This is a genomic window from Ruegeria arenilitoris (genome assembly GCF_013035315.1).
Taxonomy (GTDB): Bacteria; Pseudomonadota; Alphaproteobacteria; order Rhodobacterales; family Rhodobacteraceae; genus Ruegeria; species Ruegeria arenilitoris_D.
Genome location: NZ_WQHP01000003.1, coordinates 1 through 55,041, shown reverse-complemented (window position 1 = coordinate 55,041; position 55,041 = coordinate 1). Strand labels below are relative to the sequence as shown.

59 protein-coding genes (1 of these 59 only partly in view) are annotated in these 55,041 nt (G+C 59.0%); 31 read left to right on the top strand and 28 right to left on the bottom strand.

Features of this window, described 5'->3' with window-relative positions:
• Positions 1-1,952, bottom strand: the 5' portion of a protein-coding gene (gene parE / locus GOV53_RS07620) for a DNA topoisomerase IV subunit B (RefSeq protein WP_170465174.1). Its footprint begins 7 nt before the window's first position; the window shows 1,952 of its 1,959 coding nt (coding positions 1-1,952); it begins with the start codon at positions 1,950-1,952; the stop codon falls past the left edge of the window.
• A gap of 111 nt (positions 1,953-2,063) precedes the next feature.
• On the bottom strand, positions 2,064-2,903 hold the full coding sequence (locus tag GOV53_RS07615; protein WP_170465172.1) for a 5'-methylthioadenosine/S-adenosylhomocysteine nucleosidase: 840 nt from the start codon (positions 2,901-2,903) through the stop codon (positions 2,064-2,066).
• 146 nt (positions 2,904-3,049) lie between these two features.
• Between GOV53_RS07615 and GOV53_RS07610 the strand changes: the two genes are divergently transcribed.
• Positions 3,050-3,658, top strand: a complete 609-nt coding sequence (locus GOV53_RS07610) for a carboxymuconolactone decarboxylase family protein (protein ID WP_170465171.1) — start codon at positions 3,050-3,052, stop codon at positions 3,656-3,658.
• A 2-nt stretch (positions 3,659-3,660) separates the two neighbouring features.
• On the opposite strand, the gene GOV53_RS07605 is transcribed toward GOV53_RS07610, so the two are convergent.
• The gene (locus GOV53_RS07605; protein ID WP_170465169.1) at positions 3,661-4,536 is read right to left on the bottom strand and encodes an alpha/beta fold hydrolase; all 876 of its coding nucleotides are present in this window, start codon (positions 4,534-4,536) and stop codon (positions 3,661-3,663) included.
• 180 nt (positions 4,537-4,716) lie between these two features.
• Between GOV53_RS07605 and ppk2 the strand changes: the two genes are divergently transcribed.
• Both ppk2 and GOV53_RS07595 read left to right on the top strand, forming a co-directional pair.
• Positions 4,717-5,586 (top strand): polyphosphate kinase 2, encoded by an 870-nt coding sequence (gene ppk2 / locus GOV53_RS07600; RefSeq protein WP_254439247.1) that lies wholly within the window; start codon positions 4,717-4,719, stop codon positions 5,584-5,586.
• A 115-nt stretch (positions 5,587-5,701) separates the two neighbouring features.
• Positions 5,702-7,066 carry an MATE family efflux transporter gene (locus GOV53_RS07595; RefSeq protein WP_170465880.1) on the top strand — a complete coding sequence of 455 codons (1,365 nt, stop codon included), beginning with the start codon at positions 5,702-5,704 and terminating at the stop codon, positions 7,064-7,066.
• Here the strand turns inward: GOV53_RS07595 and GOV53_RS07590 are convergent, their stop codons facing one another.
• Both GOV53_RS07590 and GOV53_RS07585 read right to left on the bottom strand, forming a co-directional pair.
• The gene (locus GOV53_RS07590) at positions 7,067-7,468 is read right to left on the bottom strand and encodes a hypothetical protein (RefSeq protein WP_170426501.1); all 402 of its coding nucleotides are present in this window, start codon (positions 7,466-7,468) and stop codon (positions 7,067-7,069) included.
• Positions 7,469-7,480: 12 nt separating this feature from the next.
• Entirely contained in the window at positions 7,481-8,683 is a 1,203-nt protein-coding gene (locus tag GOV53_RS07585) for a pyridoxal phosphate-dependent aminotransferase (protein WP_170465165.1), read from the bottom strand.
• A 91-nt stretch (positions 8,684-8,774) separates the two neighbouring features.
• Here GOV53_RS07585 and GOV53_RS07580 point away from each other — a divergent pair, with 91 nt between their 5' ends.
• The 3 genes from GOV53_RS07580 to GOV53_RS07570 all read left to right on the top strand — a co-directional run bounded on the left by GOV53_RS07580 (position 8,775) and on the right by GOV53_RS07570 (position 9,997).
• Complete coding sequence (locus GOV53_RS07580; protein ID WP_170465163.1) at positions 8,775-9,167, top strand: helix-turn-helix domain-containing protein; 393 nt, start codon at positions 8,775-8,777, stop codon at positions 9,165-9,167.
• Positions 9,164-9,421 (top strand): succinate dehydrogenase assembly factor 2, encoded by a 258-nt coding sequence (locus GOV53_RS07575; RefSeq protein WP_170465161.1) that lies wholly within the window; start codon positions 9,164-9,166, stop codon positions 9,419-9,421. The genes GOV53_RS07580 and GOV53_RS07575 overlap by 4 nt, the downstream gene beginning before the upstream one ends.
• Positions 9,422-9,499: 78 nt before the next feature.
• The gene (locus GOV53_RS07570; protein ID WP_170465159.1) at positions 9,500-9,997 is read left to right on the top strand and encodes a MarR family winged helix-turn-helix transcriptional regulator; all 498 of its coding nucleotides are present in this window, start codon (positions 9,500-9,502) and stop codon (positions 9,995-9,997) included.
• Here the strand turns inward: GOV53_RS07570 and GOV53_RS07565 are convergent.
• Genes GOV53_RS07565 through GOV53_RS07555 form a run of 3 tightly spaced genes read right to left on the bottom strand, consistent with a single transcriptional unit; the run spans position 9,991 to position 11,845 of the window.
• Positions 9,991-10,719 (bottom strand): DUF1194 domain-containing protein, encoded by a 729-nt coding sequence (locus GOV53_RS07565; protein ID WP_170465157.1) that lies wholly within the window; start codon positions 10,717-10,719, stop codon positions 9,991-9,993. The genes GOV53_RS07570 and GOV53_RS07565 overlap by 7 nt on opposite strands.
• Positions 10,716-11,420 (bottom strand): DUF1194 domain-containing protein, encoded by a 705-nt coding sequence (locus tag GOV53_RS07560; protein WP_170465155.1) that lies wholly within the window; start codon positions 11,418-11,420, stop codon positions 10,716-10,718. The genes GOV53_RS07565 and GOV53_RS07560 overlap by 4 nt, the downstream gene beginning before the upstream one ends.
• Positions 11,417-11,845, bottom strand: a complete 429-nt coding sequence (locus GOV53_RS07555; RefSeq protein WP_170426495.1) for a VOC family protein — start codon at positions 11,843-11,845, stop codon at positions 11,417-11,419. Before GOV53_RS07555 ends, GOV53_RS07560 begins: the two co-directional genes overlap by 4 nt.
• A gap of 176 nt (positions 11,846-12,021) precedes the next feature.
• On the opposite strand from GOV53_RS07555, the gene thyX reads away from it, so the two are divergent.
• Together thyX and GOV53_RS07545 are read left to right on the top strand one after the other, a co-directional pair.
• Positions 12,022-12,933, top strand: a complete 912-nt coding sequence (thyX, locus tag GOV53_RS07550) for an FAD-dependent thymidylate synthase (protein ID WP_170465153.1) — start codon at positions 12,022-12,024, stop codon at positions 12,931-12,933.
• A gap of 60 nt (positions 12,934-12,993) precedes the next feature.
• On the top strand, positions 12,994-13,305 hold the full coding sequence (locus tag GOV53_RS07545; protein WP_170465151.1) for a hypothetical protein: 312 nt from the start codon (positions 12,994-12,996) through the stop codon (positions 13,303-13,305).
• A gap of 82 nt (positions 13,306-13,387) precedes the next feature.
• Here the strand turns inward: GOV53_RS07545 and GOV53_RS07540 are convergent, their stop codons facing one another.
• Positions 13,388-13,594 (bottom strand): cold-shock protein, encoded by a 207-nt coding sequence (locus GOV53_RS07540; protein ID WP_138839651.1) that lies wholly within the window; start codon positions 13,592-13,594, stop codon positions 13,388-13,390.
• A 216-nt stretch (positions 13,595-13,810) separates the two neighbouring features.
• Here GOV53_RS07540 and GOV53_RS07535 point away from each other — a divergent pair, with 216 nt between their 5' ends.
• Positions 13,811-14,128: an ArsC/Spx/MgsR family protein gene (locus GOV53_RS07535; protein WP_170465877.1), complete on the top strand. Its 318-nt coding sequence runs from the start codon at positions 13,811-13,813 to the stop codon at positions 14,126-14,128.
• Positions 14,129-14,167: 39 nt separating this feature from the next.
• The gene (locus tag GOV53_RS07530) at positions 14,168-14,536 is read left to right on the top strand and encodes a hypothetical protein (RefSeq protein WP_170465149.1); all 369 of its coding nucleotides are present in this window, start codon (positions 14,168-14,170) and stop codon (positions 14,534-14,536) included.
• A gap of 1 nt (position 14,537) precedes the next feature.
• Here the strand turns inward: GOV53_RS07530 and GOV53_RS07525 are convergent, their stop codons facing one another.
• The 5 genes from GOV53_RS07525 to thrS form a co-directional block, all read right to left on the bottom strand.
• On the bottom strand, positions 14,538-15,065 hold the full coding sequence (locus GOV53_RS07525; RefSeq protein ID WP_170426491.1) for a DoxX family protein: 528 nt from the start codon (positions 15,063-15,065) through the stop codon (positions 14,538-14,540).
• The gene (locus GOV53_RS07520) at positions 15,062-15,823 is read right to left on the bottom strand and encodes an HvfC/BufC N-terminal domain-containing protein (RefSeq protein WP_170465147.1); all 762 of its coding nucleotides are present in this window, start codon (positions 15,821-15,823) and stop codon (positions 15,062-15,064) included. The genes GOV53_RS07525 and GOV53_RS07520 overlap by 4 nt, the downstream gene beginning before the upstream one ends.
• Positions 15,820-16,677: an MNIO family bufferin maturase gene (gene bufB / locus GOV53_RS07515; protein ID WP_170465145.1), complete on the bottom strand. Its 858-nt coding sequence runs from the start codon at positions 16,675-16,677 to the stop codon at positions 15,820-15,822. The genes GOV53_RS07520 and bufB overlap by 4 nt, the downstream gene beginning before the upstream one ends.
• Positions 16,678-16,747: 70 nt before the next feature.
• Positions 16,748-17,035, bottom strand: coding sequence for a BufA1 family periplasmic bufferin-type metallophore (locus GOV53_RS07510; protein WP_170426488.1), 288 nt, complete (start codon positions 17,033-17,035; stop codon positions 16,748-16,750).
• 221 nt (positions 17,036-17,256) lie between these two features.
• Positions 17,257-19,215: a threonine--tRNA ligase gene (thrS, locus tag GOV53_RS07505; RefSeq protein ID WP_170465143.1), complete on the bottom strand. Its 1,959-nt coding sequence runs from the start codon at positions 19,213-19,215 to the stop codon at positions 17,257-17,259.
• Positions 19,216-19,410: 195 nt separating this feature from the next.
• Here thrS and GOV53_RS07500 point away from each other — a divergent pair, with 195 nt between their 5' ends.
• From GOV53_RS07500 to GOV53_RS07480, 5 genes are all read left to right on the top strand, one after another.
• On the top strand, positions 19,411-20,160 hold the full coding sequence (locus GOV53_RS07500; protein ID WP_170465141.1) for an alpha/beta fold hydrolase: 750 nt from the start codon (positions 19,411-19,413) through the stop codon (positions 20,158-20,160).
• Positions 20,157-21,152: an alpha/beta hydrolase gene (locus GOV53_RS07495; protein ID WP_170465139.1), complete on the top strand. Its 996-nt coding sequence runs from the start codon at positions 20,157-20,159 to the stop codon at positions 21,150-21,152. Before GOV53_RS07500 ends, GOV53_RS07495 begins: the two co-directional genes overlap by 4 nt.
• The gene (locus tag GOV53_RS07490) at positions 21,152-21,580 is read left to right on the top strand and encodes a VOC family protein (RefSeq protein WP_170465137.1); all 429 of its coding nucleotides are present in this window, start codon (positions 21,152-21,154) and stop codon (positions 21,578-21,580) included. Before GOV53_RS07495 ends, GOV53_RS07490 begins: the two co-directional genes overlap by 1 nt.
• Positions 21,581-21,597: 17 nt before the next feature.
• Positions 21,598-22,212 carry a hypothetical protein gene (locus GOV53_RS07485; protein ID WP_170465874.1) on the top strand — a complete coding sequence of 205 codons (615 nt, stop codon included), beginning with the start codon at positions 21,598-21,600 and terminating at the stop codon, positions 22,210-22,212.
• Between the two features lie 83 nt (positions 22,213-22,295).
• Positions 22,296-23,012: an alpha/beta fold hydrolase gene (locus GOV53_RS07480; protein ID WP_170465135.1), complete on the top strand. Its 717-nt coding sequence runs from the start codon at positions 22,296-22,298 to the stop codon at positions 23,010-23,012.
• Here GOV53_RS07480 and GOV53_RS07475 read toward each other — a convergent pair.
• Positions 23,003-23,587, bottom strand: a complete 585-nt coding sequence (locus GOV53_RS07475) for a DUF6151 family protein (protein WP_170465133.1) — start codon at positions 23,585-23,587, stop codon at positions 23,003-23,005. The two genes, GOV53_RS07480 and GOV53_RS07475, sit on opposite strands and share 10 nt — an antisense overlap.
• A gap of 6 nt (positions 23,588-23,593) precedes the next feature.
• Positions 23,594-24,865, bottom strand: coding sequence for a polyhydroxyalkanoate depolymerase (gene phaZ / locus GOV53_RS07470; RefSeq protein WP_170426483.1), 1,272 nt, complete (start codon positions 24,863-24,865; stop codon positions 23,594-23,596).
• A gap of 110 nt (positions 24,866-24,975) precedes the next feature.
• Here phaZ and GOV53_RS07465 point away from each other — a divergent pair, with 110 nt between their 5' ends.
• The 4 genes from GOV53_RS07465 (at position 24,976) to GOV53_RS07450 (ending at position 28,818) form a co-directional block, all read left to right on the top strand.
• On the top strand, positions 24,976-26,778 hold the full coding sequence (locus tag GOV53_RS07465; protein ID WP_170465131.1) for a PHA/PHB synthase family protein: 1,803 nt from the start codon (positions 24,976-24,978) through the stop codon (positions 26,776-26,778).
• Positions 26,779-26,908: 130 nt separating this feature from the next.
• A complete protein-coding gene (locus GOV53_RS07460) occupies positions 26,909-27,355 on the top strand; it encodes a phasin family protein (RefSeq protein WP_170426456.1) in 447 nt (148 codons plus the stop codon).
• A gap of 135 nt (positions 27,356-27,490) precedes the next feature.
• Positions 27,491-28,045: a polyhydroxyalkanoate synthesis repressor PhaR gene (gene phaR / locus GOV53_RS07455; protein WP_170465129.1), complete on the top strand. Its 555-nt coding sequence runs from the start codon at positions 27,491-27,493 to the stop codon at positions 28,043-28,045.
• 11 nt (positions 28,046-28,056) lie between these two features.
• Complete coding sequence (locus GOV53_RS07450) at positions 28,057-28,818, top strand: trypsin-like serine peptidase (protein ID WP_170465127.1); 762 nt, start codon at positions 28,057-28,059, stop codon at positions 28,816-28,818.
• A gap of 1 nt (position 28,819) precedes the next feature.
• Here GOV53_RS07450 and GOV53_RS07445 read toward each other — a convergent pair whose 3' ends face one another.
• The 7 genes from GOV53_RS07445 to GOV53_RS07415 all read right to left on the bottom strand — a co-directional run bounded on the left by GOV53_RS07445 (position 28,820) and on the right by GOV53_RS07415 (position 37,665).
• Positions 28,820-30,034, bottom strand: coding sequence for a DegT/DnrJ/EryC1/StrS family aminotransferase (locus tag GOV53_RS07445; RefSeq protein WP_170465125.1), 1,215 nt, complete (start codon positions 30,032-30,034; stop codon positions 28,820-28,822).
• Positions 30,035-30,149: 115 nt separating this feature from the next.
• Complete coding sequence (locus tag GOV53_RS07440) at positions 30,150-31,454, bottom strand: NAD(P)/FAD-dependent oxidoreductase (protein WP_170465123.1); 1,305 nt, start codon at positions 31,452-31,454, stop codon at positions 30,150-30,152.
• An 8-nt stretch (positions 31,455-31,462) separates the two neighbouring features.
• Positions 31,463-32,821 (bottom strand): glutamine synthetase family protein, encoded by a 1,359-nt coding sequence (locus tag GOV53_RS07435; RefSeq protein ID WP_170465121.1) that lies wholly within the window; start codon positions 32,819-32,821, stop codon positions 31,463-31,465.
• On the bottom strand, positions 32,821-33,501 hold the full coding sequence (locus tag GOV53_RS07430; RefSeq protein WP_170465119.1) for a type 1 glutamine amidotransferase: 681 nt from the start codon (positions 33,499-33,501) through the stop codon (positions 32,821-32,823). Before GOV53_RS07430 ends, GOV53_RS07435 begins: the two co-directional genes overlap by 1 nt.
• Positions 33,502-33,560: 59 nt before the next feature.
• Entirely contained in the window at positions 33,561-34,880 is a 1,320-nt protein-coding gene (locus GOV53_RS07425; protein WP_170465117.1) for a glutamine synthetase family protein, read from the bottom strand.
• Between the two features lie 130 nt (positions 34,881-35,010).
• Positions 35,011-37,197 (bottom strand): xanthine dehydrogenase family protein molybdopterin-binding subunit, encoded by a 2,187-nt coding sequence (locus tag GOV53_RS07420; RefSeq protein ID WP_170465116.1) that lies wholly within the window; start codon positions 37,195-37,197, stop codon positions 35,011-35,013.
• Between the two features lie 3 nt (positions 37,198-37,200).
• On the bottom strand, positions 37,201-37,665 hold the full coding sequence (locus tag GOV53_RS07415) for a (2Fe-2S)-binding protein (protein ID WP_170465114.1): 465 nt from the start codon (positions 37,663-37,665) through the stop codon (positions 37,201-37,203).
• A 139-nt stretch (positions 37,666-37,804) separates the two neighbouring features.
• Here GOV53_RS07415 and GOV53_RS07410 point away from each other — a divergent pair, with 139 nt between their 5' ends.
• Positions 37,805-38,407, top strand: coding sequence for a TetR/AcrR family transcriptional regulator (locus tag GOV53_RS07410; protein ID WP_170426471.1), 603 nt, complete (start codon positions 37,805-37,807; stop codon positions 38,405-38,407).
• 9 nt (positions 38,408-38,416) lie between these two features.
• Here the strand turns inward: GOV53_RS07410 and GOV53_RS07405 are convergent, their stop codons facing one another.
• Genes GOV53_RS07405 through GOV53_RS07390 form a run of 4 tightly spaced genes read right to left on the bottom strand, consistent with a single transcriptional unit; the run spans position 38,417 to position 42,191 of the window.
• Complete coding sequence (locus GOV53_RS07405) at positions 38,417-39,190, bottom strand: heme ABC transporter ATP-binding protein (RefSeq protein WP_170465112.1); 774 nt, start codon at positions 39,188-39,190, stop codon at positions 38,417-38,419.
• A 3-nt stretch (positions 39,191-39,193) separates the two neighbouring features.
• Positions 39,194-40,270 (bottom strand): FecCD family ABC transporter permease, encoded by a 1,077-nt coding sequence (locus GOV53_RS07400; protein WP_254439224.1) that lies wholly within the window; start codon positions 40,268-40,270, stop codon positions 39,194-39,196.
• Positions 40,267-41,136 (bottom strand): heme/hemin ABC transporter substrate-binding protein, encoded by an 870-nt coding sequence (locus GOV53_RS07395; protein WP_170465110.1) that lies wholly within the window; start codon positions 41,134-41,136, stop codon positions 40,267-40,269. Before GOV53_RS07395 ends, GOV53_RS07400 begins: the two co-directional genes overlap by 4 nt.
• Positions 41,136-42,191, bottom strand: a complete 1,056-nt coding sequence (locus GOV53_RS07390; protein ID WP_170465108.1) for a hemin-degrading factor — start codon at positions 42,189-42,191, stop codon at positions 41,136-41,138. Before GOV53_RS07390 ends, GOV53_RS07395 begins: the two co-directional genes overlap by 1 nt.
• A 234-nt stretch (positions 42,192-42,425) precedes the next feature.
• Here GOV53_RS07390 and GOV53_RS07385 point away from each other — a divergent pair, with 234 nt between their 5' ends.
• The 6 genes from GOV53_RS07385 to GOV53_RS07360 are packed head-to-tail and all read left to right on the top strand — an operon-like array spanning position 42,426 to position 47,080.
• Positions 42,426-44,456, top strand: coding sequence for a TonB-dependent receptor domain-containing protein (locus tag GOV53_RS07385; RefSeq protein ID WP_170465106.1), 2,031 nt, complete (start codon positions 42,426-42,428; stop codon positions 44,454-44,456).
• 20 nt (positions 44,457-44,476) lie between these two features.
• Positions 44,477-44,923: a hypothetical protein gene (locus GOV53_RS07380; RefSeq protein ID WP_254439223.1), complete on the top strand. Its 447-nt coding sequence runs from the start codon at positions 44,477-44,479 to the stop codon at positions 44,921-44,923.
• Between the two features lie 4 nt (positions 44,924-44,927).
• The gene (locus GOV53_RS07375; RefSeq protein WP_170465104.1) at positions 44,928-45,590 is read left to right on the top strand and encodes a MotA/TolQ/ExbB proton channel family protein; all 663 of its coding nucleotides are present in this window, start codon (positions 44,928-44,930) and stop codon (positions 45,588-45,590) included.
• Positions 45,580-45,951, top strand: coding sequence for a biopolymer transporter ExbD (locus GOV53_RS07370; protein ID WP_170465102.1), 372 nt, complete (start codon positions 45,580-45,582; stop codon positions 45,949-45,951). The genes GOV53_RS07375 and GOV53_RS07370 overlap by 11 nt, the downstream gene beginning before the upstream one ends.
• Complete coding sequence (locus GOV53_RS07365) at positions 45,948-46,343, top strand: ExbD/TolR family protein (protein WP_170465099.1); 396 nt, start codon at positions 45,948-45,950, stop codon at positions 46,341-46,343. The genes GOV53_RS07370 and GOV53_RS07365 overlap by 4 nt, the downstream gene beginning before the upstream one ends.
• The gene (locus tag GOV53_RS07360; protein ID WP_170465097.1) at positions 46,340-47,080 is read left to right on the top strand and encodes a TonB family protein; all 741 of its coding nucleotides are present in this window, start codon (positions 46,340-46,342) and stop codon (positions 47,078-47,080) included. The genes GOV53_RS07365 and GOV53_RS07360 overlap by 4 nt, the downstream gene beginning before the upstream one ends.
• 26 nt (positions 47,081-47,106) lie before the next feature.
• Here the strand turns inward: GOV53_RS07360 and GOV53_RS07355 are convergent, their stop codons facing one another.
• Positions 47,107-47,901: a FadR/GntR family transcriptional regulator gene (locus GOV53_RS07355; RefSeq protein WP_170426461.1), complete on the bottom strand. Its 795-nt coding sequence runs from the start codon at positions 47,899-47,901 to the stop codon at positions 47,107-47,109.
• A gap of 347 nt (positions 47,902-48,248) precedes the next feature.
• Between GOV53_RS07355 and GOV53_RS07350 the strand changes: the two genes are divergently transcribed.
• The 5 genes from GOV53_RS07350 (at position 48,249) to GOV53_RS07330 (ending at position 54,961) form a co-directional block, all read left to right on the top strand.
• On the top strand, positions 48,249-49,298 hold the full coding sequence (locus tag GOV53_RS07350) for a TRAP transporter substrate-binding protein (RefSeq protein WP_170465095.1): 1,050 nt from the start codon (positions 48,249-48,251) through the stop codon (positions 49,296-49,298).
• 115 nt (positions 49,299-49,413) lie between these two features.
• Positions 49,414-51,477 (top strand): TRAP transporter large permease subunit, encoded by a 2,064-nt coding sequence (locus GOV53_RS07345; RefSeq protein ID WP_170465093.1) that lies wholly within the window; start codon positions 49,414-49,416, stop codon positions 51,475-51,477.
• 12 nt (positions 51,478-51,489) lie between these two features.
• A complete protein-coding gene (locus GOV53_RS07340; RefSeq protein ID WP_170465091.1) occupies positions 51,490-52,677 on the top strand; it encodes an alpha-hydroxy acid oxidase in 1,188 nt (395 codons plus the stop codon).
• Positions 52,674-54,359 carry a D-lactate dehydrogenase gene (gene dld, locus GOV53_RS07335; protein ID WP_170465088.1) on the top strand — a complete coding sequence of 562 codons (1,686 nt, stop codon included), beginning with the start codon at positions 52,674-52,676 and terminating at the stop codon, positions 54,357-54,359. The genes GOV53_RS07340 and dld overlap by 4 nt, the downstream gene beginning before the upstream one ends.
• Before the next feature lie 155 nt (positions 54,360-54,514).
• Positions 54,515-54,961: a phasin family protein gene (locus GOV53_RS07330; RefSeq protein ID WP_170426456.1), complete on the top strand. Its 447-nt coding sequence runs from the start codon at positions 54,515-54,517 to the stop codon at positions 54,959-54,961.
• The last annotated feature ends 80 nt before the right edge of the window (positions 54,962-55,041 follow it).

Below are 55,041 nucleotides of genomic sequence, written 5' to 3'. Positions count from 1 at the left end.
TCCAGTTCTTCTACAAACCGCGCGTTCTCCTGAATGTACTGGAACCGCAGTTCGGGTTTTTTACCCATCAGGCGCTCTACCAGATCGCCGGTCTCGCCGGGTTCGTCCTCGTCGATCGTGACGCGGATCAGTTTGCGGGATGCGGGGTCCATCGTGGTCTCTTTCAGGTCCTTGGCGTCCATTTCGCCCAGACCTTTGAAGCGCGAGACGTCGATCTTGCCCTTGCCGCCCAGGCCTTTCTCAAGCCATTCGTCGCGCTCGGCCTCGTCCAGACAATAGACGCGTTTGGCGCCCTGGGTCAGGCGATACAGAGGCGGGCAGGCGAGGTACAGGTGGCCCGCGTCGATCATCGGGCGCATCTGGGTAAAGAAGAACGTCATCAGCAATGATGCGATATGCGCCCCGTCCACATCCGCGTCGGTCATGATGATGATCTTGTCATAGCGCAGGTCGTCGACGTTGAACTTGGTGCCAAGGCCCACACCCAGCGCTTGGGTCAGGTCGTTGATCTCGGCATTGGTGCCCAGTTTCGAACTGGCCGCGCCCAGCACGTTAAGTATCTTACCGCGCAGGGGCAGTAGGGCCTGTGTTTTGCGGTCGCGGCCCATTTTGGCCGAACCGCCCGCAGAATCGCCCTCGACGATGAATAATTCCGTGCCGTCGCGTGTTGAACTAGAACAGTCCACCAGCTTGCCGGGAAGACGAAGTTTCTTAGTGGCGGACTTGCGTTGTGTTTCTTTCTCGGCCCGTCGGCGCAGACGCTCCTCAGCCCGCAGGATGAGGAAGTCCAAAATCGCTCCGGCAGATTTCGTGTCCGCGGCCAGCCAGTTGTCGAAATGGTCGCGGACCGAATTTTCCACCAGCCGCTGCGCCTCGACCGTGGCCAGACGGTCTTTGGTCTGGCCGACGAATTCGGGCTCGCGGATAAAGCACGACACCAGTGCGCAGCCGCCGGTGATCAGATCATCACGAGTGATCTGCGCGGCTTTCTTGTTGTTGATCAGCTCACCATAGGCTTTGATCCCCTTGAGGATCGCGGCCCAGAAACCCGCTACGTGAGTGCCGCCTTCGGGCGTTGGGACGGTGTTACAGTAGGACTGTATGAACCCGTCGCGTGAGGGCGTCCAGTTGATCGCCCATTCGACCTTGCCCGGCGTTCCGAATTTCTCGTTGAAGTCCACCGTACCTGCGAAAGGCTGTTCGGCATAGGTGGACGACCCGTTCATCGTCTCTTTCAGGTAGTCCGACAGGCCTCCGGGGAAGTGGAACGTCGCCTCAGTCGGGGTTTCGCCGTCGTCGATGGCGGATTTCCAGCGGATTTCGACACCCGAGAACAGGTAGGCCTTGGAGCGGATGGATTTAAACAGCCGCGCCGGTTTGAACCGGTGGTGGCCGAAGATGTCTGCGTCTGCGTGGAAGGTCACAGTGGTGCCGCGTCGATTGGGGGCCGCGCCGACCTTTTCGACCGGACCCAGCGGGATGCCGCGCGAGAAGCGTTGTTCGAACAGCTGCTTGTCGCGTGCCACCTGCACGACCATCGAATCCGACAGGGCATTGACCACCGACGCGCCCACGCCGTGCAGACCGCCCGAAGTCTGGTAGGCTTTGCCCGAGAATTTACCGCCCGCATGCAGGGTACACAGGATGACCTCAAGCGCGGATTTGTCGGGGAATTTGGGATGCGGGTCGATCGGAATACCGCGCCCGTTGTCGCGCACCGTCAGGGCATAGTCGGCGTGCAGTTCAACCTCGATCCGGTTGGCATGGCCGGCGACCGCTTCGTCCATCGAGTTGTCGAGGATTTCGGCCACCATATGGTGCAGCGCGCGTTCATCGGTGCCGCCAATGTACATGCCCGGTCGTTTGCGAACCGGTTCCAGACCTTCAAGCACCTCGATGGACGAGGCGTCATAAGTTGCGGTCGCTTCTGGCGTCAACAGATCATCGGGCATGGGTGCTGCTCTTGTTTTTCGGTTTGGTCCCATTATGGCAGGTGATGTGTCCGGGGGAAAGAGGGGCGCGAGGTGTTGTGGGTAAATGGGGGGTCAGGGAATTTTGGCCGCTCAATCAAGCTCTTTCAGGAAGGCTTCGACCATGTCCGCCAGATTGCCACCTGCCAGGGATATGAAGATTTCAAACTGGTTTGACCCAGACTCTGCGCCAGCCAGGTCAGAAAGCGCACGGAATGCCAGGAAGGGAATGTCGTGCACATCGGCAACCTGAGCGATTGCAGCCGTTTCCATGTCCATTACCCGAGCATTGAAGGTCGTATGCGCCCATTCCCGAAACTTGGCGTTGTCGACAAAGGCAGTACCCGAAACGCCGCCCCCACCGACATAGATTTGCGGCGCATGGGCCAGGTGCTGGCCATCTGGTGCTACGGTGGACAGCGTCAGCTTACTGGCCGCAGCTTTGGCCGCAGCGAGAAAAGCCGCGTCCGCCGGAAACCAGAAACGGCTGGTGCCATGTCCGGCGAGTTCTTCGAACACGCCCAGGTTAATGGTGTGCATCATGCCGAAACTTGCGAAGTCAGAGGATAGGAATGGTGGCAACTCGTAACCGCTGTCGGTTTCGCGGGCGAAGGCCATCTCCATGTACTGGCCCCACTGAACTGGAACGGCGATATCACCGATGGATAGCTCCGGATCCGCGCCGCCCGCGACTCCGGAAACGACGATACCTTTGATGTTGAAGTGGTCCACCGCAAGCTGAGTTGTCATCGCTGCATTTACCATCGACACGCCCGAGGAAAACACGACGACCGGGTGCCCGGCCAAGTTTCCAAGCACAAAGTCGGTCTTTGCCTGTCTTACTGTTTGGGCATCCTGAATTCTGCCGCGCAGGATTTCGATCTCGGGCTCGAAGGCCGAGATAAGGGCTATTCGGGCGGTCTGATCGGTCATGGGCATCCTGCACTGTATTTGGGGTGTCAGGCGAAGCTTGGCACCTGTGTGTCTGGGCCGCAAGTGTGGCAGTCACTGTCGGCTCGCGCATTACGAACGGCCGGATTAAGGTGCTTAGACTCATCACGAATAGGGCAGGAGGGAACATGAGCTGGATTAAGACGGTGCCGTTCGAACAGGCCTCGGGCAAGCTGCGAAAGCTGTACGACCGGGTCACCGGGCCGGGCAATAATGTCGACAACATCATGATGGTGCACTCGCTGCGCCCACATTCGATGGAAGGTCATATGGCGCTGTACAAGAACGTTCTGCACCATTCGGCCAACACGATCCCGAAGTGGTTTCTTGAAGTGCTGGGTGTGTGGGTCAGCGCGTTGAACAAGTGCGCGTATTGCGTCGAACATCACTACAGCGGCCTGCAGCGCCTTTTGGAAGACCCGGAACGCAGTCAGGCAATCCGCGCGGCCGTTGAGGCGGGCACGCCCGAGACCGCGCCGCTGGATGCTGCTCAAATCGCTGCCATGTACTATGCGCGCAAACTGACCGAAGCCCCGGCCGAGATGACTGAGCACGACATCGCGGCGTTGCGCGCGGTGGGTTGGGACGACGGAGAGATCCTCGAAATCAATCAGGTCTGCGCCTATTTCGCCTATGCAAACCGGACGGTACTTGGACTGGGGTGCTCGACCGACGGGGATATTCTGGGGTTGTCGCCGAACAATTCGGATGACCCCGCGGACTGGGGGCATCGCTAAATTTAACGCGCCATCCAGTCCGTGATCGCCTGCGCCACCGCTTGTGGCTGTTGGTGGTGCAGCCAGTGATCTGCATTCGGGATGTCGACGCGTGTCAGGTCTGGCGCGAACTCTTCCAACCCTTCGGTCGACTCTGGCAGCAGGGCCTTGTCTTCGCGCCCCCATAGTAGCAAGTGCGGACAACGCACCATCAGCCGATCTTTCGGAAGTTGCGGCACATCGGTCCGGGGGACGCCGGGCTTGGCGACCACCAACGGTGACGCGCGATACCAGTTCAGCATCGCCTCAAGCCGCCCGGGCCGCGCCCATTCTGCGCGGTAGTTCTGCATTTGTGCGTCCGACAGCCAATCGGTGCCCATGCCAAATCGAAAGAACTTCTCAAGCTTGGCAAAGTCATCCGCCGCCAAATGCGCGGCTGAGTCGGGTGCGCGCAGGGCGTTGATGTATTGCGACGCCTCGGATTGCGCACCCCCGGCGGCCATCGCGCGTTGGAAGGGTGCAGGGTGCACACCATTTGCGATGATCAATCGGCTGACCAGTTCCGGGCGAAACATGGCCAACCCATAGGCGACCGAAGCCCCCCAGTCATGACCCAGCACGGTGACGCGACGGCCCAGCCCGTCGATCAACGCGGCCATATCGGCAACCAGTTGAGACAGGGCATAGTTCCCGACGCCTTGCGGAGCCCAGCTTTGTCCATACCCACGTTGATCGGGGGCGATGCAATGGAAGGTCGAACTCAGATACGGTGCCAGATCGCGCCACGCACCGCCGTATTCCGGGAACCCGTGCAGCATCAAAAGGGGCGGCAGGTCGGCGTCACCCCAACAGCGCAGAAGAAACCTTTGGCCGTTGAGATCAGTGAAGTTGCTTTCCATGCTCTAAGTCCTGTTTTGATCCCACAAAAATGCGTTTGAAAGATGCAGCAGTTTGACACCAATCAAAGCGTGTTTTCCGCCATTGTGCTAGCCGTTTTCCCGGACCGTGAAACAAGGAGAACCTGAATGGAAACAGTGGTGCAGATTGACAAGACCCAGGCCCCGGCAACCCTTGCGTCGATGGCTGAGGCCAAGCCAGCCGAGCCCAGCCCGGAACGAATCCGTCAGGCCTTTGAAAGCGGCAAGTATCCTTATGGTCGCAAGATGGCGCGCAGAACCTATGAGACGGAAAAGGCGCAACTGCAGGCGGAATTGCTCAAGGTGCAGCTATGGGCGCAAGAAACCGGCCAGCGGTTTGTCCTGTTGTTCGAAGGCCGCGACGCCGCAGGTAAGGGCGGCACGATCAAACGGTTCATGGAACACCTCAACCCAAGGCAGGCGCGCGTCGTCGCGTTGAACAAGCCAACGTGGGAAGAGAAGGGCCAGTGGTATTACCAGCGCTACATTCAGGAACTGCCCACCGTCGGAGAAATGGTCTTCTACGACCGGTCTTGGTACAACCGCGCCGGTGTTGAACGCGTGATGGGCTTCTGCTCGCCCAACGAATACCTCGAGTTCATGCGTCAGACGCCCGAATTGGAGCGGATGTTGGTGCGCTCGGGTATCCAGCTTTACAAGTACTGGTTCTCGGTTACGCAACCTGAACAGCAACGCCGTTTCAAAAGCCGCGAAACCGATCCGCTGAAACAGTGGAAGCTGTCACCGATCGACAAAGCCAGCCTGGACAAGTGGGAAGACTACACCGAGGCGAAAGAGGCGATGTTCTTCTATACCGACACCGCTGACGCCCCGTGGACCATTATCAAGTCGAACGACAAGAAGCGCGCCCGTCTGAACACGATGCGCCATTTCCTGTCGACGCTGGACTATCCGGACAAGAATCACGAAGTCGTCGGTGCCCCGGACCCGCTGATCGTCGGGCAGGCGCATCATGTGATCCATCGCTCGGAACATATCCTGGGGAATTCACTGCATCCAGAAACGCCCTGATGCAAAGGCCCGCTACATCCCAGTAAGGGTTTCGGAACTGGACTGCCGAGTCTCTATTTGAAATTTCATCGATCCCCTCTTGTCCCGGCTTCGGGCCGGGCATATGGCTGATGCGATGAACAAGGTGATGACATATGGCGGCCACTTCAAGGCCATTGCCGTGCTGGGCTTGCCGCTGGTCGGCGGGCATCTGGCCCAATTTGCGATTGGGCTGACGGATACAGTTATGCTGGGCTGGTATGGGGTCGAGGCGCTGGCCGCCGTGACGCTGGCCAGCAGCTATTTCTTTGTTCTGTTCCTGTTTGGTGCGGGCTTCGGCTGGGCGGTGATGCCCATGGTGGCGACCGCAGCAGCGGAAGAGGATGAAACCAGCATTCGCCGATCCACCCGTATGGGGCTGTGGTTGTCGCTGATCTATACCGCAGTGATGATGCCCATGCTGTGGTGGTCCTATCCCATTTTCCTTTTGCTCAAACAGGATCCGCAGGTGGCTGCGACCGCTGCAGAGTACCTGCGCGTCGCGGGGTGGGGGCTGTTCCCAGCCCTGTTCGTGATGGTGCTGAAATCCTATCTGGCCGCGTTGGAGTGTACCCAGATCGTGCTTTGGATCACTGTGCTGGCGGCGGTGGTGAATGCGCTGACGAACTATGCGCTGATCTTCGGCAATTGGGGGGCACCTGAGCTGGGCGTGATGGGTGCGGCCATCGCATCTGTCGTCACGCAGTTGGTGTCCCTGATCTGCGTGGTGATCTACGCGGTGCGCGTGCTGCCTGAACATGGCCTGTTCCAACGCTTCTGGCGACCCGATTGGGAGATGTTCCTCAGCGTCCTGCGCCTGGGTGTGCCGATTGGCCTGACAACCTTGTCCGAGGTCAGCCTGTTCGCCATGTCGGCCATCATGATGGGCTGGTTGGGTCAGGTACCGCTGGCGGCGCATGGGATCGCGCTGAACCTCGCCTCTGCGACGTTCATGGTGCATCTGGGCTTGTCCAATGCGGCAACTATCCGGGCCGGGAACGCGCTGGGACGCAAGGACCGCCCGCATCTTGAGCGTGGAGCGATTGCGGTGACCGGAATGTCCTTGGTGGTCTCGGTCCTTACCGTGATCCTGTTTCTGACCTGTGCCGAGCCTTTGATCTCTCTGTTCATGGAGCCCGATGATCCGCAGCGATCAGAGATTCTGGCGATCGGTACTGGCCTTTTGGCGATGGCCGCACTGTTCCAATTGGTGGACGGAGCGCAGGTGATTGCCCTTGGTTTGTTGCGCGGTCTGCAGGATGCCAAGATCCCGATGGTCATGGCCGCGCTCAGCTATTGGGGCGTGGGGATCACGTCCTCTTACTATTTCGGCTTTGTGCGCGGAATGAACGGCGTCGGCGTTTGGCTTGGCCTGGTGCTGGGCCTTGCCTGTGCAGCGGTTCTTCTGATGGCCCGTTTCTGGATGCGCTCGGTGCGTGCGGTTGGAGTGCCCGCCGAGTAGTCAGCCTTTGCTAAACCGATCGGCCTTTTTGCGCACCAGAACGGTGCGCAGATCGTGCATGGCCATCAGCAGCCTGTCCGTCACATCCTCTAGCTGTTCATCTGTCGCTTTGGACTGCGCCCATTGCGTAGTCAGGTTCAGGTAGTCGACCGCACGGTGAATGTCATCGATGTCGCGCTGGGCTAGCAGTGCCTTGCGCGCCTCCATCCAGCGGGCGATCTCGGCATTGTCGGCGTCGGACAAGGTCCGCTGCCCCTGAGGCTTCACCTCGCCATTGCGGATGTTGATGACCGCGATCTGGTCCATCTCAATCCGGCGCTGGCGGTTTTCAGTGTCGATCTTGAAAACCGCCGCACCGTTTTCACGGACGCGAAAATAGTACTCGGGCAGGTCCGCTGTCATAGGCGCCTCCGATCAGGTCAGGGCCGCGCAGAATTTCTGAATGCGCGTGCAGGCTTCAGTCAGAGCTTCGTCCGAGGTCGCGTAGCTGACCCGGAAGTTCGGCGACAGGCCAAAGGCCGCGCCGAAGACAACAGCGACATCGGCCTCTTCAAGTAATGCCGTGGCAAAAGCTTCGTCCGAGTCGATCACGGTGCCTGCGGGTGTGGTCTTGCCCATCAGTCCGGCGATCGAGGGATAGACATAAAACGCGCCCTCGGGTGTCGGGCAGGTGATACCGTCGACCTCGTTCAGCATGCGAACCACCAGATCCCGGCGGCGTTTGAATGTCTCATTGTTCGGGGCCAGAAAGGCTTGCGTGCCGTTCAGCGCTTCGACCGCCGCCCACTGGCTGACCGAGCAAGGGTTCGAGGTCGACTGCGACTGGATCTTGCGCATTGCGGCAATGATCTCGACCGGGCCGGCCGCATAACCGATGCGCCAGCCTGTCATCGCATAGGCTTTGGATACGCCGTTGCAGGTCAGCGTCCGGTCATAGAGGCCGGGTTCGACCTCAGCCGGGGTGCAGAACTCAAACCCGTCATAGGCCAGATGCTCGTACATGTCGTCCGACATGATCCAGACCTGCGGGTGGCGCATCAGCACATCCGTTAACGCCCTGAGTTCCTCGCGGCTATACCCTGCGCCAGTTGGGTTGGACGGAGAGTTAAAGATGAACCACTTGGTTTTTGGTGTAATCGCGGCCTCAAGCTGATCGGCCGTTAGCTTAAAGTTGTTCTCCAGCGTCGTTTCGACCACGACCGGAGTCCCCCCGGCCAGCAGCACCATATCCGGATAGCTGACCCAATACGGGGCAGGGATGATGACCTCGTCGCCTTCGTTCATCGTGGCCATCAGCGCGTTGTACAAAGTCTGCTTGCCACCGGTTCCAACCGAGATCTGCGCGGGCGTGTAGTCCAGCCCGTGATCGCGCTTCATCTTGGCGCAAGCGGCCTGTTTCAACTCGGGGATGCCGTCCGGCGCGGTGTATTTCGTCTTGCCCGCGGCGATGGCCGCGACCGCTGCGTCCTTGATGTTCTGCGGGGTGTCGAAATCCGGCTCACCTGCGCTCAGGCCGATGACATCGCGTCCGGCCGCTTTCAGCTCGGCCGCTTTTGCCGTCATTGCAATGGTGGGCGATGGCTTCACGCGTGACAGTGTCGCAGAAAGGAAACTCATGGTCGGCCTCGGTTTGTATGTTCAGCTTGACTGTCATAGGGTGCGCCCGAATGACGATCAAGCAGTATGAATGTAAGAGCTGGAGACCCCGATGAACGACGACAACGACTGGTACGGGCCGGACGCAGCGACATTCGGGGACAGGCTTGCCGGCGCACGCGAAGCGGCAGGGATGACGCAGGCCCAGATGGCGCGTCGGTTGGGCGTCAAAAAGACCACCATCGCGGCCTGGGAAAACGATCTGTCCGAGCCGCGTGCAAACCGTTTGTCGATGATGGCGGGTATGGTCAACGTATCGATCATGTGGCTGCTGACAGGCGAAGGCGAGGGCATGGATGCCCCGGACGAGGCGGCAGAGGGCGCGCCCGAATTGGCAGAAGTCGTGGCCGAGTTGCGCGCAATCCGTGGTGAAATGCGCGCCAGCGCCGAACGGGCGGCCAAGCTGGAAAAACGTTTGCGTCTTATGTTGGAGCAGGGCCGGTGAGCGAACCTCGGGACATTCGTATCAAACGTCTGAAAATGCGCTCGATGCGGCGTGGGATCAAAGAGATGGATTTGATCCTGTCGGCCTATGCGGATCAGAACCTGACGGCGATGGATGCCTCGGGTTTGGATGTGTATGACGCGTTGCTGCACGAAAACGATCAGGACCTGTATCAGTGGGTCACGGGACAGGTTCCACCGCCCGATACCTATACCGACCTGATTTCTGACATCGCACAAACCTTTCAAAAATAACAGAAAGTCCGGCTTAACCGATTTTTCGGGATTTCGATTCATTCTGCCTGAAACAGCGCGACTGAATCGGAGGGTCGGATGAGTATGGAAATGCAGGTCTCCGCGCCGGGAACCAAGGGGTTCATGACCAGCTACCTTGAGGCGCTTGCCCTGGTGGAACGGCTGCACCGTCTGCTTTTGGACGTGATAAAGGATGAGTTCGAGCGGGTGGGTGTTTTGGAAATAAACGCCGTTCAGGCCTTGTTGCTGTTCAATATCGGTGATCACGAAGTGACCGCCGGCGAGTTGAAAAGCCGCGGGTATTATCAGGGCAGTAACGTTAGTTACAACCTAAAGAAGTTTGTCGAAATGGGCTGTATGCACCATCAGCGGTGTGAGATCGACCGGCGGTCGGTGCGTGTGCGCCTGACACCCCGAGGGCGCGAAATTCGTGACATCGTATCCGAACTGTTCTCGCGCCATGCCGAAGGGCTGCAAACGCGCGGTGTGTTGGGCCTGGAAGGTATCGACGACATCACCACCTCGCTGCGGCGGGTCGAGCGGTACTGGACGGATCAAATACGCTATATCTACTGATCAATGCGCAGGGCCTCTGAGGCGTCGGAGACTGTCAGGCCTTGCAACTCGCGGATCAGTTTTCGGGTCATTGCGTCTTCGTAGGCTTCAAAGCCCAAGGCAACTTCGACAAAAGCACCGGGACCTAGAATGACCCACGTGTTGTAGTAAGCGGACAGTTCGCCAATCTGGACATAGCGCTTGTCACCGTGGCTGGGATCATCGGCACCGATCACCAACCCGTTGATCGTGATACCACTGTTTTCCAGCTGCTGTTTCACGCCGCTCGGATGGGGTCCAAGGTTGTGTTTGCCGTCGCCAGACAGGTCCAGCGTCCGTTTCCAACAGTCTTTTTGTTGCGACAGAAGATCGGCACCGAACTGCATCGCGGACCCGACGGCGGTTCCCCGGGGGGCGGTGCCTCGGGTGACCGAATTCAACAGGGTCGTGACATCCGCAAGATCTTGTGCAGTTCGGATTTCAGTCCAGCCCAGCAGTATCCGTTGGTAGTGCGTTTCGCTCCACTCAAAGATCGCAAGCCGAACGGGCGCACCGATATCAGACAGCATCAGTTGAACCACTTCGGGGCGTTGCAAAGCTCTGGCCAGACCATCTGACTGCAGACGGTACTCATGGCTGTCGACCGAGGCCGAGACGTCCAGTCCCAACGCCAGCGCTTGCCGACACTCTGACGCTGCAGGGCTGGCCAGGATCGTCAGAACAGTGGCCAAAGCCCGGATCATCGGAACTCGCCTTCCTGAACAGCGCCGATCTGCTGGCCGCTCAGCTCTCGTTCCAACTTGCGACGCATGGCACGTTCGAAATCCTCGAACCCCTGTGCGATCTCAAGAAACGCTCCGGGGCCGTGTAATACATTGTTTTCAAAGAAAGGGATCAGAAAGAGCTCGCCTTCGAAATCGGCGGCGTTAATCACCAGACCGTTCACCACGATGTTTGCGAACGCGGCGCGTTCGTAAGCCCTGTGCGGACCATACCCGTCATTGTTGGACCCGTCCCCAGACAGATCAATGACCTGAAACAGGCAGGACGGTGCCCTCTGCATCATGGCGGCACCAAAGGTCAGAGCGTGCCCCATCGACGTTGCCGAGCCTTGATGTGACCGGGCCGAGCGCTGGACCGTGGATGAAGCGCTCAGAAGATCCGCCTGCGTTTCGATCAGGGTCCAATCCAGAATGATGCTCTGAGTGGTGCGACCGCTCCATTCATACAACGCCAGCGCAACGGGCAGGGGGGAGGAGAAAAACGCCTCAACCACCTCGGGGGCCAAAAGGGCTGAGGCCAGACCTTGCCGCTGCAGCGCGTCCTCTGCCTCGTCCACCGAGGCCGAGATGTCCATTGCAAGGACCAGCGCAAGACGGCAGGGCTCGGCCCGAAGAGGGCTGGCCAGGACGGCCAGCCCAAGTGCTATCAGCCAGCGGATCACCAGTGGCCGGTGCTTTCCATGCTGGCCCAAGGCTCTGCCGGTTCCAGCGCCTCGCCGTTCTGCAGCAACTCGACCGAGATGTTGTCGGGCGAGCGTACAAAGGCCATGCGACCGTCGCGTGGCGGGCGGTTGATGACGACGCCATTGTCCTGCAGGTGCTGGCAAACCTCATAAATATTGTCGACCCCATAGGCGAGGTGCCCGAAGTGACGGCTGTCGCTTGGCAGAGCGTCATCGCCGTCCCAGTTGTGGGTCAGTTCGATCGGCCGGTCTTCTTGCCCCGGAGGTGCCATGAAGATCAGCGAAAAACGGCCGTTTTCGCTGTCATACCGGCGGGTTTCCTTGAGGCCCAGCAGCTCATAAAACGCCATCGATTTTTCCAGATCCTTCACGCGGACCATGGTGTGAAGATATGTCAGCCCCATTTGCGGCGTCCTTTCTATTCAGGTGATGCACAGCACCTTAGTGCGCGGGTCATTGGTGTCGAGGGGCAACCGGGACACATTTTGAGATAACCGGAATTGAGCGCACATATGGCGGTTCCTGTCAGAGAATTGCCGAGATATAGTGGTGGGCGACTCATTGCTGGAAAGGAAATTTCATGCCGCTCTCCTCTGACCAACTGGCCGAGATCGAAGCGCAGCGGGCGCAATCGCATCCAACACGCCGCGTTGTGGCTGAGGGTATGGAAGACCACCTCTATACCGCACATCAGGTGCTGGACCACGGCTTTGTGCGCGTCATTGACTATATGGGGGACGACGCGGCGATTTGTCAGGCAGCGCGGGTATCTTATGGCAAGGGCACCAAGTCCGTTCAGAACGATGAGGGTCTGATCCGCTATCTTATGCGGCACTGGCACTCGACCCCGTTCGAGATGTGCGAGATCAAGCTGCACGTCAAACTACCGGTGTTCGTTGCCCGCCAGTGGATCCGCCACCGGACGGCAAATGTGAACGAATACTCAGCGCGTTATTCGATTTTGGACCGCGAGTTCTACATCCCGGCACCGGATCACGTCGCCGCCCAGTCCGAGGTGAACAACCAGGGCCGGGGCGATGCTTTGCAGGGGGAAGAGGCGGCGCGTGTGCTGGAGATACTCAAGGCAGACAGCGCACGTTGCTATGACAATTACGAGGCGATGATCAGCCAGGATGGACAGCAGGGACTGGCGCGCGAACTGGCCCGAATGAACCTGCCCGCGAACATCTACACGCAGTGGTACTGGAAGGTGGACCTGCACAATCTGTTCCACTTCTTGCGTCTGCGCGCCGACCCGCACGCCCAGTACGAAATCCGCGTCTATGCGGACACCATGTGCAAGATCGTCGCCGACTGGGTGCCCTTCGCCTACAAAGCATTCGAAGACTACCGTCTGGGTGCGGTGAACCTGTCGGCCCAGATGGTCGACAGCCTGCGGCGCATGCTGGCTGGTGAAACGGTGACGCAGGAAAGCTCGGGCATGACCGCGCGTGAATGGCGTGAGTTCGAGGCTATTATTCGCGAGGGCTGATGCCGCTGAAGGCATAGCGGTTGTCTATACATAGTGTCATGAAACTGTTACGGTCGTTTCATGACATTTACCAAACACATCCTCTTTCTGGGCGCTGCTCTGGGTTTGTCTGTGCAGCCCGCGCTGGCCAAATCGCCTATCGCCGAGGTGCTGTGCGAGCCGACGCCAAGGTTGCACGAAAAGCTGAAGCGCCAGTTCGGTTCAAAACGCGCCGCCACAGGATTGCGAGGGCCGGAGCAAATGATGGAGGTCTGGACCAGCGACTCGGGCGACTGGACGATGGTAGTGACATACGCGACCGGCACCTCCTGCATCGTTGCGATGGGGCAAGACTGGTACACTCATGCCGAGGCAAAGCCGGCGCGAGGGTAAGGTTTTCACACCCGGTGAAATTGGACAACGGCCGGAAATTGGCCGTTGGCCTGCTTTTAGTACCCGCAGATGACGGGGAACCTTACAGTGGCTTCAAATCAGAGGCCATTTGGCGGCCGTCGCGTCCGTCTTGCAACTCGTACGAGACTTTCTGATTGTCAGCGAGCCCGGTCAGACCGGACCGTTCAACGGCCGAGATATGAACAAAAACGTCCTTGCCACCTTCGTCAGGGGCAATAAACCCATAGCCTTTCGTGGTATTAAACCATTTCACGGTGCCAGTTGGCATTTCCCGTGTCTCCTTCTACTTACACGTTGTCCCACAAAATTGGTGGGGGCAGTGGTTGACGCGACCGCAAACCATCACCGCTTCGCCCACACGACGCGGCCCGGATTGCGTGTTTCGTCTTTTTCAACATTGCACGGTGAAGTAAAAAATCAAGAATTACCGGAACAAGCAGGCAAAAATGCTAAAAATTCATACAAATACAGGAGCAGCCCAAAAATGCGTCTTTATGGCCTGAAAAACTGCGATACGTGCCGCAAGGCTTTGAAAACAATGCCAGAAGCCGAGTTTGTGGATGTCCGATCCCAAGGCGTTCCGGCTGAGGTGCTATCAAAGGCGCTGGACGCGTTCGGCGAAGCTTTGCTCAACACCCGGTCGACAACCTGGCGTGGATTGGACGAAGAACAGCGTGCACAACCACCGCTGGAGTTGCTCAAGGAACACCCAACCTTGATGAAACGCCCACTGATCGAAAATGACGGTACGTTGTTGTTGGGCTGGACCGCAGAAACCAAGACCAGCCTTGGCGTGGCCTGATCGGGCACTTATGTGTCTGTCCCAAAGATGAGGGTTTAAATGCGCAACGCATCCATGATTTTAGGCGTCATTGCCGGTTTGATCGGAATGATCGTCGGCTTTTTTGGCTATGGCTATATCGAGTTCATAGACACTTATGGCGAAATCGAAGGGCTGGCCGAGCAGGTGAACAACGCTCAGTTCATTCAGGCCGCGTCCATTATCGCTCCACTGTTGGCCATAGCCGGAGGTGCGATGGCCCACGCACGGGCGTTGATTGGTGGCATCTTGCTGCTGATTTCAGCTGTTGGGATGTATTTTGCGTTCGGCTTCAATGCCTTCACAATGTTCCCGGTGGCCTTTGCCGCAGTGGCGGGTATCCTTGGGCTGGCCGCGGGTAAACCGGACGAGCCCAAGGCGCATTTCTAATTCACTTGATACGCAGGATTCGGTCCACTGACAGTGGGCCGGCACCGTTGATTACAATCACCAGCAGCACAAATGTCCAAAGCGTGCGCTGATCCAGCACGTTCGGCGCTGCGGTGAGATAGCTGCCAAGCGCCGCACCGTGACCGGTGACGTCCACGATGGTTTGAACCCAGACGAAGGCGATCATGCCGAGGGCCGCAAAGCGCGACAGCAGGCCAATCACGATCAGTGCGGGCAGCAGGAACTCAGCCCATGTGCCCGCAACCGCGACGGCCCAGTGGAAAATGCCCAGTTGCGAGCTGTCATAGCTGACCGCTTCCATCGCCTTGGGAAAAATTTGAACATACGCCCCGTCCGACGGGAACAGGAACCCGAAGAAGCCGCTGCCCAGTTTGGTCATGGCTGAATTCCAGTAATAAACCAGCAGTGTCCCAATAAAGACCAAACGCGCCAGGGTCGGTGTCAACCAGCCAGAGGTCACGTCCAACCGTCCCAGGGTGTTGTTGTGCAATGAGATCAGGGCAGTCATGTTGCCAGCCTTTCGATAGTCACAGAAGTTATCGCGCCGCCCTGCAAAAGCAGCGCCAGTGTGGCCCCAAGGTCAAATTCGGGGAATTCGGCCGAGGTGTGTTCGAACGCCTCGCCAATGGTGTGCCCGGCCTGAATGTGCGCGATCCAGTCCGCTCCGCCTTTGGGCAGCAGATGCGGGGCGGGGTCATAGTCAGGCCGCGTGATCAAAACGTCCTCGGCCCCCGGCGCGGGTTTTGGCGAATCTTCTTCCGAGTTAAAGCGCCAGATAGAGAACAAAGGCCAATCAGATTGCACCACCTGCATTGATGGCGCGAATTCCAGTTTCGCCAGAACGATTTCCTCCGGAGGCAAGGCCAGTGCGTCAGGCGCTGCTGCCTGGCTGTCCGCAGCGTGGTAGGATCGGCGCAGCGCCAGTTCCAGTCTCGCCACATCTGCGAGGTAGCCAAGATGGGACAGTTGCTCCATCCCGGCAAGAAACTCGGGGAACTCCTCGCCATAGAACATCATCAACGGCGATGAGGGCGGATGCTTGCGCAGGAAAATCCCGGCCAGCCCATCCATGTTCTGCGCTCCCAAAAGGCGAGTGATCACCGGAAAGGCTTGATGCATGGCCTCGGTCAGCGAAACGGCCACATTATTGCGATAGACGCTGAACCGGCGGCCCGCAGGACGATCCTCGGCATCCAGCAACCCGTCCGGCACGGCTGCCGACGGGTCCAGCAGGGCCTCGTAGAAGGTTGTCTGCGACACGCTCATGCCGGGATGCGGTCCAGTGCCGCCTGCGCACGCTCGGCTTCGGCCCGCAAAATAGGCCACTCGGGAACATCCGTGTCCCATTCAATCAGAACAGGTTTGGGGCCTGAGCGTTCCAGAACATAATCCAGCAGCGCCCAGACCGGATCGACGACCTCGCGCCCATGACTGTCAATCAATAGGGGGCGACCGTGGTCATCTTCGTCCTCATCATGACCACCCAGGTGGATTTCATGGACGTTATCCAGCGGGTAGGCGTCGATGTAACCCTGCGACGAGAATTCCAGATTGGTGGCCGAGACAAAGACGTTGTTTACGTCCAGCAGCAGGCCACAGCCCGTCCGGCGCGCGATTTCTTGAAGGAAGTCGGGCTCGGACCAGGTGCTTTCCTCAAACGCCAGATAGCTGGAGGGGTTTTCCAGCAGCATTTGCCGCCCAACGGTGTCCTGAACCTGATCGATATGCGTACAGATGCGCGCCAGCGTTTCATCCGTGTAGGGCAGAGGTAGAAGGTCGTTCAGAAAGTGGCTGTCATGAGTTGACCAGGCCAGATGTTCGGAAAAGCTGGCCGGGTTCAGCCAACCAACCAAGTGTTTCAGGCGGGACAGATGATCGGAGTCCAGGGGGCCTTCTCCACCGATAGAGAGGCCGACGCCGTGGACCGAGATCGGAAACTTTTCAGACAGGTGGCGCAGCTGTGCAAGTGGTCTGCCGCCGTCACCCATGTAGTTTTCGGCGTGGATTTCCAGCCAACCAACGGGATGTGCGTGATCCAGAATCTGGTCAAAATGCTGGGGTTTGTACCCAGCGCCCGGTGCCGCAGGCAACCTGTTCGATCGAAGTGAACTATCCAGCATGTGCAAATCCTCCGGTCGCGAAAAGGGGCGGGCGATAGGGCCCGCCCCTCCGAGTCTCAGATATTTGGACTTATGCCGGCAGGTCGCGGTCCAGCGGCTCGAGCGAGCCTTTGCGGTTGTCCGGCAGTTCGATATCGGCGCAGGTGCCAGCGTCGACCAGAGTCCAGGCGTTGCCCTGATAGTCTACGGTCGAGGTGCCCGCGCATGTGGTGCCGGGGCCGGCGGCACAGTCGTTCTGACCGGCCAGCGAAACGCCATAGCACTTTTCTTTGGCTTGTGCGGATGCAGTGGTTGCAACGCCAGAAACGGCTGCTGCGACTGCGCTTGCGATGACCAGGGATTTTGCGGTTTTCGACATCTCGGTAATCCTTTTGATAACTGCGTATGTCTGCTTGTGACATTGACAAAGGTAGTCGCTTAACCGGGGCAGGTGAATTCACGAGCCCGTGTCTCACAACCCCGTCAAAGAGCGTAATGCCCTCTTGAAGGTTAACAAATTGTTTTTGAATTGAAAATTGGAAAATGTTTCAATCCGGCCCCGTTTTGGGGGCCGGATTTGCGGCGATATGCTGCCGAATGTTACAGAAGGTCCGGTGGCGTCGCGGCCTGGGCCAGCTCATTTGTTACAGCCTCAAGCGATTGAACCTGCGTCTGTTTTTCGCCAAGGCGGCGGACGCTGACAGTACGCTCGTCAACTTCGCGGTGACCGACGGCCAGAATGACCGGCACTTTGCCGACCGAGTGTTCACGGACTTTGTAGTTGATCTTCTCGTTGCGGATATCCGCTTCGGCGCGCACCCCCGCAGCTTTGAGTGTTTCAACAACTTCCAGCACATAGGCATCCGCCTCGGACGTGATCGACGCCACGACGACCTGGCGTGGGGCCAGCCAGAAAGGCAGCTTGCCAGCGTGTTCTTCGATCAGAATACCGATGAAGCGTTCGAACGAGCCAAGCGTTGCACGATGCAGCATGAACGGGCGGTGTTTCGCACCATCGGCACCGATAAAGCTGGCGTCCAGACGCTCGGGCAGGTTGGGGTCAACCTGCAGGGTGCCGCACTGCCACGTCCGTCCGATCGCGTCAGTCAGAGTGAATTCCAACTTGGGGCCATAAAACGCGCCTTCACCTTCGAGGATTTCGTACTCGTAACCGGCCGCCTTACAGGCATCGCCCAAGGCCTTCTCGACCAGATCCCAGCTTTCGTCAGAACCGATCCGTTTTTCCGGGCGCGTGGACAGCTTGATCGTCCAGTCGTGGAATCCGAGATCGGCATAGACCTTGGACAGGAAGGAAATGAACTTTGCGGTTTCGGATTCGATCTGATCCTCGGCGCAGAAGATATGCCCGTCATCCTGAGTGAACCCGCGCACCCGCATGATGCCGTGCAAAGCGCCCGACGGTTCGTACCGCGCGCAGGATCCGAATTCGGCCATACGCAGGGGCAGGTCGCGATAGGATTTCAGCCCCTGATTGAACACCTGCACGTGGCAGGGGCAGTTCATCGGCTTCAGCGCGTTGATCGCCTTTTCGCGGGCATGCTCTTCGTCGACTTCAACGATGAACATGTTTTCCTGGTACTTGTCCCAGTGACCCGATGCTTCCCACAGTTTCCGGTCGACGACCTGAGGAGTGTTGACCTCAACGTAACCGTCTCGTTCCTGCATCCGGCGCATATAGTCCTGCAGGGTGGTGTAGATTTTCCAGCCGTTCGGATGCCAGAAAATCTGGCCCGGGGCCTCTTCCTGCATATGGAACAGGTCCATCTCACGGCCCAGCTTGCGGTGGTCGCGTTTGGCCGCCTCTTCCAGCATGTGCAGGTGTGCCTTCAGCTTTTCCTTGCCGGTGAATGCCACGCCATAGATGCGCTGCAGCATCGGACGGTCGCTATCGCCACGCCAATAGGCGCCTGCAATGCTCATCAACTTGAAGGCGTCGCCCGGCAGTTGGCCGGTGTGCTGCAGGTGCGGACCGCGGCACAGGTCCTGCCAGTGGCCATGCCAATACATGCGCAACGGCTCATCGCCCGGAATGGCTTCGATCAGCTCGACCTTGTAGGGCTCGTTATTGGCCTTGTAGAACTCGATCGCGCGCTCGCGGTCCCAGACCTCGGTGGTGACCGGGTCCCGCTTGTTGATGATCTCTTTCATCTTTTTCTCGATGAGGCCGAGATCTTCGGGCGTGAACGGTTCCGCACGGTCGAAGTCATAGTACCAGCCATTGTCGATGACCGGGCCGATGGTGACCTTGGTCGCGGGCCAGATTTCCTGAACCGCGCGGGCCATGACATGCGCCAGGTCGTGGCGGATCAGCTCATTGGCCTGCTCTTCATCCTTCATGGTGTGGATGGCGATCTGCGCGTCGGCCTCAATGGGCCATTGCAGGTCCCAATGCTTGCCGTCCACGGTGGCCGAGATAGCCTTTTTGGCCAGCGAAGTTGAAATATCGGCAGCCACCTGCGCGGGCGTGACGCCTGCGTCATAGGATCGGGAATTGCCATCGGGAAAGGTGAGTGAGACGGATTGTGAATCCAGGGCCATATCGGCTCTCCTCGTCGGTTTGGCGCCCACTGAACGCCCGGTTGCGGGTTATTTGCGTTCGGTCCATGTGGCAGGTGCAGCATGACCTGTCAAGCGTTGAAGGTCGCATGGCGTTACGCAGCGAGAGGTTCAAATTCAGGAATTGCGGCCTGTGTGCAGCCGTGCATGATGATCCTCAAAGAGAAAGAGGGTTTCATGGCAGCGACGGATTTTCTGAACACGGCCCAGGGGCGGCAGTTGGCGTATCACAAGACGGACGGGACGGGGCCGACCCTTGTGTTTCTGGGCGGGCTCAAGTCCGACATGGAAGGTACGAAAGCCGTGCATCTTGAGGCCTGGGCAAAGGCCCGCGGGCAGGCCTTCTTGCGGTTTGACTATTCCGGGCATGGGGAAAGCTCGGGTAAGTTTGAGGACGGCTGCATAGGAGACTGGCACCAGGACACTGTCGCAGCTGTTGCTGCACTGACCGAAGGACCGCTGATCGTTGTCGGCTCGTCCATGGGTGGTTGGCAGGCATTATTGCTGGCCAAGGCTATGCCCGAGCGGATCGCGGGCATGGTAACCATCGCCGCCGCACCGGATTTTACCGAGGACGGCTATTGGGCGTCGTTTTCAGATACGCAGAAGCAGGTTTTGGAAACCGAGGGATATGTCGAGCTGCCATCCGACTACATGGAACCCTACATCATCACGAAGCGTATGATTGAGGACGGCAGACAGCAGCTTGTGTTGCGCGACGCAATGAATCTACCGTTCCCGGTCCGTTTCCTGCAAGGAACTGCGGACACTGCCGTATCTACCGCAACATCTGTTCGCCTTCTGGAGCATGCCACAGGCCCGGACATGCGCCTGCTTTTGGTCAAGGATGCCGATCACCGGTTCTCTGACGGCCCTTGCCTGCAGATCATAGAAAACGCGGTGCTTGAAGTGATGGGTGCGCAATGATCCGGGTGGTCGGCAAGTTTATCGGTCGCGTTCTGCTGCTTCTGGTGGCAGTCGGCGCCCTGATCTATTGGTTCGGACCGCGCGAAGAGGTCAACCTGACCCCGACATTTGAGCCGCGCAAATTCGGCGAAGGGGTGCAGGTTTATTTCGAAAGCGTTGAATCAGGGTTTGATGACATCACACCAGGCGTCGAGAAACGCGTGATGTGGCAGGATGGGTTCAAAGAGCAGCGTACGCCTGTTTCCATCCTCTATGTGCATGGGTTTTCAGCGACTTCCGAGGAAATTCGTCCGGTCCCCGACGAAGTGGCCCAGGCGCTGAGGGCCAATCTGGTTTACACCCGCCTGCAAGGTCACGGCCGCAGCGGGGATGCAATGGCTGAAGGGACTGCATCGGGCTGGATGCAGGATCTGGCCGAGGGGCTGGCAGCTGCGCGCGCCGTTGGCGATCAGGTTGTGGTGATTTCGACGTCGACCGGTGGAACTCTGGCAGCGGCAGCGGCTCTGGATGAAGGTTTGATGGAAAATGTCGCCGGGCTGGTCTTTGTCTCGCCGAATTTTGGGGTAAATGCGCCGGGTTCGTGGATACCCGGCCTGCCATGGGCGCGGTCATGGCTGCCTTTGCTCATGGGGCCAGAGCGTGATGTGTCAGGCCCGGATCCCGAGAAGAACAAGTTTTGGACCTCGGTATATCCGTGGGAGGCTGTCGTGCCGATGACAGTTCTGGTCGAAGTGGTTTATGGCCTTGATTTCTCGCAAGCCCTTGTTCCTGCACTGTTTTGGTTCTCGGATGACGATCAGGTTGTTCGCCCGGACCTGACCCACAAAGTGGCGGAGGCTTGGGGTGGACCCGCGCAAGTTCAGACGGTTACGATGGGGCCGGGCGATGATCCGGCGTCCCATGTGATCGCGGGGCGTTTGATGTCTCCGGGGCAGACGGATGCTGCCGTCGCTGGCATTCTGACATGGCTGAAAGAGCAGGGGATCGAGTGATGGAACAGCGTGTCAGTCTGATCACCGTCGGGGTCGAGGATCCCGAAGCTGCCGCCGCCTTCTATGAAAAAATCGGCTGGACGCGGGTCGCAAGTCCGGATGGCGTAATCGCCTTTGATCTGATCGGGCAAACACTGGGTCTTTACCCGCTGCCCGCGCTTGCGGATGAGATCGGCGTGGATGTCGGCACCTTGGGCAAAGGGGCGCTGACACTCAGCTACAACTGCCGAACCAAGGATGAGGTCGCGCAGGTCCTTGGCAAAGCAAAGGAAGCGGGGGCAGAGGTGCTGAAGCCGGCCTCGGACGTGTTCTGGGGCGGTCATCACGGGTACTTCCGCGCACCGGATGGCACGATCTGGGAGGTTGCTTTCAACCCGTTCTCACCGCTTGCGCCGGATGGCGCGTTTCGTTGGAACGGGTACGGGTGATGCGCAAGCCGGGCAGCATGTGGAGCCTTGAAACGCTTGGCCGCGTGCGCCTGTCCAGGCATTTTTTCATGCGGGATTTTCTGTATTCGGAGATCGGGAATTTCCATGAAAAACAGAACCTTCCCGACGATCCCGACCTTATCATAGCAACCGGCCGCGCGCTGTGTCACACGCTGTTGGACCCGTTAGAGGAAACCTTTGGGCGGGTCGCCGTAAGGTCAGGCTATCGGTCACCGTCGCTGAACCGGTTCGGGAACGAAAACCGGTTAAACTGCGCCCGAAACGATAACCCGCTGGAATGCCATATCTGGGACCGTGGAACCGGCAAAGATCGGATTGCTGGCGCGTCGATCGTGATCCCGTGGTTCGCCGACCGCTACGCGGAAGGGCGGGACTGGCGGGATTTGGCGTGGTGGATGCACGATCACTTGGACTATTCCGAGATCTGGTTCTTTCCCAAACTCTGCGCCTTTAATCTGGTGTGGCGGCCCAACCCTCTGCGCCGGATCGACAGTTACATTGCCCCGCGCGGGTGTCTGCTGCGCGCAGGGGAAGAACCGGAAGAAGATCGGCAAACGCGGCAGAAGCGGTATGCCGATTTTCCGCCATTCCGCGGTATTGCTTATCCGTGAAGTTTGACTTGCTCGCGCTGGCAAAACCTCTCATCCTGACGGAAACGACGCCGTTCAAGCGGCCGAGACGAAGGAGGCCACGTGTGATCGAGCCGCTGCTTCTACTGCCCGGATTGATGTGTGATGCACGGGTGTTTGCCCCGCAGGTCGCTCATTTTTCCCGTCAGCGCGCGGTCACGGTTGCGCCTGTATCACTGGGCGAGCGGATTGAAGAGATCGCCTCGGGCCTGTTGGATCAGCTTCCGCATCGCTTTGCACTGGCCGGGTTGAGTATGGGTGGTGTTGTCGCACTGGAATTGGTCCGGCGCGCGCCTGATCGTGTCTCGCGCTTGTGTTTGATGTCTACAGATGCGCAGGCCGATACACCCCAGATCGCCGCGGCGCGGGAAGAGCATCTGGTCGGCGCAAAAGCCGGTCGGCTTGAGGACGTGATGCGCAGGATTCTGGGCTCGGATTCGCTGGCTCCGGGACCGCGAAGGGTGCCCATTCTGAATGACGTGATTTCCATGGCTCTGGATTTGGGCGCAGATGTGTTCGAGCGTCAGATCAGGGCGCTGCAACGCCGCCCGGACCAGCAAGGGGCGCTGCGGATGATCAAGACACCGACGTTGGTGGTTTGTGGTGCGCATGACCGGCTGACGCCCGTGCGCAAACATGCCTTCATGGCGGATCTAATCCCGGGAGCAGAGCTAAAGGTTATCGATGATGCCGGGCATCTGCCCACGCTTGAAACGCCGCAGGCCGTAAACGAGGCGTTGGAAAACTGGCTGACCACGTCGTCGCGTGTGGTTTACGGATAGAGGGCCGCCCGCTCTGATTTGCTAAGGATTAAGGGCTCGACGACAGGTTCCGAGGTTTCGGGATCAAAGAAGGGCGAGCGCTTCCAGCTTCCGGACAGACGGGATTTCGCGACACGGGTTAGCAGGCCGTAGGCGGCAGGCCCGAGCCTTTCATGGGTTTGCTTGCCGTGCCCCGTTGGAACAAACCCACGCGTGGTGATCGGCGCTAGTCCGCTTGGGTCGGGAATACGGTGAACGATAAAGCCCACAAAGGGGAACTTTGGCGTTCGTGACGTGGTTGCGATGGGTGCGTTGCAACAACTGGCGTACCAGCGCAGCATGCCTTTCGGGCTGAGCTGCATCAGGGCCAGATGTTCGGTACCACCGTCAAAAATGATTTCTTCAGGGAGAGTCTGCAAGACCTCAACCGGGCCGGGGGCCGGGTCAGGTTGACCGAAATACAACTGAGCGGCACGGCAATCGTGGCAATAGCACACCACATGGGTGCCTCGTTTGACACCTTCGGCGGTGATGCGTCCGTGCAGGGTGCCGCACGAGCAGGAAAAAGGGGTATCAGTCGCCGCCTTCCTGCCCATATCCCCTTAGGCCACTCTGTTCTTGTTTGCGGCCTGACGTTTGGGTTTGCGTGTGTTTGCGTTCATGAAATCGATCACCAGCGGGCGGATATTGTCGCGCCAGCTGCGGCCCGCGAAGATGCCGTAGTGACCTGCGCCAGGCTCGACATGGCTGGCCTTTTTCGAGGCCGGCAAACCGGTGCACAGGTCCAGCGCCGCAATGCACTGACCCGGGGCCGAGATGTCGTCATTCGCGCCCTCGACCGTTTTGACCGCGACATCGGTGATCTTGCCGATATCGACCTTGTGGCCAGCAACGACAAATTCGTTGCGCGCGATCTCGCGGTTTTTGAACACCCGTTCGACCGTGGACAGATAGAACTCTGCCGTCATATCCATAACGGCCAAGTATTCGTCGTAGAAACGGTTGTGAGCGTCGTGGTCCGAAGCCTCGCCGCGCATCACGCGTTGGATCTGATCCGAAAATGCCTTGGAGTGGCGTTCGGCGTTCATCGACATAAAGGAGCTCAGCTGCAGCAGGCCCGGATATACCATGCGGCCTACACCCTTGTACTTGAAGCCGACGCGCTGGATCATGGTCTCTTCCAACTGACCCATAGTTACACGGCGACCGAAATCGGTCACATCCGTTGGTGTCGCATCGGGATCAACTGGCCCGCCGATCAGGGTCAGCGTGTTGGGCTGGGCCTTGGGTTCGACCTCGGCCAGATAGGCGGTTGCAGCCAGCGTTAGTGGGGCGGGTTGGCAAACGGCCACAACATGCGTGTCCGGGCCAAGCTCTTTCATAAAATCGACAAGGTAGAGCGTGTAGTCCTCGACGTCGAACTTGCCTTCGGAAACGGGGATGTCACGCGCATTATGCCAGTCAGTAACGTAGACCTCGCAATTGACCAGCAGGCTTTTGACGGTGGATCGAAGCAATGTTGCGTAATGCCCGGACATAGGCGCAACCAGCAGCACTTTGCGGGGTTGTTCTTCGCGACCATTGACGCGAATATGGATCAGGTCGCCAAACGGGCGCTCGAGAACGGGAACAATATCAACAAGGTGGTCTTTGCCATCCTCACACGTAAACGTACGAATACCCCAGTCCGGCTTAACGATCATACGCTGAAATGTGCGTTCGGTCACTTCGCCCCAGGCTGCCATCATACTGAACGCCGGGTTCGGTATCATGGAAAACAGTGGGTAAGACGCCATTGCGCTGGCGGTCGCGCCCATCCACTGGTTCGTATTGCGCATCGTTTCCATCAGATCATAGGTGATCATATAGCGCATGTTGGGGGCCTCCTGGCTGCCGGTGTGAGTATCGGACTATTCGTCGCTTTGCTCCCCAGGCCCACGACGATTATTCTGCGTAGCAGCGAGGTTAAGGGGGAATTGTTAAAATGACAACAAGTGAAGACCAATCACCGGAATTGTCCCCGGAACACCTTGAACGCCTTAAGGAAAATATGGGCAAAGTCGAAGAGCTGTCCAAACGGCTTGTCGAAGTCATGGCCGGAAAAAAAGGTCACAACCCGGCTTTGGACGGCCCGAATCAAGAGCTTTATGCAAAAGCAGCATCGGCATATTGGGTCGAGGCGATGCAAAACCCCTCCAAGCTGCTGGAACAGCAGATCGAGTTCTGGGGCAAGTCGGTTCTGAACTTTGCCGAGGCGCAGCAGGCGCTGGTTGGCAAGGAAACCAGCGACACCAAACCTGGTCCCGTTGACAAGCGGTTTTCCAACCCTCTGTGGGAGACCAATCCCTATTTCCGCCTGATCCGACAGCAGTATCAGACAAATGCCGAGGCTATTTCCCAGGCCGTCGCGTCGGTTGAGGATCTTGATACAAAAGACAAGCAGCGTCTCAAGTTCTTCTCGCAGCAGATCATCGACATGATGTCGCCCACGAATTTCCTGGCGACCAACCCCGACGCGCTTGAAAAGGCGGTCGAGACGGAAGGCCAGTCGCTGATCAAAGGCTTGGAAAACCTTGTGGCTGATCTCGAGGCCAATGACGGCGAGATGGTGGTCAAGCTGGCCGATGACAGCGCGTTTGAAATTGGTGGAAACATCGCAACGACGCCCGGTGACGTGGTCTATCGCAACCGGCTGATGGAATTGATCCAGTACAAACCAGTGACCGAAACGGTGCACGAAACGCCTTTGGTACTGTTCCCGCCTTGGATCAACAAATTCTATATCCTGGACCTCAAGGCGCAGAACAGCCTGATCAAATGGGTGACCGGGCAAGGCTATACCCTGTTCGTGGTCAGCTGGGTGAACGCCAATGAAGCCCACGCCGATATCGGGATGGAAGACTATATTCAGGAAGGATTCCTGACTGCGATCGAAGAGGCCAAAGCGATCTGCAAGGTCAAGCAGGTCAATACAGTCGGCTACTGTATTGCGGGCACAACGCTGAGCCTGACGCTGTCGTTGCTCAAGCAGCGTGGCGATAAATCGGTCAAATCGGCCACTTTCTTCACGGCCCTGACCGATTTCGGCGACCAGGGAGAGTTCACCCCGTTCCTGCAGAACGATTTTGTCGATGGTATCGAAGATCAAATCTCGAAGGACGGCGTGCTCAAGGCCTGGGTGGTCGGGAGAACGATGTCTTTTCTTCGGTCAAAGGACCTGATCTACGGACCCGCGATCCGCAGCTATATGATGGGCGAAACGCCCCCGGCCTTTGATCTGTTGTTCTGGAACGGGGACGGCGCCAACCTGCCGGGACGTATGGCGGTCCAATACCTGCGTGGCCTGTGCCAGAGCAACGACTTCGTCACGGATGGGTTCGAACTGCTGGGTCATAAACTGCACGTTCGCGACGTGGACGTGCCGCTGATGGCCATCACCTGCGAGACGGATCACATCGCGGCGTGGAAGGCGTGTTATAGTGGCGTTCAGCAGATGGGATCGCGGTCAAAGACCTTTGTCGTTTCCGAGTCCGGGCATATCGCTGGTATCGTGAATCCGCCCAGCAAGAAGAAATACGGCCATTACACGAACACCGATCTGAAGGTCGACGCCGACACCTGGCTGAAAGAGGCAACGTTCCACGAAGGCTCTTGGTGGCCCCGTTGGGAAGCTTGGCTCAAGAAGCGGTCCGGCAAGCAAATACCGGCGCGCGACACAGGCGATTCGAAACATCCGTCCTTGGCTCCGGCGCCCGGAACCTATGTGCGAGTGAAGGCAAGTCATTGATTTAACTGAGTGCGGCAAGATTTTTCTGCATTGCAGCAAAAAAACCTTGCAATGCTGCATTGCGGCATCCATATTGTCCTTACGCTGAGGAAAGCCGGGGTGGGCCCGGTTCGGCAAAAGGATTTGTAAAATGGCAAAGACGCAAGATTTCACTGCGACCCTGAAAGACATGATGGGCGCGTTCCCCGTTGACACCACCGCTCTGGAAGGTGCCTTCAAGTCGACCGCGACGCTGAACGAAAAGCTGTCGGGTGTTGCTCTGGAAGCGGCTGAAAAGTCGGCCGAGATCTCGAACAAATGGACCAAGGACACCCTGGCCAAACTGAGCGAGATGTCGAAAGCCAAGGCTGAGCCTGCAGACTACGCCAAAGCGGCCACCGATTTCGCCAGCGCATCGGCTGAGGTTGCTGCAGAAAACATGGCCGCCTTCGCTGAGATCGCGAAAAAGGTTCAGACCGAAACCGTTGAGCTGCTGATGGCAGCTGGCAAAGACGCAGCCGAAGACGCAACCGCGGCCGTCAAGAAAGCCACCAACGACGTGACCGCAGCTGCCAAGAAAGCCGCTGCTGCCAAGTAAGTAAATGCCGCGAGGCGCACCCGTTCCTCCCATCCGGTGCAATCGCGTAGGGCAGGTCGCAAGACCTGCCCTTTCTTTTTGTTCTGCGCTCGCATAATCTCTGCTGCAATGCATCATCCTCGGGGAGGGAATTCGGTGTCGGAAGAAGAAAAACCACTGTTGATCAAACGTTATGCCAGCCGTCGGCTGTATAACACCGAGACCAGCGACTACGTCACACTAGAAGACATCGCGTCGTTTATTCGGGACGGGCGCGAAGTGCAGATTATCGATCTGAAAACAGGCGATGATCTGACACGGCAATACCTGCTGCAGATCATCGCAGAACACGAAAGCCGGGGTGAAAATGTGCTGCCGGTCAATGTGCTGAACGATCTGGTGCGCAGCTACATGCTGCCGGGCGGGGGCATGATGCCGCAATTCCTGCAAAGCTCGTTCGATATGCTGCGGGAAAACCAATCCAAGATGATGGAAAACATGAATGCCATGAACCCAATGTCTCAGATGCCTGGATTCGAAGCGCTGCAGGCGCAGCAGCAGGCATTTCTGAAGGCCATGACGGGCGGTTTGTCTGGCAAATGGTCAGGCCCGGACAAAGAAGATGAGGCCAAATCCGAGCCCAAAGAAGACTTGGACGACATCAAGAAACAACTGGCAGAACTGCAGCAAAAGCTCTCCAAGTTGAATTGACGCCGCACGGGATGCGCTGGCTGGTCCTGAGTTTCACACTGCTTTGGACGCAGCCTGCGCTGTCTCAGGGCGTCTACTCGGATCAGTATTCTCAGATTTGTACACTTGGGACGCGGTCCGAGGCCGGGTGCGACGCCATCCGTGCCCGAGCGCTGTTAGAGGCGGACCAGCCCCCATGGCACGCAATCGGGCGCATTAACTTTGCCAGCCGCGCTCAGCGATCCCATTGCACCGGCGTTCTGGTGTCGAACGTTCTAGTCCTGACCGCAGCGCATTGCCTTTACAATTCTGCGCGTCAAAAGTGGTTGCCTCCCGCAAGTATCCGTTTTGCTGCCGGATATCAGCGCAGCACAGCTGTCGCAGTGTCCGGAGTGAAAGCGTACCGACTGCATCCGGAACAGGGGATCGACGGTCGGTTTGACAACCGGGCCGAGTTGGATTGGGCTGTTCTGGAGCTTGAAACCCCGATTGGGTCCGAGGTGGGGTTCCTGCCGTTGGCCGAGGGGTTGGATACGGCGGCCTTTGTTACCGGATACCCCGGTATCCGTCCTCACTTACTTAGCCAAACAGGGCCTTGCCCGCCGAACCGTCACGCAGGTGGTATTTTGCTGGCCAATTGCCCGGTTATGATGGGGGATTCCGGCGCGCCTTTGTTGGCGGAAACGGCGGCTGGTCCGCAGGTCCTTGCGATATTGTCCCGCGTTGCCGCAACCCCCGAAGGGGTTACAGCCTTGTTTCTATCAACGGATCTGTTTGATCTGGACCCGGACTGAGTCAGGTTCCGTAGACCGGGACCGGGCCAGTGACTTCTCCGACAGAAGCCAGCAGAATGTCCGAGATCACATCAAGCTCTTCCCGTGTCAGGCGAACCGGCAGCCGCACGTCGCAAGCCTTCATCAGCATCGCACGGGTTTGCGGCAGCTCGAATTTCTCAGGCAGGAATTGCCAGTTCCAGAACGCGCGGGCGTTGTCCTGGCTTAGCCCAAAGACCTGAACTTTCACGCCGCGCGCTTCGGAAGCGGCGGCAAAGGCACGAATGTCGTCGTCGCCCATGTCCACCAGATTGAACTGAATGGAATCCGGGGCGCGCTGTTCGAGTGCCAGTGGGGCAGGGACATGGATGTAGGGCGATGTGTTCAAACGATCGGCGACGTAGTCGTGGTTGGACAGGCCATCGCGAACACGGCGTGCCAGTTCCGGGATTTGCGGTCGGATCACAGCCGCGCTCAGGTTGCTCATCCGCAGATTATAAAGCGGCAGTTTGTTCTGCCAGCGGGCAAAGGCCTGCTCCAACTCAGGTGAGTTGTCGCCGTGCGGGCCTTTATGTTTCTTCCAGTTATGCTCGTAGGCGCCCGACATGATGACGGCTTGTGCCACCAGATCAGCGTCATCGGTGATCAGAATGCCACCTTCGCCCGCGTTGATCATCTTGTAGGACTGGAACGAGAAGCAGCCGATTTTGCCGATGGTTCCAATATTGCGCCCGTGCCAGGTTGTGCCCAGCGAATGCGCGGCGTCTTCAATCACCGGGATGTCGCTGGCGTCGCACAGCGCCATGATGGCGTCCATGTCCGAGGTGTGGCCGCGCATGTGGCTGATGATGACGGCTTGGACGCCGTCCAGCTTGGCCTCGAAATCGGCCATGTCGATACGATAATTCTCGCCCACTTCGCACAGGATCGGAATGCAATCCGCATGCACAACCGAGGAAGGGACGGCCGCAAAGGTGAAGCCGGGGATCAGAACCCGCGCGTCCCGGGGCAGGCCCAGTGCTTTAAGCGACAGGAACAACGCGGCTGAGCATGATGACACGGCCAGCGCGTATTTGCTGCCCAGCAGCTCTGCAAACTCAGATTCCAGCAACGCAACTGGTGCATCCTGCGGCGCGGTATAGCGGAACAGGTCGCCTGATTGCATCAGGGCATTAATGGCGTCTCGTGCTGCTGCAGGGATGGGTTCGGCGTCATGAACGTTTGGAGGAAGCGTCATATTTGGATTTCCCGAATTCTATCTTTGGGAAAGATAAAGCTAATGCTCGGTCAATCCAACCCTTCATTTTCACCCACGGCGAAAATTCACCAATTTGTCGTAAATTCAGATTGGGTCAAAGACCCAGCCGGTCACGCAACGCAAACCAGGTCATCGCCAGCACCAGAAGGGGGCTGCGCAAGGCTGCTCCGCCGGGGAATGGCAGGGCAGGGACGCGAGCCATGGTGTCGAACCCTTCGGCTTGCCCCTGAATGGCCAGTGCCATCAATTGACCCGCATGGGTCGCCGTCCCGACGCCGTGGCCGGAATAGCCCGAGGCCGACAGGATGTTGGGCGCAACCCGCGCAAGATAGGGCATCCGGCGCATGGTGATGGCCAGTGTGCCGCCCCATGCATAGTCGATCTTTACGTCGCGCAGATGCGGGAAGATCTCGGTCATAGGCTTGCGCACCTTCGTGGCGATGTCGGCAGGAAAACGGTAGCCGTAGCTTTCGCCGCCGCCAAACAGCAGCCGTCCATCGGCGCTAAGGCGGAAATAGTTCACCACGAACTTGGTGTCGGCCACGGCGACATCGCGGGTCAGTACGCGAGCGGCTTCAGTCCCCAGGGGCTCGGTCGCGGCGATGAAGTTGTTGATCGGCATGACCTTCGCGGCAACACTTCGGTTCAGATCACCCAGATAGCCGTTGCAGGCCATAATGATATGGTCGGCGGTCACATTGCCTTGCGAGGTGCGAACCACCGCGGGGGAGGCGTCTTCTACCCCCAAAACCTCGGTGCCTTCAAAAATGCGGACGCCGGCCTTGGCTGCAGCCTGCGCCAAACCCAAAGCATAGTTCAGCGGGTGCAGGTGGGCCGCGCCCATATCCAGATAGCCGCCGCGATAGGTGGGCGAGGGGCACAGCGCGTGGCCCGCGCCTTCGTCCAAGATCTCCATCTGGTCATAGCCGTAGCGGTCAGACAGATGCGCCGCGTGCTCATGCAACTCTTGCTGCTCGCCCGCGCTGAGGCCCAGAACGGCAACGCCCGGTTTCAGGTCACAATCGATTTGGTGTTTGGCGATCAGGGATTTGACTAGGTCCTTGGCGTCTTCGGCCAAATCCCAAAGCTTGGCGGCATCTTCATCGCCAACCAGACGTTCCAGGTCTTCCTGATCCATCCGCTGCGCGCTGCCCAGCTGCCCGCCGTTGCGACCGGATGCGCCAAATCCCACGCGATGCGCCTCAAGCAGCACAACGTCGAACCCGGCTTCTGCCAGATGCAGGGCCGCGGACAGACCGGTATAGCCGCCGCCCACAACACAGACATCAGCCTTCACATCACCTGAGAGTGCAGGAAAACGGTCGATCGGGTTGGCCGTCGCAGCATACCAGCTGGCCGGGTATTCGGCCTTGCGGTCATTGGCATAAAGCAGATTCATTGCGCGCCTCAGACGTTCATCAGAAGATGCTCACGCTCCCACGGAGAGATGACCTGCAGGAATTCCTCATACTCGGCGCGTTTTACGATGCTGTAGACGCGGGCGAATTCGGGTCCCAGAACCTCGTGCAGTGCAGTTGCTCCATCGAACAGGTCCAGCGCGCTGCCCATGACCTGTGGGATGTCGCCTTCGCCCTCGTAAGCATCGCCATAGAATTGGCGGCGCGGGCGTTCCTGTTGGGTCAGGCCCAGATAGCCACAGGCCAGCGACAGGGCGATCCCCAGATAGGGGTTGCAATCCATGCCCGCGATGCGGTTTTCGACGCGGCGGGCCTCGGGGCCGGACAGGGGCACTCGGATGCCCGTGGTGCGATTGTCGCGCGCCCATTCCAGATTGATCGGTGCCGCGTGATCTTTCACATAACGACGGTAAGAGTTCACATAGGGCGCCATCACGGCAAGACCGGCCGGCAGGTGGTTCTGCAGCCCCGCGATAAAGTGATAGAACGCGTCCGTCTCGCCGCCTTGCGGACCGGAGAAGATGTTCTGGCCCGTCTCGAGATCAATGATCGAATGGTGGATGTGCATGGCCGAGCCGGGCTCATCCTCGATCGGTTTGGCCATAAAGGTGGCAAAGCAGTTATGGCGCAGCGCGGCCTCGCGGATCAGGCGTTTGAAATAGAACACCTCGTCAGCCAGTTTGACCGGATCACCGTGGCGCAGGTTGATTTCCAATTGGCCGGCACCGCCTTCTTGCGTGATGCCGTCGATCTCAAACCCCTGATGCTCTGCAAAGTCGTAGATGTCGTCGATCACCGGGCCGAACTCGTCCACCGCAGTCATCGAATACGCCTGTCGGGCAGCCGCGGGGCGACCCGAGCGGCCCATCATCGGTTTGATCCCGTGGGCGGGGTCAACGTTGGGCGCGACCAGAAAGAACTCCATCTCCGGCGCGACAACCGGTTTCCAGCCCTTGCCGTGATACATCTCGACCACGCGTTTCAGCACGTTGCGCGGGCTGAAGGGGATCGGGTTGTTGTCCCGATCATAGGCGTCATGGATGACTTGTAAGGTCCAGTCCCCGGTCCACGGCGCGGCAGATGCCGTCGAGAAATCGGGTTTCAGGATCATGTCGCGTTCGATGAACCCGTCCTCGCCTGCGGCCTCACCCCAATCGCCGGTGATGGTCTGATAAAAAATGCTGTCAGGCAGGTGAAAGTAATCCTGCTTGGCGAATTTGCTGGCAGGCACGGCCTTGCCGCGTGCGATGCCGGGCAGGTCCGAGATGATGCATTCGACCTCATCCAGTCGTTGGCCTGCAAAATAAGCGCGTGCTGCTTCGGGCAGCTGTTCGGTCCAGTCGGCCATCAGGCCCTCTCTTTCTTCAGAAAATCTGCCATGAACTGTCCGATTTTCGCGTTGTCATCGGCGCTGGGCAGTCGGTTGGCGGCGGCAGTCATCAGATCGTCGGGAACAACGCCCTTGCCGCGCGTTTCCATCAGGCCCTGAATGAATGCGTCGCCATACTCCGGGTGGGCCTGCACGGTCCAGATGTTGTCGCCATAGCTGACCATCGCGTTGCGGCAAAAGGCGTTGGTACCGGTCACCTTCGCGCCTTCGGGCAGGGCGACCACCTGATCCTGATGCCAGGCGTTCAACGTCACGGTCTGGCCACCAAAGTCATAGTCGGTGCGCCCGACAGACCAGCCGCCTGTGAACTTTTCAACCTTGCCGCCAAGGGCTTGGGCGATGATTTGGTGACCAAAACACACGCCGATCAGCGGGGTGCCACTGCCGTGAATAGCGCGGATCAGGTCCTCGAGCGGCGGTATCCACGGATGATCTTCGTAGGCACCATGGCGCGAGCCGGTGATGATCCAGCCATCGGCCTGATCAGCGTCGTGCGGGAACTGGCCATCCACAACTGCAAAGGTTTCGTAGGTAAAGCCGTTACCATCCAACAGCGCGGCAAACATCGCGTCATATTCGCTGAATTGTCCCTGCAACTCGTCAGGAGGATGGCCGGTCAGGAGGATGCCAATTTTCATAGGTCACCAAATTTGATCAAATTTACTCTAGCCCAGAGGCTACGGGCGGGCAAGAGGGGTCAGACGGCTTCGATGTAACTCAGCCAATGATCTTCGGGCGGGCGTTCCGCAAACCGCCTGATTTCCTGTCGCTTGGTCATGGCAAAGTACCGGATCAGGTCAGCGGGAAAGATGCGCGCAACGCTTGGGTCGGTTTCGAACGCAGCGATGGCCGCAGGCCAGTCAGGTGCCAATTGCGGAAGCCCCTCAATGTCATAAGCGTTGCCAGAGATCGGGGCGGGCGGGGTCGACTGATCTTCGATACCGTTCAGGGCGGCACCTAGGACGGCGGCCAGCATCATATAGGGGTTGATGTCCCCACCGGCGACGCGGTGTTCGATGCGGCGCGCGGCGGGGGCTCCACCGGGAACACGCAGCGCCGCAGTGCGGTTTTCATAAGCCCAACTGGCCCCCGTCGGGGCGTGCGCGCCTGGGACGAGACGGGTATAAGAGTTTCCGTGCGGTGCAAAGACAAGCGTACTGCCGGGCATCGCCGTCAGGCATCCCGCTATGGCCCAGCGCAGCAGATCGGTGCCTTCGGCCCCTCCATCGTCGAACACGTTCTGTCCGTGTTGATCGACCACCGAGAAATGCACATGCATTCCGTTACCCGCATCATCGGCATAAGGCTTGGCCATGAAGGTCGCAGTGAAACCGTGTTTGCGGGCAAGGCCACGGGTCAACGCCTTGAAAAGCCAAGTATCATCAGCACAGCGCATGGCCTCCTGATGGTTCAGGTTGATTTCGAACTGGCCAATACCGCTTTCCGAGATCGCCGTTTGGGCAGGAATGCTCATCGCGGCACAGCCGTCGTAAAGCTCGGTGAAGAAGGTGTCGAACGCGTCCATCTCTGCCATGGACAGAACAGCCTCATCCGCCAGCCGTCGCTGGGTCACCGGGTTGATCGGCGGCCGCGGTTGCCCACCAGAACTGTCGAGCAGGGTGAATTCCAGCTCGGTCGCGGCAATCACGGACCATCCGCGCTGAGCATAACGTTCAAGGACCGCAGCCAAGGCATGTCGCGGGTCGCCAGCAAACGGGTTGCCCGCGTCGTCATACAGGCTCATCGGAACCAAAGCGGTGTCTGTGGCCAGCCAGGGCACAGGAACCGGACCGCGATCGGTCGGCAACAGAACGCCATCGGCGTCGCCTGACTCGAATACAAGCGGGCTGCCATCGATGTCCGCACCCCAAAGGTCGACATTCAGGGCCGAAAACGGCATGCGCACCGCCCCTTTGTCCAGTTTTTCCGCATAAGAGGGCGGCACGCGCTTGCCGCGCATCTGACCATTCAGGTCACAGGCGGCGACGCGAAAACTGTGCAGGCTGCTCAGGTCCATCGGTGACTCCATTCCTCTGGTTCCCCGAGGTGTACTGGAGCCGTGGCCGGTTGTCACGAAATTTGATCAAATTTAATTCGACAAGTAAAAACCCGCGCCTATCGGTCAGGACAGGCGCGGGCTGTGATGTTTAGACGAAGCTGACGCCGTTTTCGGCCATCGGCAGTGTCGTGACCTTGACGCCCGACAGGGCCCGGATCGCGTTCGCCAGGGCAGGGGCCGACGGGGGCGTGCCCGGTTCACCTACGCCGGTCGGAGCTTCTGCGGACGGAACGATATGGACGTCAATCGCCGCGATATCGCCAATGCGCAGGGGCTCGTAATCCGGGAAGTTGAACTGATCCACGGCACCGCTGGTCAGGGTGATCTGGTCGCGCATCACATGCCCGATTCCATAACCCACCCCGCCTTCGATCTGCGCCCGGATCACATCCGGGTTCACGGCGATACCGCAATCGACGGCACAGGTGACCTTTTCGATCTTGATGCCGTCATCGACATTGCCCGAGACCTCAACCACTTCGGCGACATAGGAACCAAAGGACTTGTGCACTGCAACGCCCTGTGCGCGACCGGTGGGAACATTGCCCCAATCGGCCTTTTCCATCGCCAGTTTCAGCACACCCGCCTTGCGCGCCTGATCCGCGTTGGAAGCGTCGGTCAGATGGGCCATACGGAACTCGACCGGATCGCGGCCAGCGGCCTCGGCGGCTTTGTCCATCATGGTTTCCATGACATAGGCGGTGTGGGTGTGACCAACCGAGCGCCACCACAACAGGGTCGTCGCCTTGGGGGTGTCGGTCAGGCCCAGCGACATGCCAGGGATGGCATAAGGGCTGTCAGCGATACCTTCGACCGAGCTGTGGTCCACGCCGTCATGAACCAGCACCGACTCGAACGGGGTTCCCTTCATGATCGACTGACCAGCAACCTGGTGCTGCCATCCAACGATATTGCCCTGAGCGTCCAGACCGACGCGCACTTTGTGGCCGAAAGCCGGGCGATAGTAACCGCTGCGGATGTCATCTTCGCGCGTCCAGACCAGTTTGACCGGGCGAGACCGGTCGGTCAGGGCAAAGGCCAGCGCGGCCTCGACCTGGTAATCCGCATCCGGGGTTGCACGGCGACCGAACGAGCCACCGGCCAGCAGGGTCTTGATCTCGATCTTTTCGGGCGGCAGTTGGAAGATCTCGGCTAGCGCGAAATGCGTAATGGTCGGGATCTGAGCAGCGTCATGCAGCAGGATGCCACCTTCAGCGGTCTGTTCGATGGTGCAGTTCATCGGCTCCATCGGGGCGTGGGCAAGCAGGGGGAAGTAGAACGTCTCCTCCAGCACCGTATCCGCCCCGTCGACCGCTGCGGCCACCGCGGACATGTCTGCCTTGTTCACGTTGTACTGAGGCTCCGCGCCCAGCGCGGTGCGAATCTCGGCCTCGATGTCATCCGAGTTCCGGGTTTCTGCAGCGGATACCTCCCATTCGACCTCAAGCGCGTCGCGCGCCTGTATCGCGGCCCAGGTGTTTTCGGCATAAACTGCCACGCCGGCCTGATTGGGCAGGGTGGCAGCGTTGATGAAGCCTTTGACCTCTTTCGAGGCGCTGTCATCAAAGCCGGTCACTGTTGCGCCACGGGCTTCGGGCCGTTTGACCATCGCCACCATCTGGTTCGGCAGGTGCAGGTCCATGCCGTAGATGGCCTGACCATTGGTCTTGATGGGTGAGTCTTTGCGGCGAACCGACTCGTTCCCGATCAGAACAAATTCCGACGGATCTTTCAGTTTGGGTTCCGCCGGAGCTTCCAACTGCGCTGCAGCGGCCACGAACTCGGCCAGAGGTGCCGACTTGTCGCCCGCCTTGACAATGCCTTCTTCGATAGTGATGCCGGACGCATCCACGCCCCAGGCTTGCGCAGCAGCGGCGATCAGCATTTCGCGCGCGGCGGCACCTGCCTGACGGTACTGCATCCAGGAGTTGGCAATCGCGGTCGAACCACCGGTGCCCTGGGCCGTCCCAAAAGCGAAGTTCGCATAAACCTGCGGGTTGGACGGCGCAAAATCGTACTCGATCTGGTCCATACGCAGGCCGATCTCTTCGGCGATGATGGTCGGCAGGCCGGTTGAAGGACCCTGACCCATCTCGAAGTGCTTGACGATCGCGGTCACTGTACCGTCGGCATCGATCCGCACGAACGGGTTCAGCTGAGCGCTTTCGGTCGATGCAGCAGCAAGTGCGCCGTCAGGGCGGGCACCGACCAGCAGTACGGCACCGGCAGCTGCAGCGCCTTTCAGAAATCCACGGCGGGAGGTGTTGATGGTCATGGATCAGGCCTCCAGAATTTCAGATGCGCGCTGGATACCGGCGCGGATGCGTTGATAGGTGGCGCAACGGCAGGCGTTGCCAGCCATGTAATCGTCAATCTCTTCGACGCTGGGCTTGGGGTTCTCGGATAGCAGACCCACGGCCGACATCACCTGACCCGACTGGCAATAGCCGCACTGGACGACGTCCAGTTCGACCCAGGCCTGCTGGACGGCAGCGCCGATCTTTTTGTCGCCGACGGCTTCGATTGTGGTGATCTCGGCGTCTTCGACGTCTTCGATGTAAGTCTGGCACGAGCGCACAGGCTCGCCATTCAGGTGCACAGTGCAGGCACCGCAAGATGCGACACCGCATCCGAATTTCGTTCCAGTCAGCTTGAGTTCATCCCGGATCACCCAGAGGAGGGGCGTGCCGGGTTCGGCGTCCACCGTGTGGGTTTCGCCGTTCAATTTCAAAGTCAATGCCATGAGGGGACTCTCCGTGTTGGGCTGGTTACCTGAGTCGGTAAACTGGCGGGTTTACACTAGGCGAGAAAATTGCCGGTGTAAACTGGTGAGTTTACGTAGTGTTTGACCTCAATCTGTCAATGGGTCTATAGCTTTGGATATGAACGAATGCACAACACCGAATGCGTCCAAGCGCGCCCAGATCATTGAGGCGGCCGTGGCTGAATTCCAGGAAAAGGGGTTCGCCGACGCAAGCATGGATCGTATCTCGGCGCGTGCCGAAGTGTCCAAGCGGACCCTATATAAGTATTTCGAAAGCAAGGAAAACCTGTTTCGTTCTATCGTGATAGAGCTTTCTGATCGGTTCGCCAGTGTGCGGGATATCCGTTACGAAAAAGGTCGTGACATTCGCGCGCAACTCACCGATCTGGCTTGGGCCGAAGGGCGCATTCTGATGCTGCCCGAGGTCATGGCGATGGCTCGCATGGTGATCAGCGAAACCTTGCGCAATCCCGTTCTTGCTGCGGCTGCCCAGGGCAAACTCGACAAGACGGCGATCTTCATTCAGATGCTGAAGGACGCAGCAGAAGATGGTCAGCTGCGTATCGACGATCCGGAAAGTGCGGGACAGGAGTTTATCGGTTTGATCAAGGCCAAAGCCTTTTGGCCGATGATCTTTACGGGCAGTGTTCTGACCGAGGCCGAGATGACGGCCACGATCGAGAACAGTGTTGAGATGATCCTCAGCCGCTACGGCGTGTGATCCGCACGGTTATTGCATGGCCTGTGGCAGGACGAAGGGAACCTGCGACGTTGGCAAGGTGCTGATGGGCAGGTTGATGCCATAAACCTGTAGCATGGTCTGGTCGTTCAGGATGTTCGCGGGCGTGCCCGAACCCCAAACCGCGCCATCTGACATCACATAGACCTGATCGGCGAACATTGCTGTCAGGTTCAGGTCATGCATCACCACCACGACGCCGCCGCTGTTGGCAGCAAATTCTCGGGCAACGCCCAGCACGGTGAATTGGTGCGCGATGTCCAGGCTGGCCACGGGCTCATCCAGAAGCAACCACCTTGGTTGATCGTTATAGGTCGCCTCCCAGACTTGCGTCAGCACGCGGGCCAGTTGAACTCGCTGCTGCTCACCGCCTGAGAGGTTCTGATAGGATCGGTCTCCGAACCCGGCAAGGTCGACATGGGCCAGTGCCTTTGATGGCAGGCTGTCATCCCCCGCCGCCAACCCGTTCGCCAGACCCAGCCTGACGATCTCCATCACCGTAAATGGGAAGGCCACCGTTGATGCTTGCGGCAGCACGCCCCGCATTGCTGCCAATTGCCAGGGTTTCAAGTCAGAGATGTCTAAACCGTTCAGGTATACCTGCCCGGATACATGAATATCACCGGATAAGGCTTTGAGCAGGGTGGACTTTCCTGATCCATTGGGCCCGATGATCGCCGTAACCTTTCCGGGCTCGGCGTCGAAATCCACGCCATGCAGGATATCCTTTCGGCCCAGTTTGACGCGTATGTTTCTCGCCTTCATCCGTTACATCCCCATTGTTCCATGACGCCGCAGCAGGATCCACAGGAACACCGGCGCGCCGAGTATTGCGGTTACGATGCCAATCGGCAGTTCAGCGGGGGCAACGATCAAACGGCTGATCATATCGGCGCACAGCAGCAAGCTGGCCCCCAGCAGGGCCGAGTTCATGAGCAGGCGATGATGGTCCGGCCCTGTCGCCAATCGCAACAGATGCGGCACGACGATGCCGATAAAACCAATGCCGCCGGACACGGCGACCGCCGCGCCGGTCGCGGCTGCGACTGCCAGAATGGCGATGTTCTTGCTGCGCTGCACCGGGATACCCATGTGATGCGCCACCGCTTCGCCCATGGCCATTCCGTTCAGAGCACGGGCAAGGAACTGCGCCACAAACACCGAGATCAGGATGATGGGTGCGGCGGTGATCACTTTGGTCCAGGTCGCGCCGGCCAAAGAGCCCATGCCCCAAAAGGTCAGGTCACGCAGTTGTTGGTCGTCGGCCACATAGACCAGAACCCCGGATACTGCGCCTGACAAGGCCCCCAACGCGATCCCGGCCAGCAGCATGGTCGCGACAGATGTTTGCCCGCGCCGTGTGGAAACTCGGTAAAGCAACAGGACTGAGGTCCACCCTCCTAGAAAGGCCGCAACTGCAACCAGCCCGTTTCCGATCCAGGCCAGGATCACGGCAGGCAGATACGCCCCGAGGATGATGGCTGAGATCGCTCCAAGCCCCGCACCTGCACTGACGCCTACGATGCCGGGGTCGGCCAGCGGGTTGCGAAAGAGACCCTGCATGACAACGCCCGACACAGCCAGCGCAGCGCCAACCAAAACGCCCATCGTCAACCGGGGAAGGCGGATATCCCACAGGACAATCCGATCAAGGTCCGACATCTCGCGCCCGTTTACCAAATCGGCAATCGCCGCACGAACCGAGGCCTCGGACGCGCCGACGGAAATGCTGAGGATACTGGTGAGACCCAGCAGAAGGAGCAGGGCCAACGTGACCCGGCGCGCCGTCGTCCGACGATCGCGGGCGGGTAGGGTCAGCCCGTCGTGATCCATGGCAAGGGTCATGAGCCCCCCAGCCTTTGAAGCTCGGACGCCAGTTCAGCGATCGCTTCGGCGGTGCGGGGACCAAAGCCCAAAAGGTACGCGCCGGGCATTCGTATGAGCTTTTTGTTCTGACCGGCGGGGGTCAATTGGATGGCGGGCAGGGCGAACAGTTCCTCATTGGCGGTGGCGTGATTGCCTTGTCGATCCATCATCAGGATCACGTCTGGCGCGGTCGAGGCAATCGCTTCGGGCGTCATCGGTTTGAAGCCCGATACGGAACCGGCTGCGTTCACGCCACCTGCTAGGCGAATGATGCTGTCGGCTTGTGTGTCCGCTCCGCCGACCATGATGCGGTTGTCCTGCGCGGACAGGATGAACAGAACCCGAGCAGTTTCGGCCGAATCGACTGCCGCTGCATGAGCGCCGTCGATTTGCGCGCCGGTCTTCGTGGCCAATGCCTCGGCGGCGTCTTCGACCCCCAACGCCGCACCAACGGCACGGATTTTCTGGACCACTCCGTCGCGGCTGTAGTCTTCAGCGACCGTCACAAAGGGGACGCCCGCCTCTTTCAGCACGGCAACGGCTTCGGGTGGGCCTGCGCCTTCCAAGGCAAGGATGAGGTCGGGCGATAACGACAGAACGCCTTCGGGGGACAGCGCCCGCATGTATCCCACGTCCGGCAGATCAAGCACGGCCGGGGGGTAAGTCGACGTCTGATCGCGACCCACAAGTCGGTCTTGCTGGCCCAACGCGAAGACGATTTCCGTCACAGAGCTGCCGATGGCGATGATGCGTTTGGGTTTGGAGTCGTCAGAAGCGAAAGCCGACGTTCCCAAAGCCGCCGCAACCAATGCGACAACGGATGAGATTCTGCGAATTGCCTGCATCACGCGACCTCGGCTGCTTTAAGCGATTGCAGGCCAGCCACTAACTTGTCCCATGCCGGGCGATGATCCGTCTCGCCCGAACGGCGACCGAATATCTGAAAGATCAGCCCGCCTCCGGCGTCGAACGCCTCGACCGAGACCGCGGGGCCGCGTTGTGTGGGTTTGGTCACCGCCCAGACCTCGGCAATATGATCCGAGCGCAGATGCAGGTTGAAACGCGGATCGAGTACATTGAACCACGGTCCCATCTGTTTGAGCATCTGTACCGGTCCGCCGTGGATTTCGATGCACCCGCGATTGCCGACGAAGACCATGACGTCAAGCGCCTGATCGCGCACCTGCTCGAACATCTGTGAAATCACACTGGGCTCAAGTGCCCGGGCCAGCGGTTCCCCTGCGACGCGATATGCGCCCAGGCGGTTCATCTTCAGCTTGGATGTCAGGCGCAGAAATTGGTGCGTGTCCGTCATCTTGGCCCATTCGGTGCGTAGGGCGTCGGCCTTGTCCGGGTTCGCCTTGGCGGCTTCAGCAGGTTTGCGCGGCTCAACGTTTAACACCTGAGATTGATCCTTGTCTGCCAACGTTCGGACCAGCTTGGTCCAGTGGGTCAGGTCGGATCCTTCGCGCAGAAAGATCTTGTGTACCGCATCACCCGCCGCATCAAAGATCTGAAGGGACCGCTTGGTTCCGTTTTCTGTCTTTCGCTCGACCGCAAAGGTATGCACCCAGTGGCCGGGAAACATACGCAGGTCGATTTCTTCGGTCAGAACCATCGAGGCATGCGCGCCGGAATGGTAGTTGTCGTACTGCCCGACCTTTTCGATCACGCAAGAGGGGTTACGCGTCAGCGCCATGACCTCACCCAACCCGTTTAGCATCGGGAAGAGGTCATCAAGGCTGTTCGAAAGCTTTGTTGCGTCGATTCCAGTGAAGGCTGCAACAAGCTGACCTTCGGTTATTCCAAGAGACTCCGCCAGATCGCGGTCACGTTTTCCGGTGTTATCAGCATAGGCTGCGCGAATTTGATCCGGGGCCAGAAGCACCTGTTCCGTCATGGGTTTTTCCATCTTTGATTGTCATGAGTGTCATGCTGGCATGGTCACCGGTAAGCGCGGAGAGCTGCTGGCGAAGGTCGATTCAACGACCTAGAAATTATGTTGACTGTTTTAGTCAGCTTTATTAACGAGCACAAGTCGCCAAAAAATGGCGATTCCAAAAATCAAAAAGACTGACCATAGCCAGCACGGAGCAAGCATTTCCGGTCCTCTTAACGTTTCGAAGGGACAGAAATGCGTACGCGAATTCAAAAGATGGGGCTGTTGGGCACTGTGTCATGCCTCAGCATGATTGCGGCAGGCGCTTCAGCGCAGGAACAGGAAGACGGCTTTCTCGGCACGTTAGAGCTGGGGGAAAGCAAGCGGGAAATCCAGACCGACACCGCCGTACCCGTGACCAATATCGATCAGGAAGAAATCAATGACCGTCAGGCCAACACGGTGGCCGAACTGATCGACACGGTGCCGGGTGTGACGCTGGTCAACGGCTCGACCCCGCAAGGCTCGGGCATCAACATCCGCGGCTTTGGGGCCAACGGCACCTTTGGCACGGACCAGAAAGTACTGATCCTTGTCGACGGCGCGACGACAGGCGCGGAAGAGTTGTACCGGATCGGGAACCAGTTGTTCACTGACCCGCAGCTTTACAAAAGCGTTTCGGTCATCCGCGGCACCGTAGGGTCGTTCGAATACGGGTCGGGCGTTGTCGGCGGTGTTGTTCAGCTGGAAACCAAGGATGCGTCGGACTTTACCGGCGGTGAGCCGGGCTTCCGCTTCCGCCAGACGCTGGAAGGGTACTCCAACGGCAGCGGCTTTGCGTCCTCGTCGATCCTGGCGTGGCAGCCCAACCGCCAGACCGAGTTCCTGTTCAACTACACTTACCGGGATCAGGACGACCAGAAGGACGGAAACGGCGACACGATAGGCAACAGCGCGTTTACGCTGCCGTCGCTGCTGGCCAAGGGGAAATATAGGTTTGGTGACGACCTCGAACACTCGATCACCGCGTCCTACAACCAATCCACGTCGGAAGAGCGCGATGTGCCTTACGACTCGTTCGGCACTACATCGGATTCGTTTGGTAATGTGGACCGAGATATCGAAACGAAAATCGGTGTTCTGCGATATCAATACCGCCCAGCAGGCAATGACCTGATCGATCTGGACGTGAACCTCAGCTATTCGGAACAGAAGATCGACAGCTCGTACGTGCCGGGCTCGTCCAGCCTCGAGCGATCGCCGTTTTTCCCAAGTATTCGCGGACTGGCTGATGCAAGCCACAGATATGAAACGACCAAGCTGACGGTCAAAAACACCTCATATTTCCAGACCGGCATCGCCTCGCATGACCTGCGCGCGGGCGTTGAATACATCAATCGCAAACGCCTGAATGCACCCTCTGCACCCGGCGGAACGGATCGCCGCGTCGCCGTGTTCGTCGTGGATGACATTCAGGTTACGGATGGCCTGACGGTTACGCCGGCTGTTCGGTACGAAACGCAGGACATCAAAGGCGACGGCGATGCGCCTGCGCCGCGGAACACCAGCTATGACAATGACGCTCTGATGGGTGGCCTGTCCGCACGGTACGAATTCTCCAGCGGTTTTGCGGTCTTTGGCAGCGGGGCATACACGGAAAGCCTGCCGATCATCGACGATCTGGGCACGCCGGTATTCATGACCCAGCCCGAAAAGTCACGCACCTGGGAGGCGGGTTTCTCGTACAACCGCGGAGATATCTTTGCATCCGGTGACGTGGTTCGCGCCAAGGTCAACTTCTACAAGACGGATCTATGGGACATCACGTCTTATAGCTCGGGTCGCCCCTCGCGCCCGCTATCGGAAGTTGAAACCAAAGGTGTGGAAATCGAGGCGTCCTACGCCAGCGCGGCGGGATACTATGTCGATTTCAACGCGAACATCGTCAAGGGAACCGAAACCAGCTCGACCGGTGCCGAGAGCCGTTGGCGGAACGAGCCGACGGACTCGGCCCGCGTGACGGTCGGTAAGCGCTTTGGTGAAACGCTGGATGTCAGTTGGGAACTGTTTGGCGCCAAATCCGGCACCGATTCCAGCGGCGATCCGGTGGCGGGGTATGGCGTGAACACCCTGCGGGCGACGTACCTGCCGCAAGAGGGCGTGTTCCAGGGCTTCGAGGTTCGCGCAGGTGTCGAGAACATCTTTGACAAGAACTACCTGCCGAACCTTTCGACCCGCAACTCTCCGGGCCGGAACTTCAAGCTGACCTTGGCGAAAACCTTCTGAGCCACACGAAAGGACCAGTCATGCAAACCAACGTTCACAGCTCTGCACGGGTGGTCCTGCTGGCCCTGCCCCTGATTTTGGGGGCGGGGCTGGCCAGAGCCGAAGACATCAAAGCGTCTGGCGGGGTATCCATCGAACTCAGCAGCGTTCAGGACAATGGCCAGAGCTGTATGCTCAGCTTTCTGGCGGAAAATGCCTATGAAACGAACATCGACAGCGCGGTGTACGAGACGGTGCTGTTCGGTGCCGATGGGCAGGTCGCTCTGCTGACCTTGCTGGATTTTGCCTCGTTGCCAGCGGGCAAGCCGCGCGTGCGGCAGTTTCAGTTCAACGACATGGCCTGCAAGCAGATCAGCCGCATTCTGATCAACGGTGTTCAGGAATGTGCGACCCAAGCGGACATGGCGGATGCTTGTGAGGCGGGTCTGACGCTAAACAGCCGAGTGAAGATCGAAGTGATTGGGTGAAGTCATGGATGCAAGTGTTAAAAAAATAACGGAAATCCTTGAACTTGGCGGGCCGGTTGTCGCCATTTTGATCCTGACTTCGGTCGCCACATTGTCGTTGGTTCTCTACAAGCTTTGGCAGTTTCGAGCGGCTGGCGTTGGCCGCCATATCGAGCTGTCGCGGGCCATTCAGGCCTGGGACCGCAAGGACCTGGCTGAAACGCGCACCCATCTGAACAAAAGCCGCAGCTACTTGGCCCCGGTGATTGTGATGGCCCTGTCCGGTGAAGGCCGCACCCTGTCCGAGCGCGTGGATGCCGAGGCCGAGGCGCGATTTGCGAAGCTTGAACAGGGGTTCAATGTGCTGGACATGGTAGCCCAGCTTGCGCCTTTGCTGGGGTTGTTTGGCACCGTTCTGGGGATGATCGAGGCGTTTCAGACCTTACAAGGGGCAGGCAACTCGGTCGATCCTTCGCTGCTGGCCGGTGGGATTTGGGTTGCGCTTTTGACAACGGCTGCCGGGCTTGCCGTGGCGATGCCGACCTCAATGGTTCTGACGTGGTTCGAAGCCCGGATGAACCGTGAACGCAGCTTTGCCAACCGGGCGCTCAGAACTGTTTTTGCCCCGGGTCACGCGCAGGATGCCGTAGAGCCCGCCCCGGGAATGGCCCTGGCGCATGGCACTTGATCTGCGGCGAAAACGGCGCAGACGCCTGTCGATGACGTCCCTGATCGACGTTATCTTTTTGCTGCTTCTGTTCTTCATGCTGACATCGACATTCTCCAAGTTTGGCGAAATCGAGTTCGCGACCGCCGCTGCCGGAGGCGGGGAACAGGACCGGACGATCCGTTTTCTCAAGCTCGAAGCCGAGCGCATTCTGGTGGATGGTAAGCCCATGCCACTGGCCGACGTCGCGGCGCGGCTGGAGGAGGACAAGCCACAGACCGCGCTGATCAGTCTTGGTCCGAACGCGACCTCACAGAACCTGATCGACTTGCTGGCGGTTCTGAAAGGCATCAACCAATTGCGTGCGCAGGTGATCGGATGATCCAGCTAAAGCCCAAAGCAAAACAGGGCCGAGAGCCAACGATCGCCCTGATCAATGTGGTCTTTCTGATGCTAATCTTCTTCATGATCGCGGGCACGTTGGCACCACCGCTGAGCAAGTCGGTGAAGTTGGTGGAAACCAGCGAACTTGAAGGGCGCGAGCCACCGGATGCGTTGGTCATCCGTGCCGATGCGACGTTGGAGTACCGCGGTGCCGAGCTGACTGGAGTGGAGGCTTATGTCGAGCGCGCCTCGATCAACCTTCCGCTGGACGACGTGCGCCTTGTTCCAGACCGCGCCCTGCCTGCCGTCAAGTTGAAAGAGGTCAGCGATGCTCTGCGCGCGTTGGGGGCGAAAAAGGTCTATGTGGTCACAGAAAGGGGCGTGCAATGATACCCACTTCGCGCGTTGTGGCCTTGGGGGCCCTGGCCTTGGCGGCAAGCACGCATGTTCTGGCGCTGCATGATTTCTCAGCTACAGAACCGGTTCAGATCGAAGGCGGCGGCGCAGGAGAGGCCGCCGCGCTGGGCGAGGCGTTTCGGGATTATGTGACCGGGTCAACAGCCTCAGCCCCGGTTACTGTGCGCCAGCAAGCGGTGACGCCGACCCCACAGCAAGTGGCGGTGCGTCCTGTCGAGCATGCTCAGGCCGCGCCAATCAAAGCTGCCAACGCTGTTTCTCAGCCGACAACGGTTGCGCAGACTCCAAAGGCGCAGCGGCCAGAGCCAACACCAAAGCCGCAAGCTCAGATCGCGTCGCGGGCGGGCAATTCAGACAAGACCGCGCGAAAGGGCAATGCATCCGGAACCAAACAAAAGGGCGCTGCCACGGCACGAAAGACCGCTTCGGCCTCGGCCGCGCAAGGCAATGCCGAAGCCAGCAACTATGCGGGTCACGTAAAGCGCAAGATTGCGCGCGCCCGGCGCAAAACCGTCAATATTCGCGGCGCGGCGATGGTGCGTTTTCGGATCGGAGACAACGGTGCGTTGCTCAGCCTCGACATCGCACGCAGCTCGGGATCAAAACGGCTGGATCAGGTCGCGTTGGCTCAGGTCCGCGCTGCCGCACCGTTTCAGCCGCCACCGCCTTCCGCACGACGGGACTACACAATCAAGATTGTCGGGAAATAAAGCCAGCCTTCGTCAGCCCCGTGCCATCACGACTGGGATGTGGGTTTGGGATCGGACAGAAGGCGACGCTTTTCGGCCATGGCCTCACGGCGGCGTCTTTCAATGCCCAGCTTAAAGGACTCCTCGACAAAATCGATATGGTCGTGGGCGGCTTTGACAGCGCGCTCTTCGTTGCCTTCGATCACGGCCAACCCAAGTTCGCGGTGCTGCTCCATCAGCAGCTTTCCGGTTCCGTCGATGGTCTTCAGGAAATCTCGGTTGTAGAAAACGCCCTGCCGCGTGAGTTCGTAGATCGAGGCCATCATGTGAATCAGCGTCGCATTCTGGCTGGCATCTACGATTGCGGCATGCAGAGCAAAGTCGGCCTCACGTGATGCCAACTGATCCTTTTCTCGCCACGCGCGTTCATCTTCGGCCAGAATTTCGGTGATCCGTTCCTTGTCGGCGCGGGTCGCGCGGCGCGCGGCAAGCTTGGCGGCAAACCCTTCTTGTTCGCGCCGGTATTCTAGGTAATCAAAAAACGCAGGCTCATGACGTTCATAAAGGGCCAACAGGGCAGGGAGCATGGCACTGCCTGTCAAAGCAGCGACAAAGGTGCCCTCACCATGTTGAGTGGTGACCAGGCCGCGTTGTTCCAGAACGGCCAGTGCTTCGCGGAGCTTTGGGCGCGACACACGCAGGGTTTCGGCCAGGTCACGCTCGGACGGCAGCTTGCGTCCCTGTTTCAGTATCCCTGACGCAATCAGGTCTTCGATTTGGGCGACCACTGCGTCCGAGAGTGATTCGTGCCCGATTGGTTCGAAAATCGCTGTCGTGTTCATCGTGGCTGGCCCTTCGAGTTCAGGTTGCAGACATCTCTTGGTAAACAAAACTAACCTTTGAATGGTTTCCAATCAATAGTGTGGTTCAAATGCGCCTTTTTCGCGAGCGGCGCGTCAATGCGCTGAAAATAAAAGAAATGTGACAAAATAATTGCGCCGCGCTGTGCTGTCGGTGCTTTCACGATGTTAACGAGGCGCCCAATTTTCGGCCATCTGCGTTTCGTGCCAGTGGTAAACAAAGTTGTTGACTGACTCATCTGGTAAACTTTATTTACCACCAAGGCGCATGTGATTTCGCGTCACGAGATGTTCGGACGTTGTGTTCGACCGACCCTGGAGGAGAATTCATGAAAAAGACCCTGACGAGCCTTGCCGTTGCCGCCAGCCTGATGGCCGCCCCTGCCGTGGCCAAAGACAAGCTGCTGCTGAAAACGCCAATTGCGTTCTCGACTGAGTTGCCGGGCCTTGGCTCGCCGATCCCGCGCGTTGCCGAACAGCTGGACCTGATGTCCGGCGGCACGCTGAAGATGAAGGTTTATGAGCCGGGCAAACTGGTTCCGCCGTTCGAGATTCTGGATGCTGTATCCACCGGCAAGATCAACTCGGGCTACACCACCGCTGGGTATTGGGCGGGTAAAATCCCTGCTGCTCCGCTGTTCTCAGCCGTTCCGTTCGGTCCCGAGGCGGGCGAGTACATGGCTTGGCTGTATTACGGCAATGGCATGTCGCTGTACCAAGAGATGTACGATCAGGCGGGCTACAACGTCCACGTGATCCCCTGTGCCGTGATCGCCCCTGAAACCTCGGGCTGGTTCGCATCCGAGATCAACACGCCCGAAGACCTGAACGGCCTGAAAATGCGCTTCTTCGGCCTAGGCGGCAAAGTGATGCAGAAACTGGGTGTCGCAACCTCTCTGCTGCCCGGTGGTGAGATTTTCCCTGCGCTGGAAAAAGGTGCCATCGACGCGACCGAATTCTCGATGCCTGCCATCGACGCGCGTCTTGGCTTCCACAAGCTGGTCAAGTTCAACTACTTCCCCGGCTGGCACCAGCAGGCGACTGTGTTCGAACTGATGATCAACAAAGACGTATGGAACGAAACCAGCGAGCAGCACAAAGCGATCATCGAAAACGCCTGTAAGGCCTCGATGGCCGACAGCTTTGCCGAAGGCGAAGCCATTCAGCACGCGGCCCTGATCGACAACGTTGAAAACAATGGTGTCACCATCAAGCAGTGGTCGCCCGAGATGCTGGATACCTTCCGCGCAACCTGGGAAGAGGTCGCTGCTGAAGAGGCTGCCAATGATGCCTTCTTCAACAAGGTTCTGACCGACATGAACCAGTTCCGCGAAGGGTACAGCCTTTGGAAAACCAACGCGTTCCTCCCCCGTCAGTAACTGATTGACTGACGTTTCCGGGGCGTCGGACCCGTCCGCGCCCCGGATATTCTCAGGATTTGAACCTTCAGTCCCCTGACCGCGTCCGCGCCGGTCAACCGAGCGAGGATTTCCCATGGTCACGCAAAACAACCTCAATGATCCGGTCGAAGCCTATGAAGGCATCCTGGAACATCCTGACACCGACCGCCAAAAGATCGCTGTTGCCATAGACACGGGCGTAAAGGCCGTTGGGCATGTGGTGATGTGGGCCAATGTCCTTCTGATCGCCGCGATCTTCAGTCAGGTTTCGCTGCGTTATCTGTTCAGCCAGAACTATCCAAAACTGGACGAGATCCAGTGGCATTTCTACGGCCTCGTCACGATGATCGGCATTTCCTATGCCTTGATCACCGACAGCCATGTTCGCGTCGACGTTTTGCACATGCAGCTATCGCGCCGCGCGCAGCGTGTGATCGAAGTGATCGGCATCCTGACCCTGCTGACCCCGTTCATCTATCTGATGATCGATCAGGGGTATGACTATTTCTACGAAAGTTTCCGCGTCAACGAGCGTTCGGACAGCCCCACAGGCCTGCCTGCGCGCTGGGCGTTCAAAGCGGTCATTCCGATCAGCTTCATCCTGTTGGCGCTAGCTGCTCTGGCGCGCCTGATCCACGATGGGCATGCGCTGCTTTACGGACCAGCCTCGGAACGCGAAGGCGCGCCGCTGCGTCGGGTTTTGTTGGTGCTGGCTGTGTTCGCGGCTGTCTGTGTCGGCCTGACATTCCTGGTTGAGACGACCGAGGAAAAGCTGGTCATCGCGATGTTCCTGACCTTCATCGCGCTGCTTTTCACCGGCTATCCGGTGGCCTGGGTTCTGGCCGGTGTGGGTGTTGCCTATTGCGGTCTGGCTTATCTGTTCGACAACGATCTGATGCTTTGGACGGGGCTAGAGAGCACGTTCACCGGGCTCGATTACCTGACCCTCGGAGCGGTCGTGAACCGGGTCTACGCGACCATGTCTAACGCGGTTCTGGTCGCCCTTCCGATGTTCATCTTTATGGGCCTGATGCTGGACGAATCCGGTGTGGCCGAGCGTCTGATGTCCTCGATGCAGCGTCTGTTCGGCACCGTGCGCGGCGGTCTGGCGATCACGGTAACCTTGATCGGGATCATTCTGGCCGCGTCGACCGGTATCATCGGCGCCTCGGTGGTGCTGCTGGGCGTCCTGTCGCTGCCATCGATGATGCAGCAGAAATACCAACCGACGCTGGCGGCGGGTGTGGTTTCAGCCTCGGGGACGCTGGGCATTCTGATCCCGCCCTCGATCATGCTGGTGATCATGGCCGACCAGATGGCTTTGTCTGTTGGGGACCTGTTCATGGCTGCCGTCTTCCCCGGTGTCATCATCGGTGGCCTGTATCTGACCTATATCTTCATCCTCGCGCTGGTGAAACGTGACGCTGCCCCGGTGCCCGAAGGGGCCAAGGCCCCGGATTGGGCCGCCGTCAAGGATGTGCTGATCGCCGTGATCCCGACGCTGTTGCTGATCCTTGCCGTGCTGGGCTCGATCTTTGCCGGTTTGACAACGCCAACCGAAGCCTCAGGCATTGGTGCGCTGGGTGCAACGGTGCTGGCACTGGGCTACCGCAAGCTGTCGCTGACCAAGCTATGGAATGTGCTGGTATCGACCTTCAACACCACCGCCTACATCTTCGCGATCTTCCTAGGTGCGACTGTGTTCTCGTATGTTCTGCGGGAACTGGGCGGGGATGAACTGATCGAGCACGTAGTGCAGTCCACCGGGTTCGGAGCCAATGGCACCATCCTGTTCATCCTGTTCATCGTCTTCCTGCTGGGCTTCGTTCTGGACTGGATCGAGATCACGCTGATCGTCCTGCCCCTGATGCGCCCGATCGTGAACGGGTTGGGCATCGATATCCCCGGTTACGGTGTTCTGGATGAGCCCGCGCTGGTCTGGTTCGTCATTCTGGTCGCCGTCACTCTGCAAACCAGCTTTTTGACCCCGCCGGTTGGCTTTGCCTTGTTCTATCTCAAAGGCGTCTGCCCGCCAGAGATTAAACTGACGCATATCTACAAGGGCATCATCCCCTTTGTGCTGCTGCAGCTGACCGGTCTGGCGCTGGTGTTCTTGTGGCCCACACTTGCCACGTGGCTGCCATCCGTCGCGTATTAAGGAGGAAGACCCATGCGTCTGAAAGACTGCCATAACTTCCAGGACTTCCGCACCTTGGCCAAACGCCGCCTGCCGGGTCCGATCTTTAACTATATCGACGGTGGCGCGGATGATGAGGTGACGTATCGCGAAAACACTCGGGCGTTCGAGCGTTGCGATCTGCTGCCCTCGGTCCTGCGCGGGGTGAAAGACGTGGATATGTCCGTCACCGTGATGGGGCAAAAGCTGGACATGCCGATCTATTGCTCGCCCACCGCTTTGCAGCGTCTGTTCCACCATCAGGGCGAGCGGGCGGTCGCCGCGGCGGCCGAGAAATACGGCACCATGTTTGGTGTGTCGTCGCTGGGCACCGTCTCGCTTGAGGAGCTGCGGCAAAAGCACAAGAACCCGCAGGTCTATCAGTTTTACTTCCACAAGGACCGCGGGCTGAACTCGGCCATGATGCAGCGCGCCAAAGAGGCCGGGGTCGAGGTGATGATGCTCACAGTCGACAGCATCACCGGCGGAAATCGCGAGCGTGATCTGCGCACCGGGTTCTCGATCCCGTTCCGGCTGACGCTGGGCGGCATGATCCAATTCGCGATCAAACCGATGTGGGGGATCAACTATGTCACCCACGAGAAATTCCGCCTGCCGCAACTGGATGAGCATGTGGACATGAGCGGCGGCGCCAGCTCGATTGGTGGGTACTTCACCGAAATGCTGGACCCTTCGATGAATTGGGATGACGTCGCCGAAATGGTGCGCGAATGGGACGGTCAGTTCTGCCTCAAAGGTATCATGACCGTCGAAGATGCTCGCCGCGCGGCTGAGATCGGCTGCACGGGCATCATCCTGTCGAACCATGGCGGTCGCCAGCTGGACGGCTCACGCACGCCTTTCGACCAACTGGCCGAGATTGTCGATGCCGTCGGCGACCGCGTGGACGTGATGATGGACAGTGGCATCCAGCGCGGGACCCATGTGCTCAAAGCGCTTTCGCTGGGGGCCAAGGCGGTTGGGGTCGGGCGGCATTATCTGTATCCGCTGGCTGCCGCCGGTCAGCCGGGCGTCGAACGGGCGTTGGGGCTGATGCGTGCCGAGATCCAGCGCGACATGAAGCTGATGGGCGTCACGCGGGTCGACCAACTGTCGCGCGCCAATCTGCGGTTCCGCGATCCGTTGGCGGCTCCGGGCGAGGCGCATCGGAACGCGGCATGAGCAACGAGACCCTCATATCCGACTTCCGCGCCATTGTCGGGTCTCGGCATGTTCTGACCGGCGCGCGCGCGACCGAACGGTTCCGCCGCGGGTTCAGGTCGGGGGAGGGCGAGGCGCTCTGCGTCGTGCAACCCGGCACTTTGCTGGAGCAATGGAAAGTGCTGCAGGCCTGCGTCGCCGCCGACAAGATCGTCATCATGCAGGCGGCGAACACCGGCCTGACCGAAGGGTCCACCCCTTCAGGTCGCTATGACCGCGACGTTGTTCTGATCAACACCCGCCGCATGGACACCCTAGTACCGTTGAACGACGGTCACCAGGTCGTCAGTTTTCCCGGAGCCACTCTGTTCGCGCTGGAAAAACTGCTGGAGCCGATGGGGCGAGAGGCGCATTCGGTGATTGGTTCGTCGTGCATCGGGGCGTCGATCATAGGCGGCGTGTGCAACAACTCGGGCGGGTCGCTCGTGGAGCGCGGTCCGGTTTACACCGAACTGTCCGTTTATGCCCGCGTCTCTGAAGACGGCGCGCTGGAACTGGTCAACCATCTGGGCATCGATCTGGGCGAGACGCCCGAAGAAATCCTGTCCAACCTCGACGCCGGTACGTTCGAGCGTAATCCGGGTGCCACTAACAAACGCGCCTCGGCCAGCGACTACGCTCAGATCGTGCGCGACGTGGATGCTGAAACCCCGGCGCGGTTCAATGCCGACAAGGCTAAACTGTTCGAGTCTGCAGGCTCTGCCGGGAAGATGGCCGTGTTTGCGGTTCGGCTTGATACATTCGCCAAGAACGAGGCAGAGCAGGTCTTTTACATAGGCACCAACAGCCCCGATGACCTGGCCGATCTGCGCCGTCACATCCTGTCCAGTTTCTCATCTCTGCCGGTGTCCGCCGAGTATATGCAGCGCGATGTGTTCGACATCACCAAGACCTACGGTAAGGACACGGTCTGGATGATCGACAAGCTGGGCACGGACAGGTTGCCCATGTTCTTCGCGCTGAAAGGGGCGGTGGACGCCCGTTTGCGGCGTATCCCGTTCCTACGCAATTTCACCGACCGGTTCATGCAGACGGCAGTCGGACTGCTGCCGCAGGTGTTGCCCAAGCGGATGGTCGAATATCGCGATGCTTATGAGCACCACCTGATCCTGAAGATGAAGGATGACGGCATCGATGAAATCCGCGCCTGGCTTCCCGGCTTTCTCGAAGGCCGCGATGCTGGATGTTTTGAGTGCACGCCGCGCGAGGCCAAGATCGCAGGTCTGCACCGCTTTGCTGCTGCGGGGGCTGCCGTCCGCTACATGGCGATCCACGCCAATGAGGTCGAGGATATCATCGCGCTGGACGTTGCCTTGCGCCGCAATGACCGCGATTGGCTGGAAAACCTGCCGCCCGAGATCAGCGATCAACTGGTGCATAAACTCTATTACGGTCACTTCATGTGCCACGTCATGCATCAGGATTACGTGGTTCGCAAAGGGGCGGACCCCAAGGCCCTGAAGGCCGCGATGTTGAAGCTGTTCGATGAGCGAGGGGCTGAATACCCGGCCGAACATAATGTCGGACACCTCTACAAGGCCAAGCCAGATTTGGCGGCGCATTACAAATGTTGCGACCCAACAAATTCATTCAATCCCGGGATTGGTAAGATGTCCAAGGCCCGAAACTATGCTGCGGAGTGATGCTGGCGTCTCTGTAGGTAGTGATTTTAAGCGCATAGTTGGATTTTCGCTGCATTGCAGCAAAAAAAACCTTGCAATGCTGCATTGCGGCATCCATATTGTCCTTACGCTGAGGAAAGCCGGGGTGGGCCCGGTTCGGCAAAAGGATTTGTAAAATGGCAAAGACGCAAGATTTCACTGCGACCCTGAAAGACATGATGGGCGCGTTCCCCGTTGACACCACCGCTCTGGAAGGTGCCTTCAAGTCGACCGCGACGCTGAACGAAAAGCTGTCGGGTGTTGCTCTGGAAGCGGCTGAAAAGTCGGCCGAGATCTCGAACAAATGGACCAAGGACACCCTGGCCAAACTGAGCGAGATGTCGAAAGCCAAGGCTGAGCCTGCAGACTACGCCAAAGCGGCCACCGATTTCGCCAGCGCATCGGCTGAGGTTGCTGCAGAAAACATGGCCGCCTTCGCTGAGATCGCGAAAAAGGTTCAGACCGAAACCGTTGAGCTGCTGATGGCAGCTGGCAAAGACGCAGCCGAAGACGCAACCGCGGCCGTCAAGAAAGCCACCAACGACGTGACCGCAGCTGCCAAGAAAGCCGCTGCTGCCAAGTAAGTAAATGCCGCGAGGCGCACCCGTTCCTCCCATCCGGTGCAATCGCGTAGGGCAGGTCGCAAGACCTGCCCTTTCTTTTT

Coding starts and splice junctions, on each gene's coding strand:
- GOV53_RS07590 (WP_170426501.1), bottom strand. CDS start 7,468: ATGACAGCGGACCTGCCCGAGTACTATTTTCGCGTCCGTGAAAACGGT.
- GOV53_RS07545 (WP_170465151.1), top strand. CDS start 12,994: ATGACATTTACCAAACACATCCTCTTTCTGGGCGCTGCTCTGGGTTTG.
- GOV53_RS07535 (WP_170465877.1), top strand. CDS start 13,811: ATGCGTCTTTATGGCCTGAAAAACTGCGATACGTGCCGCAAGGCTTTG.
- GOV53_RS07610 (WP_170465171.1), top strand. CDS start 3,050: ATGAGCTGGATTAAGACGGTGCCGTTCGAACAGGCCTCGGGCAAGCTG.
- GOV53_RS07475 (WP_170465133.1), bottom strand. CDS start 23,587: ATGGGCAGGAAGGCGGCGACTGATACCCCTTTTTCCTGCTCGTGCGGC.
- GOV53_RS07360 (WP_170465097.1), top strand. CDS start 46,340: ATGATACCCACTTCGCGCGTTGTGGCCTTGGGGGCCCTGGCCTTGGCG.
- GOV53_RS07370 (WP_170465102.1), top strand. CDS start 45,580: ATGGCACTTGATCTGCGGCGAAAACGGCGCAGACGCCTGTCGATGACG.
- GOV53_RS07460 (WP_170426456.1), top strand. CDS start 26,909: ATGGCAAAGACGCAAGATTTCACTGCGACCCTGAAAGACATGATGGGC.
- GOV53_RS07595 (WP_170465880.1), top strand. CDS start 5,702: ATGAACAAGGTGATGACATATGGCGGCCACTTCAAGGCCATTGCCGTG.
- GOV53_RS07375 (WP_170465104.1), top strand. CDS start 44,928: ATGGATGCAAGTGTTAAAAAAATAACGGAAATCCTTGAACTTGGCGGG.
- GOV53_RS07415 (WP_170465114.1), bottom strand. CDS start 37,665: ATGGCATTGACTTTGAAATTGAACGGCGAAACCCACACGGTGGACGCC.
- phaZ (WP_170426483.1), bottom strand. CDS start 24,865: ATGCGCTATATGATCACCTATGATCTGATGGAAACGATGCGCAATACG.
- bufB (WP_170465145.1), bottom strand. CDS start 16,677: ATGCTGGATAGTTCACTTCGATCGAACAGGTTGCCTGCGGCACCGGGC.
- GOV53_RS07510 (WP_170426488.1), bottom strand. CDS start 17,035: ATGTCGAAAACCGCAAAATCCCTGGTCATCGCAAGCGCAGTCGCAGCA.
- GOV53_RS07585 (WP_170465165.1), bottom strand. CDS start 8,683: ATGAGTTTCCTTTCTGCGACACTGTCACGCGTGAAGCCATCGCCCACC.
- GOV53_RS07400 (WP_254439224.1), bottom strand. CDS start 40,270: ATGACCCTTGCCATGGATCACGACGGGCTGACCCTACCCGCCCGCGAT.
- GOV53_RS07525 (WP_170426491.1), bottom strand. CDS start 15,065: ATGACTGCCCTGATCTCATTGCACAACAACACCCTGGGACGGTTGGAC.
- GOV53_RS07435 (WP_170465121.1), bottom strand. CDS start 32,821: ATGGCCGACTGGACCGAACAGCTGCCCGAAGCAGCACGCGCTTATTTT.
- GOV53_RS07540 (WP_138839651.1), bottom strand. CDS start 13,594: ATGCCAACTGGCACCGTGAAATGGTTTAATACCACGAAAGGCTATGGG.
- GOV53_RS07605 (WP_170465169.1), bottom strand. CDS start 4,536: ATGGAAAGCAACTTCACTGATCTCAACGGCCAAAGGTTTCTTCTGCGC.
- ppk2 (WP_254439247.1), top strand. CDS start 4,717: ATGGCTGAGGCCAAGCCAGCCGAGCCCAGCCCGGAACGAATCCGTCAG.
- GOV53_RS07565 (WP_170465157.1), bottom strand. CDS start 10,719: ATGATCCGGGCTTTGGCCACTGTTCTGACGATCCTGGCCAGCCCTGCA.
- GOV53_RS07385 (WP_170465106.1), top strand. CDS start 42,426: ATGCGTACGCGAATTCAAAAGATGGGGCTGTTGGGCACTGTGTCATGC.
- GOV53_RS07420 (WP_170465116.1), bottom strand. CDS start 37,197: ATGACCATCAACACCTCCCGCCGTGGATTTCTGAAAGGCGCTGCAGCT.
- GOV53_RS07340 (WP_170465091.1), top strand. CDS start 51,490: ATGCGTCTGAAAGACTGCCATAACTTCCAGGACTTCCGCACCTTGGCC.
- GOV53_RS07485 (WP_170465874.1), top strand. CDS start 21,598: ATGTGGAGCCTTGAAACGCTTGGCCGCGTGCGCCTGTCCAGGCATTTT.
- GOV53_RS07380 (WP_254439223.1), top strand. CDS start 44,477: ATGCAAACCAACGTTCACAGCTCTGCACGGGTGGTCCTGCTGGCCCTG.
- GOV53_RS07615 (WP_170465172.1), bottom strand. CDS start 2,903: ATGACCGATCAGACCGCCCGAATAGCCCTTATCTCGGCCTTCGAGCCC.
- GOV53_RS07345 (WP_170465093.1), top strand. CDS start 49,414: ATGGTCACGCAAAACAACCTCAATGATCCGGTCGAAGCCTATGAAGGC.
- GOV53_RS07395 (WP_170465110.1), bottom strand. CDS start 41,136: ATGCAGGCAATTCGCAGAATCTCATCCGTTGTCGCATTGGTTGCGGCG.
- GOV53_RS07390 (WP_170465108.1), bottom strand. CDS start 42,191: ATGACGGAACAGGTGCTTCTGGCCCCGGATCAAATTCGCGCAGCCTAT.
- GOV53_RS07555 (WP_170426495.1), bottom strand. CDS start 11,845: ATGGGGCTGACATATCTTCACACCATGGTCCGCGTGAAGGATCTGGAA.
- GOV53_RS07445 (WP_170465125.1), bottom strand. CDS start 30,034: ATGACGCTTCCTCCAAACGTTCATGACGCCGAACCCATCCCTGCAGCA.
- GOV53_RS07425 (WP_170465117.1), bottom strand. CDS start 34,880: ATGGACCTGAGCAGCCTGCACAGTTTTCGCGTCGCCGCCTGTGACCTG.
- GOV53_RS07570 (WP_170465159.1), top strand. CDS start 9,500: ATGAGTATGGAAATGCAGGTCTCCGCGCCGGGAACCAAGGGGTTCATG.
- GOV53_RS07500 (WP_170465141.1), top strand. CDS start 19,411: ATGGCAGCGACGGATTTTCTGAACACGGCCCAGGGGCGGCAGTTGGCG.
- thyX (WP_170465153.1), top strand. CDS start 12,022: ATGCCGCTCTCCTCTGACCAACTGGCCGAGATCGAAGCGCAGCGGGCG.
- GOV53_RS07355 (WP_170426461.1), bottom strand. CDS start 47,901: ATGAACACGACAGCGATTTTCGAACCAATCGGGCACGAATCACTCTCG.
- GOV53_RS07410 (WP_170426471.1), top strand. CDS start 37,805: ATGAACGAATGCACAACACCGAATGCGTCCAAGCGCGCCCAGATCATT.
- GOV53_RS07580 (WP_170465163.1), top strand. CDS start 8,775: ATGAACGACGACAACGACTGGTACGGGCCGGACGCAGCGACATTCGGG.
- GOV53_RS07365 (WP_170465099.1), top strand. CDS start 45,948: ATGATCCAGCTAAAGCCCAAAGCAAAACAGGGCCGAGAGCCAACGATC.
- GOV53_RS07465 (WP_170465131.1), top strand. CDS start 24,976: ATGACAACAAGTGAAGACCAATCACCGGAATTGTCCCCGGAACACCTT.
- GOV53_RS07440 (WP_170465123.1), bottom strand. CDS start 31,454: ATGAATCTGCTTTATGCCAATGACCGCAAGGCCGAATACCCGGCCAGC.
- GOV53_RS07530 (WP_170465149.1), top strand. CDS start 14,168: ATGCGCAACGCATCCATGATTTTAGGCGTCATTGCCGGTTTGATCGGA.
- GOV53_RS07450 (WP_170465127.1), top strand. CDS start 28,057: ATGCGCTGGCTGGTCCTGAGTTTCACACTGCTTTGGACGCAGCCTGCG.
- dld (WP_170465088.1), top strand. CDS start 52,674: ATGAGCAACGAGACCCTCATATCCGACTTCCGCGCCATTGTCGGGTCT.
- GOV53_RS07495 (WP_170465139.1), top strand. CDS start 20,157: ATGATCCGGGTGGTCGGCAAGTTTATCGGTCGCGTTCTGCTGCTTCTG.
- GOV53_RS07430 (WP_170465119.1), bottom strand. CDS start 33,501: ATGAAAATTGGCATCCTCCTGACCGGCCATCCTCCTGACGAGTTGCAG.
- GOV53_RS07350 (WP_170465095.1), top strand. CDS start 48,249: ATGAAAAAGACCCTGACGAGCCTTGCCGTTGCCGCCAGCCTGATGGCC.
- GOV53_RS07490 (WP_170465137.1), top strand. CDS start 21,152: ATGGAACAGCGTGTCAGTCTGATCACCGTCGGGGTCGAGGATCCCGAA.
- GOV53_RS07330 (WP_170426456.1), top strand. CDS start 54,515: ATGGCAAAGACGCAAGATTTCACTGCGACCCTGAAAGACATGATGGGC.
- GOV53_RS07405 (WP_170465112.1), bottom strand. CDS start 39,190: ATGAAGGCGAGAAACATACGCGTCAAACTGGGCCGAAAGGATATCCTG.
- GOV53_RS07520 (WP_170465147.1), bottom strand. CDS start 15,823: ATGAGCGTGTCGCAGACAACCTTCTACGAGGCCCTGCTGGACCCGTCG.
- thrS (WP_170465143.1), bottom strand. CDS start 19,215: ATGGCCCTGGATTCACAATCCGTCTCACTCACCTTTCCCGATGGCAAT.